The following is a 57671-nucleotide window of genomic DNA, read 5'->3' as shown; positions in this document are numbered from 1 at the left end:
GCATCTTGAAGATAAGTGGAACGGCTTGATTGGTGGTCAGGTTGGCTTGACTAAGAACGTTGATTTATTGATGGAATTTGGTATTGGTACCCGTAGTAGCTTCATGATGAGCTTAGGCTACCGTTTTTAAGTGAGCGTAAGCAGTTCATTGTTAAGAGCTAATCGTTCTTTGAGTAGTACAAAATGTTGGAGTAAGAGTATGCGCGCTATTTTTATGTTGATATTGACGTTAATGCTTGGTGGCTGCTCGGCTGTTGATATTATCGATTCTCGTGAGAAAGCCGCGTTGCAAACGGCAGGCTTTGAACAAAATAAAATGATGCTCAAAGAGGGCGGTGAGCTCAATTATTGGCAGGCCGGTGAGGGGAAAACCATATTATTAATTCATGGTTTTGGCGGTTCTGCGGTAACCAGTTGGCAACAGGTAATGCTCGAACTTAGTCAAGATTATCGGGTTATCGCCCCTGATCTCGCCTGGTTTGGCGAGTCAGTGAGTCAAGGGTTACCAAGCCTTGCGACTCAGACCAAGGCTGTTATGCAGCTAATAGCGATGCTAGATCTCGATAAGGTCAATGTTGTTGGGATCTCCTACGGTGGCTTTGTGACGTTCGATTTGATGATCAACGAACCTAAGGTGGATAAAGCCATATTGCTGGCAAGTCCTGGGGTGCTGTTTTCTGACAGCGATCTATCGCAGATGAATCAGCGTTTTGACGTGGCAGATCCAAGCGAGATCTTTGTGCCTGAAACGCCCAAGCAGATGCGGCGCTTGCTCGATGCTACCTTCGTCGATTTTCCCAGGTACCCCGGATTTATCGATTCGAGTATTTATGACAAGTACTTTGCAAGTCATCTAGATGAGAAGCGCGCGCTTATCGAGGGGCTGCCCGCAGATAGAGATCGAATTGCTGCCAATATAGCCGTCGACTCGCTACCTCCTAGTGTGTTGATTTGGGGCGAGCATGACATTGTTTTCCCGCTCAGTTCAGGTATTCAATTGGCTGACTACTTAAGCGCTCCGATAGTGGTGATCCCACAGGGCGCCCATGGGATCAGTAATGACTATCCTGAGATTGTCAGTCAAACCATTAAGGCATTTGTACAATGATGAGCCGTTTATTCATCCGTGGGGCCGCGAGTACTATCGCTATTTTTGTCCTTGGCGCATGTAGCAGCAGCGACTGGCAAGTACGCGCGCTGCCCAGTGATATTGCAATCGAGGCGGCATTAGACAGTGAGCCAGACTTAAACCTACTGCATGCAATCGAGCTGCAAGAGCTGCCTTTAGTGCGCATCCCCGAGGCGGTGCGTCCTTGCTGCGCCTTTGGTAATGCACAAAAGGTGACTGTAGGCCCTATACCTGTGCCTTTTTTTCGCTACGCCAATACCTTAGCCGTCGATAAAGTGGGCCCACACGCCTATGAGGCGGGTACTTTTAGTTATCAAAAAGATGCCCCCAATGGTAGCCGTGGTACTGAAAACAATGGCCAGATGTATACGCTGCAAGGCGGCTTTATTGATTTGGCCCATGTACGCGACACGGCTGACAATGCTATCGCGCTGTTTTACCGCATCTATCCAAAACTTGGGCAGCAGCAAAGCATTACGCTACCTGATGAGATTGGTCCTAGAACGATTGAGCTAAGCGAGTTTGATATTGCTCAGTTGAGTCCGCGTCAGCGTTGGGAAACCGCAGGGGCAATAGCGGTGAGACTGGCTTACTTTATGGCTGAAGCCCATGAGGTCGCTCAGTGGCATGGTTATCGTAGTTGGGCGCCTTGGTCCGAAACGGTATCGGCCTACTCACCAGAAGATCTCTACTCCAATATGCTTGGAGCTAAAATTGCTTTAGCGCTGATTAATAATAATCTAGCGATGAATAAAGAGCTGTATAACCAGCATATGACTCAATGGTTAGCGGCTACGCTTAATTGGCTTGAGCCGGTTTCTATTAAGCAAACCAATGCGCTATTTGATGTGATTGATGGCCACTGGTGGGACTCACAGCAGCCATTACCGAGTAAATTTATGTTGTTAAAACGTCATTATAAATTAGGCGATCAGCAGTCGCCTTTCTTAGTGCCTAAATCGTTGGCTGAGCCCCATGCTAAATGGAGTGAAGTTGAGGAGTTGTTTGCGTCCGAGCATCAAGCACACAACTTATCATTAAGCCGCACCGTTCACGGTATTGATATTGATAAGGTTGCGCAGCAAAAGCTGATTGTTGCTGACAAATTTAAGCACAGTTTTGAGCATATTCCTGCAAAGCTGTGGCAAGACGGTTTTACTCAAGCTGATTTCTACCAAATTAGCCAATATAACCAAGTGCAAGATGAAATAGAACTACGCCAACATCTGCAGCTAGATGATGCGAACGAGGCTGCTGTACCTATGGAGCCCAAATGAAGCGCAATGGCTTGAGCAAGGGGCGATTGAGTCGCTTGAATAAAACCTTACTGATGAGCAGAACCTCTGCTCTGGCGGCCTTTTTGGCTTGTATCAGCACGCCAGCGTGGGCTGACGTTGCTGTTAACGATGTCACTGTTACAGCTAATGACACAGCTGTGGATGAAGTCGTAGCGGATGAAGTTGCAGGGAATGAAACGACGGTTATCAAAGAGGGCGAAGCTGATGAAAAAGCGTCGCAAGGTTGGTTAGAAGACTTCTTGCAAACGCTGGGCGCAGATGGTGAATTTGATCCAGACAAACTGATCGACTTTAGCTACTTGCCGGGACCATTTTATAACCCTGAGATGGATTTAGGTGTTGGGATCTCGGCGGTCGGCTTATATCAATATGATCCCGATGACGAAGTCAGTCAGCTGTCTTCATTGGTGATCAATGGTCTCGCCTCAACTAATGGTGCATTAGGTGTGGCGGTTGCTAACAAGACCTTTATCAATCAAGACCAGCAGCGTTTTTACCTCAATGCCGAAGTCTTCGATGCGCCAGATGTTTTTTACGGTGTGGGTTATGACACTAATCATCAAGAGATTAATCGCGTCGAGTTTAACCAGCGGATTATCTCGATTAACCCTATGTTCTTGCAGCGAATGAGCCCCACTAGTTTTGTCGGTGTTGGCTTTGATTTTAACTACGCCGATGCCAGTAAAATTAATGTATTAGACTCGAATGTCGATACAGACATTCTTGATGAAAGCTCCCGCAGCGTCGGTGTGAACCTGCTACTTAATCATGACAGTCGAGACAATGTATTAAACCCGCAGTCGGGGCGTATCTTAGAAATTGATGCCACCTTCTATCGTCAGTATTTAGGCAGTAAAACAGATTTTGATGTCTACAACGCCTTGTATAGCGAATACATGCAGACCGGTCGTGATGAAGATATCTTGGCCTGGCAAGTGCGTGGTCGCTTTACCAGTGGAGATGTGCCATGGGATCAACTATCCAAAGCGGGAGGCGGCGATCTGCTTCGCGGTTATACATCGGGGCGTTACCGCGATAAACAGCTGCTGATGACGCAAGTGGAGTATCGGCTTAATCTGCCTGGGCGTCATGGTATGGTGTTTTGGGGCGGTGCAGGTGTGATTGCTGATGACATCAGCGAGTTTGATGGCAATAAAATCCTACCCAATGGTGGTATAGGCTATCGCTTCGAGGTTAAACCTAGAGTCAATTTAAGATTAGACATGGCCTGGGGTGATGGTGATACAGGCTTTTATTTTAACGTCAATGAAGCGTTTTAATACAGTGGAGTGGAAAAGCAAAAGGGCTCATTTGAGTAATGCCGCTCACTTAAGGAAGTGAAACTGATAAAAATCGCTGACTTCGAAAGATAAGAGTGGACCACATCACACAAAGGACGCGAAGGACACGAAGAAAAGCCACCCGGGCTTTTCTTTTCTCCGTGTCCTCGGCGTAGTAAGCGAAGTGAGCGCTTGGTGGTTTATAGCTTTTAAAGAAAAGAACCCAGCTTATGCTGGGTTCTTAGTTTTTGTTTATTAATTAGGTTTGAGCCTAACTTGCCACTCATTTCTAACTGCTAACACTTCTTACTTTTTGAAGATAGCTTCGTTAGTACCGTATGGGCCTAAGTTTAGGTCACGCTTACGGATCTCATCTACGCGGTCGAAGGCTTCTTCAGCTACACGTAGGTTTTTAACGTCTTTACGCCAGTAGTACTTAAAGCCGTTAAAGTGAGCGTTGTTTGGGTACCAGTACATTACACCTAGGCCTTTTTCAGACATGATAGGAGTGTTGTGGATAGTCGCACCAGGAATGTAGAAGTACTGGCCTGTGCCTAGCTTCTTGAACTGGTTATCGGCCAGAGTTTGACCTTCACCGTTTACCACGTAATAACACTCAGGCTGACCATGGAAGTGCGGCGCGTGGTCTGATTTACCACCGTCGGTGATACCAATGACCACAGGGCTATCTGACAGTTCTTTCCAGATATAACCTACTGGTGACTTTGACTTATCGCAGTCTTGAATTTCTAATACGTTGCCATCGTCATCTAATGACTTACAAAATTGCTGATCGGCAGCGATGCTGCTATTTGACTTAATGGTTCTAAAGTCAATTTCACCTGCTTCCCATGCTGCGATATACGCTTCAACTTCTGGGTTGCTACACTGCTCTGGCATGGTGTCCTGTGGCGAGTAGGGGGTGCTGTCGTATGGGACTGGCGTCATCTGCTGGTATGGCAGTTGGGCGTGATCACACTGTGGGCCTTGGGCAAATGCGGCTGTAGAAGTTAGCGCGGCAATACCGAACATCATTTTTAGTTTCATCATTCTTATCCTGTTTTTTAGCTGATGCAGCTAAAGCTGCGATATTGTGCTCGTTTTAACGGGCTTGAACTAACAATAAAGTGATAATTGCTGCGTAAAGTTGAAATGGATCACGCAGCATTTTAAGCAGCAAACTTATTCGTGAGCTCGGTCGCGAATAATCTTTCCTTTACTGCGTTTTAGATATGAAATTGCAAACTCAATTGGGCGTAATTAGACGCGCCTTTTGCGGCAGCGATATCTTCATAAGGGCTTAGTCCATCATCAATCTGGTAGCGACCTAATTCAAAACCTAGCTCTAGCACTGGGGTAAGATTTGTGAATAGATTCACCCCTGCATGGAAACGGTTAGTCTGCTCCTCTTCGGTGATAGTGTGCCCGTAGAAAAGGCTTGAACGAGTGCGCTCAGTCCAGAAGTGGCGATAAGCAAACATGGCCGAGGTGGTGGTTTCTATCTCGCCGTTAATCATATCTCTAGCCGCATCAGTGCCGACATAGCGGCCTAGGTTGCCGTAGTGAAGTTGCAGGCGAATATCGTCTTTACCAAAGGTTTTGAGCTTGGCGGCCAGTGACACGCCAGCGCCAAGTTGGGCCGTGTCTTGTGGGTCTAAATAACGCACTAAGCTTGCTACAGAGACATTGCCCCAGGCGCCTTTTTGATTGAAACGGATCACCGCATCGGGAATATAATCATTGCTGGTATCGACCCATTCTTTATCCGCTTGAGTACTATTTGTGTGAGTAATATCTGTGTGAGTACTACTGGCTTGAGTGCCGCCAGCTTTAGTGCCATAGGTGTATGGGTTTTCTAGTGCAAATTGCCAGTTCCCCTTGCTATAGCGCACTAAAGTTTGGCGCACCATCGCCTGGCCCACTAAGGGCCCACCTAAATCAGCCGTTTCGGCAAAGGCGCTGGTATTGACCATGGTTGACCAGGTTTGGCCAGCTGTGAAGTCTTGATAGTTGATATAGGCGTGGCGTAAGCGCGGGCTATAGGAATTAGAAAAAGCCGCATTACCTTGAGCCGAACCTGAGAAATCAATCTCAGCAAAACCATAAACTTCGCCGTGTGTTATCCCAACATTGAAGCGGCTTTCAGCGGCGCTAAATTGAGTTCTTTTGGCTGAGTCGGTGACACGACCACCGCCAGTCCAACTGTCTTGAAAGGCAATGTTGCCATCCACATAACGTGCGTTGGCCTTTAGGAATCCACCGAAGTGGTACTCACTGGCCATCAATGACGAGGAGAAGCCGCCAATAAAACAGATACAGATTGAAAGTTTTGTCATCGATTTCATAGTTATTTCTTGTAGGGAAGGGGTAAAAAAGCCCTAGTATTTTTTATATAAAAAGGGCGTGATCCATCGCGGCGACAGTAAGCAGGGATACTGTACCGGTCCAATAGTTGGGTGAATCTAATAGGTAAATGGGGTGACAAAAGCGAAGTGAGAGCAGCTTCGCTTTTGTCGGTAACGCTAATTAATACGGTTAGCTATGCTAATAATCTCTGCGTGTTCCTGTGCTCGGATTGTTAGTCAGTACTAACACCATCGCTGAACGATTAGCTGCGATTAGAAGTAGTAACCGAAGTTAATATTCACGCGCTTGTCCCAGCTATCGCCCATCTCTGGAAGACCCACGTGATCGTTGTTCGCGGTAGAGAAGGTCATGTTCTTACCCATAACAAAATCGACCATGGTGTAAGTTGGGCCAGCTGAAATCGCACAACCAGTCACGTTTTGCATGCTGTTGTCGTAGCTATCGTCATCAACATCGGGTGTCATTAAACCAAAATCGTTGTAGCACTTAACGCTACCCCAATCGGTCGCAAATGTCTTAGCGATGTTAGCGCTATAAGACTGGCCTTTAGAAGCGATCTCATACTGCCAGCTCACAACAGACACCGCGATCTTGTTAGCATCAACAGCGTCAGCGGCATCGTATTCGTATTGCATTGCTTGCAGTTGCAAGTTCCAGCCTTTATAGCTGCTGTCTAAGTGCAGCGCGACAGCGTAACGATCACCGTTGTTACCGGTATTGCTGTTATAGATCTGACCGTACTGTGCAGAGCCACCAAAAGTGGTTTGGCCGCCTTCGTGCTCAGCGGTGTACGTCTGGCGCACGTTGAACTGGTTAGTCTCTTCGTTATAGTAAGTGATACCGCTGGCTGCAATTGTGCCGCTGTAGATATCAGTCGAATAACGTTTGTTTTCAGACGGACCATATTCAGCACTCTTATAGAAAGCTAAATCGGTGTGCCAGCCATTCTTTTCGTAAACCGCCTTGATACCTGTGTCATGGTCGTCTTCAAAACCTAAGTAATAAGGAATGCCAAACCAGTAGCTGTTTGAGATGAAGTCCGGGTTGCCAAATGGCACCTTGTTGATCCCCAGTTGTAGTTGCCAGTCTGGGTCTACGTCGTAGTAAGCGTAACCGTACTTGATGTAGTTAGTGCCAGAGGTAAAACGGTATTCAGCCGATAAACCCCAGTCACCATGCTTACCATCAAACTTGATTGCTGCCATATCAAAGTAAAAGTCACCGCCTTTATCTTTGTTAGCTTCGTCATAGTCACGGTAGGCGTAGTTAACACGCACAGCGCCGCCTAGCTTGATACCGTCTTCAGTTTGCTCAGCAGCATAAGCTGAAGCACCTGAAAGTGCGATTGCTGTAGCCACCATCGACAACATAAACTTAGTGGTTTTTTTCATCATCATTCCCTATTGCTATTTTTAGATTTTGTAAATCAATTAATCGAATTACATCTCTTCAAACCAAGTACGGTGGCACTCTGTACAAACTGGTGCTTTTTTCTCGTGCTCGGCATGACATGCAAGGCAGCTTGCGCCTTGGTTGTAATGCAGTGACTTGTGAGGATGCGCTTCAGGAATGGCTAGCTTGCTTTCATCGACAGGGATGCTGTTAATGTCGCCATGACACTCAACGCAGGCTGCGTCAGTTGCGTTTTTCTTACCTGAACCTTGGTGGCAAGTTTGGCAGCCATCTTGATAGATAAATTCGTGGTTTACGCGTCCTTCAGTCTTGCCTTTCATCTTGACTAGCTCGCCAGCCATCACGTTGCTAGATAGAGCAAGGCCAAGTAGTGCGCTTAGTAATAACTTGTTCATTTGATGGCTCCTTAAAGATCAGCTTTGATGGTTTCAGACACTACGATACCCATGACTAGACACTCTAGGCAGGATGTAGAACTCAAACGGGCTTCACCGTGGATACCACCTGTTACTTCACCTATTGCGTATAGGTTCTTGATAGGCTCCATAGAGCGGCCATCAATGACGCGAGCGCCTAAATCGGTTTTTAGACCACCCATGCAGTAGTGCACTTTTGGCCAAATACGTGACACAACAAATGGGCCTGTTAGCTCTTCTGCCGTATCCATCTTGCGATTGAATAGCGGGTCTTTACGCTCACTCACGTGCTTGTTGTATTCAACAATGCTGCGCTTAAGCTCTGCGGCTGGAATATCGAACTTAGCGGCGATCTCATCTAATGAGTCGACCTTCCACGCCATCTTGTCGCGGATGGCACGTACAACACGGTCATCTTTGGCGTAGTTGTTGTAGTTGAAGAACACTACTGGGTACGCTGGGCTACCATCAGCGTTGCGGTTTTTCATGATGGCTTCAGAGCAGGTCTTACGGTCTGCACGTTCATCCATAAAGCGTTTGCCGTTGAGCACGCTAATCGCCACACCTTGGTGCCAGCCGATAGATAGTAAGGCGTTTGACCAACCAAATCCGCCTTCATCTGGAGAACCCCAGTGGCCCGTTTGGATAAGGTTCATGTGTACAGGTAGTGCGCCGTAAGCCATCGCCGTCAGGGTGACTTCGCCTGTTGCGCCCATTGCATTAGTGCAATCTAGTGTTGGGTCTAGAGATGGATCAACCGCTTCACGTAGCGCCATGTTGCGCGCGAAGCCGCCATTAGCGAGCACAACGGCCTTGTTAGCTTTAACAAAAATGGTGCTACCGGTTTTTAGATCGGGGAAGCGGTAGTTCTTACGCACTTTTACGCCAATAATCTTCTGGCCTTCCATGATGAAGTCTTCGATATAGTGCTGTAGACGGTAATCAACGCCTTCTTTTACACCGGCTTCATATAGCTTGGTGGTGATGTCACCGCCAGTACCGTGTTGAGTACGAATAGCGCGAGCTTTATTGTGGCCGCCCACCTGGATATTAAAGCCATCGCGGAACTTAACGCCTGTGTCGATACAAAGATCGTAGGCATCTAAAGAACGGTTAGCGATAAGACGCAGTGCAGGCTCGTTTTGCATGCCGCGGCCAGAGATAATCTGATCTTTTACTAGTTCTTCAGGAGAGTCGTCATTGACGCCTTGCGCTAACTGGATTGGGTTCTTAGGAATAGCCAACCAACCACCGTTGATAGCAGAGTTACCGCCAATCACTTGCATCTTTTCTAAAACAAGTACCGAACCTAAGCCTTGACGCTTAGCATTTAGGGCTGCAGAAAGACCGGCAAAGCCAGAACCGACAACAATGACATCAACGCTTTCGTCCCAGTTAATCTCACCACAAGTCTTAGCTTGTACGGTACCGGGTAATGTTGCCGCTAAACTGCCAACTGCTGCGCCAGCACTTAGCTTTAAAAAGTTTCTTCTACCTTGCATTTTGTAATTCTCTCAATGGGAATGAGCTAAAGATAAACGCAAGTTCGCTTGTTAAAGGTGAACTAAGTCACGCCATTTTTTCAGTGACAAATTTATTCGTGAGGCAGATCTCGAAGATCTTTTCTCTTAAAATAGGATGCGGTTTTAACGCTATAAAAATGTGAACTCAATTCCATATAGGGTTACAAGTTATTGCACTAATGTTTGTATGACGTGACTCACAAAGCCTACCAATAAAGGAGTATTAGCGTGAACTGAATCCCGATTAGGGAAGAGATATCTATAATCTGTAATTGTTACAAGCGCATAATCGCCTTAATTCGAGATACAGGTTTTTTATAGATGAAATGTCCCACTGAAGCGCTGCCTATGATGCGTTGCAATCAAATACTTGACGCGGCTGAACAGCTCATAGAATCGCAAGGTATTGTGTCGTTTAAGTTCTCGCAACTCGCGAAGGAAGTGGGCTGTTCGACAGGGACACTGTACAAGTTTTTTGAGCGAAAAGAGGATGTTTTGGTTTGCCTTTTTTTACGCAGTGCGACCTCTAATCACCTGCCGATATTTATTAACAAATATCCGGATTTAACGGCTCAAGAAAAAGTGCTGTTACCGATTTTGTTTACATTTGAAACCATCAAACGCAGCAAGAGTTTTTTTACTCTGCGTTCAGTTTCAGTCAATACCATGGTGTGGCAGTTAGCGAGTGACGAAAAAGTCGATCGCTTCAAAAAACGTATTAATGCATTTTGGGGCTGGTTTACCGACTCTCTCAATGAAGCCGTAGCAAGAGGTGAGCTTGATGCCACCCCCTTGCAGGTGAAAGAGCTCGTTCAAGGGATAACCTTTTACCTTACAGGCTCATTAACCCAGTTCGAAAGCCAATTGATTGCGCCTGAATACTTATCAAATCGTCGCGAGACCTGTTACCGCCACTTGGCAAGATTGATGGCGCAATATAAGTGGGTTAAGCCACTTACCCCTGAGCTTTTTGAGTCATTAGAGAATAGAAGTTCGAGCTTTTTTGATAAACATTATCGCGACCATATGAGCTGTAGCGCTTGCAGTGCCTTGACTAGCTCCTCGGTTAATAGCGAAGCACCCTGCTTACGCAAAAAAGACAGCGTCGCTTAAACTGAGTGTGCAAAGTGAGTTAATGCTGGTGGTCTGCTTGGGCTACTTTTACCGGAGTCGGGTATTCAATCGCTTCAATTCCTTTTAGGTGATAACCCGTTTTGGCAAATCCGGCTTGGGCACTCTTAATGCTCAAGGTTCCTGCTATATACATAGGTTGTTCCAGATCTGGAATGGCTATTGGTACATCGAAAGCGACATGTATTAGTTGATTTGCAGGTGATGGCGGTTTGTGAAAACAAGCGCCTTGCTGTGGAGTGAGTAGAAAGTTTTTGGTGTAGCCACTGTTTTGACCATCCAATGGCACGATAAACCCAGGAATAATGACCTTTTTACCATCGAGTGCTAAGTTGACATTGGTATCAACGGGTAAATCTACAGGCCCCGGAGCAAGGTTATTCCATAATATGGAGATAGGTTCTTCGGCAAATAGATTGGGGCTAAAAAGTAGGCTTAACGCTAGGATTATTTTTTTCATAGTTAATAAGGAGACCAACTTAAGTTGGCCTCCATCTCTATTGAGTAAGATTACTTAGATTTCTGAATCACGTCCCAACCATAGCCACCGTTACCTGAACGAACGAGCTTAGAGTTGGTGTAAGGTACGAAGTCAAACATGAGTTGCTCACCTGGACCCACATCTTGTGGCCATTGGTACTTAAATGTTGAGAATTTGCCATCGAGTGGGAACCAGTACATATAGATCAGGTCTTGATCATCATAAGTATTAGGCGTGTAGTGAATTGCTTTACTTGGGATCTCAATATAGTCACCAGGGCCAAAAGGTTGCATGCGCTCTTGTGCCCACGTTAGCCCTTCACCGCTTAGGCCGTAATAACATTCCATTTCACGGTGATAGTGCGGTGCAGCAGTGCCAGGTGCTACGCGCACTAAACCAATAACGGTTGGTTCATCGTTTAGCTCTTTCCAGCACATACCCACTTCAGAGTCTGAGGCGCCGCCAGCAGGACAAGGAATAAGATTACTTGGGTCGTCAACACGCCAAGTTAACCAGCCAGAATCATTAGCACCTTTACCGCCGTGATCGTTTGACTGAATGCTGTAAATATCCTTTTCACCGCTTTGTAACTCTTTAAGATAGGCCATGGCTTGCTCTTGCTTACATACCATAGGCATTACTTTAGTTGGTGCATTAATTGTTGATAATGTTGGCTTTTCATTGTGCCAAGGTTTATCGGCTGGCTTATCAGCTGCAACGGCGCAACCCGTAATTAGAATTGCCGAGGCGGCAAGTAGTTTTCTCATTATCATTTCCCCATGTTTTTTAATTATTTAATTTGATGCTATTTAAACTTTGGATACTCAAAGTTGTGGCAATCCATACAGATAGCTTGCTTCTTGGTGTGCTCCCCGTGGCACTCCATACATGGCGCTTCTTGGCCGTAGTGCATGCTATCGTGTGGGTTTTGCTTTGCCTCATGCCCTTCACGTTTGGTTTGTTCTGCCAGCTCACCCATGTCATGGCATTGCAAGCAGGAATCATCAGATGGAAAGGCTTTTAGCCCTTGGTCATGACAGGTTTTACAACCCTCTTCGTATAGCGCTTCGTGATAATCACGCTGATCTTGAGCTTGAGCTGAAAGGGCGATAACGCTGCTAAATATCAGCACAAGTAAAGTCGTCATTGGTTTCATGTTGGTATCCTTATGCTTTCATCATCGATCGAGCGGCTGTGACGCCAAATGCCATGCAGTCTGGAGTCGAACAACCACCTAGGCGGCTAACTCCATGAACACCACCAGAAACTTCACCTGCAGCATAAAGATTTGGAATAGGCTTGCCGTTCTTTGCCGCAATAACTTCAGCTTTGTTATTAATTTGGATGCCACCTTGGCAGTAATGCACTTTTGGCCATAAACGCTGCACAATAAATGGTGCCGTTAAATAAATGCCGGCGCCCATATCCATGCGCTTGCCGAACTGCGGGTCTTCACCGGATTTAACGTATTGGTTCCAGTCATCAACCTGTTTTTTCAATGGACTTAGTGGTAAATCGAAGTGTTTAGCGATGGCTTCAATGCTGCCGAATTCCCAGGCAACGTTATACTTGAGCACATTTTCCATTGACGGATCTTTTTGTGCTTCGTGTTTGGGGGCGATAAGTAGAGCAGGGTTTGGCTTGCCATCTTTATCACGACGCTGGATCTCTAGATCTGCGCGGTGTTTACGGTCTGCGGTTTCATTCATGAAGCGCATACCAGTATTGCGGTCGATCGCGATAGAGTGCGGGAAGTTGTATAAAGAAAAGCCTGCGCCGTAACCAAAACCACCTTCATCAGGCGACGCCCAAGGACCAGACTGAATGAAGCTCAAATGGATAGGCATTGCGCCTTCAGCTAACATGGCAATAAGGCCATCACCCGTAGCACCACGAGCGTTAGTGTGACCTACTTCGTCCCCTAATGTAGGATCAAGCGCTTGACGAAATGCGACGTTAGCTGCAAAGCCGCCAGTTGCGATTAACACGCCTTTTTCTGCTTTTACGTTAATGATCTTGCCGGAGTCTTCATGATCGGTGTGGTAACCTTTACGTACTTTAATGCCTAGTACGCTGCCATCTTTGGCGGTAATCAAACCTTCGAACTTATGGCGGGTTTTGGTTTTTACACCGTAGCTACGAGCTGTTTTTAACATTGGGCGAATAAAGCCTGCCCCTGAGCGTTCAACGACTTGGTGGCTGCGAGTCGCACTTGTACCGCCAGTGTTGATGATGTGATCGCGGTAGACGCAGCCACAATCTTTCGTTAATTGGTAAATGTAAGGTCCAAGCTCGGCACTATGACGTAATAGTGCTTCACTAGCATAACCACGACCTGAAGCTAATTGGTCTTTTACCATTAAATCGGCGCTGTCTTTAATACCGAGTTTTCTCTGTAGATCGGTATCGGCAAAGCAGGCTTGGCCAGCATTGAGAGTAGAGTTACCACCGTACACACCCAGCTTCTCAAATACGACAATATCCTTTGCGCCCAATTTTCCCGCTTCTACTGCGGCGGCGAGGCCTGCGAAACCGGAACCTACAATCACGATTTCATGGGTTTCATCCCATTTCACATCAGATGAATTTGCGCTTACTGATAGTGGGGCTAGTGCGCCAACCGCGGCCGCTCCAGCACCAAGTTTTAAAAATGAACGTCTTGTTTGCATTTTTTTATCTCCATTTAACTTGGGTTAACAATATGATTTGGAGATGTAATCAAACATGCGCGGAATCACACTTTATATTGGGGGAGAAAGTTTTTTGTGGAGGCCTTCAAGAAAATGTTTCTTTTCAGTATCTAAATGAATATTTAACCGTAGTATCAATCTTAACTATATAATTAAATAAGAGGCTAACATGCAGTGCCCTAGTAATAATATGGATGCTATTCGCTGTAATCAATTATTAGATGTTGCTGAACAATTGATTGATAATCAAGGTGTTGTTTCTTTTAGGTTTGCACAAATAGCCAAGGGCGCAGGATGTTCTACTAATACGTTATATAAGTATTTTGAGTCTAAAGAGGATGTCTTAGTTTGTTTATTCTTAAGGAATACAACCTCGAGTCAAATACCTGTATTTATAAAAGAAAACCCTGATTTAAATATCTACGAACATGCAGTTCTATCTATTTTATTCACATTTGAAGTTGTGAAGAGAAGTCCAATATTTAATATTTTGCGAGTTGTCTCTATTAACAGTATGTTCTGGCAATTAGCCAGTTCTCAAAAAGTTGAAATATTAAAGAACCGAGTTAATTTATTTTGGAGCAGAATTAAAAGGCCTTTAGAGCATGCTGTTGAACAAGGTGAGCTGCAAGCGACACAAGTTGAAATAGATGACTTGAGTCAGGCGCTGTACTTCTTTTTGGCGGGAGCCACGTCTTCGTATCAAAGTGGCTTAATGGACGAGCAATATTTTAGTGTCAATGATGATATAGGCTATCGCCACATAAGCCGTTTAATGAACCATTACCAGTGGCGTGAACCTATTACTCGTGAAATGATGCAGTCATTATCTGGCCGTATTAAGCATTTTCTAGATAAAGGCCATGGCAATATACGCAGTTGTGAAACGTGTTTAAGCATAGGGAAATTGTCGGATTGTAGGTCTCAATTTGATTAATTTCAGGGCAGTTTGAATGTTTTGCATAAGTTGAAGATCTTCAGGCTAGCCCCCGTTTTGCTTGACTTTTTTATGACCACTGATAGGCTGCTCAATCAGTAATCAAGGTGGTATACAATGCAAATAACTTATAACTTAAAACCTGCGTTAGAGCGCCGTACCGAGCAATTTAAGCCTACAAGCAACGTTGGCTTCGGTAACCTAAGAACTGACCACATGTTTTTAATGGATTATCGCGATGGTGAGTGGCGAGATCCTAGAGTCGTTCCTTATGGCCCCTTTCAAGTCGCACCGGGCGCCATTGCGCTGCACTATGGTCAGTCGGTATTTGAGGGCGCAAAAGCCTTTCAACATGAAGACGGCGAAATCTACACTTTCCGAATTGATAAAAATGCCGAGCGACTTAATCGTTCGGCCGATATTCTTTGTATTCCCGCATTGCCTGAGCAGATGCAGATTGATGCGATCAACGCGTTGATCGATGTCGATCGTTTGTGGTTTCCTATGCAAGAAGGCGCATGCCTTTATATCCGCCCGTTTATCTTTGCCACTGAAGATCGTTTATCGGTCAGCCCAAGTGAGCAATACACTTTTTGTGTGATGTTAAGCCCAAGCGGCCCTTACTATAGCGACGGCTTTGATAAGGCGATTCGTTTGCTGATTAGCGAGCGTTTTCACCGTGCTGTTTCTGGTGGTACTGGCGCATCAAAGGCGGCAGGTAACTACGCGGCATCACTTAAGGCGGGTAAAGCTGCTGCAGAGTATGGTGCAGCGCAGGTGCTGTATCTGGATGCTAACAATAAGCAGATTGAAGAGGTGGGCGCGATGAACCACTTCCACGTGCTGAAAGATGGCAGCATTATTATCCCTAAATTTACCGACACTATCTTAAAGTCGATTACCTCACAGTCAATTCTCGATTTGGGCGAGTTACTGGGCTGCGACGTACGCCAAGAGACGGTGATGCTGGATAAGTTTATTAGTGACATCGAGTCAGGTGAGATTATTGAAGCAGGTGGCTTTGGTACTGCAGCCGTGGTCTCTCCAGTAGGCTCTTATATCTTTGAGGATAACCGCATCGTCACGGTTGGTGATGGCGAAGTAGGTGAGCACACTAAGCGAATTTATAAGGTGTTAACCGAGATCCAAAAAGGCCATATTCAAGGGCCTGAAGGCTGGGTGCAGCACGTAAAGCGTGTGCAAAGTTAACTAGATTAACTAGATCTAAAAAGGCTCCTAAATAGGAGCCTTTTTTGTTATTTTTAAAGCAATACTCATTAGTCTTATACAAATCAGTCTTATACAGATTGGGCTTGTACAAATTGGTATTGCACTGATTAGCATAAGACTACAATACCCACCATATTATTTGGCGACAGCAGTAAATTTACAGCTCTACCGTGGCATTTACTTTTACAGCCTGGCGAGTGATGTTGTATGCCGTGGCAAAAAATTGATAGTCGTCTACACCGACCAATAACTCAGCAGGAACCCTAGTGCCATTGGCAAGATTTTTCATGGTGACTTGACTCATCTGTCCGTGAGTATTGACTACAAACGATACCTCATAAACTGCTTTATGTTTGCCAGTGTTGATATGAGTGTCTGTTGGGAGTAGTTGCTGCCAATCAATAAGCTTGTCTCTTGTTACCCAGTAGCGGGCCATATCACTACCACTGAGCTCAATAATTTGTTGGCGACTTTGATCTACGCCTTGAGTGGCGCAGGCGGTATTTACCAAAACGGATAAGAAAATGAACAACACACTGGCTAAATGATTCTTGTGATACATTTGGTTTCCCTTGTTGCATCAATGTTTAAAGTCGAGGTTAACTTATCCAGTTATTGGCTATAAATCCAGTCAATAATTTGACCGTGACTATTTTTCATTAGGGCTTTATAGGGCAATGTTGTTAATTGGTTTGAATAGGAAGGGCGTATATCTACCTGGGTAGAGGAACATACTGTTTTTACGCTCAATTATAGCGATATCGTTTTTATTGGTTTATGAGTATATTGCATGGGTATTATTGACGTTTTTGTGACTTGCAATTGATTTCAAAATAAAGAAAAGGCCGCATTTAAAATGCGGCCTGATTATTGATGGGCAGAAAATGATAGTTATTGTTTAGGCTTAACAACAATATGTTCGCTAGAGCTATTATGCTTAAGCATCAATTGATGGATCTCTTCATCTTTCCTTTCCCAAAGTTCATTGAGCCAGCGTTGAAAGTCGACGCGGTAAGAAGCTTCAGAAAAATAACGCTTATTATCCACTTCAGGCACAGGTAGTACTTTTACGCGCACGACAATTTTCTTCATGCGGCCATGCATTACTTCATATAAGGCATCTTTTTTAAATACTTCAGGGTAAAGAACCGTCACGTCGAGGACATTGGTGAACTGCTCGCCCATTGCCGAAAGGGCAAAAGCAATCCCGCCTGCTTTGGGGCGTAATAGATAGCGATAAGGCGAATCTTGGCGTGTATGCTTCTCTTCTGTAAAACGGCTGCCTTCAACATAGTTGATGATAGACGTGGGCATGGTTTTAAACTTTTCACAGGCTTTGCGAGTAGAGGCTAAATCCTTACCCTTGAGCTTAGGATTTTTCTTTAACTTAGCCGGGCTAGTACGGCTCATAAAGGGCATATCCAGTGCCCAGCAACCCAAGCCTAAGCACGGCACATACATAAGCTCTTTTTTAAGGAAAAACTTGAGCATGGGAATATGGTTACGTAACACATAAGTTTGCGCAGCAATATCAAAACCACTGAGGTGGTTACTGATCAGCAGATACCAACTCTTTTTGTCGAGATTCTCTAGCCCTTCTACATCCCATTCAATGTCGGCGAGTAGATATAAAATCCCTCCATTACAGGTAGCCCAGGCCCACATGAAGCGATTCATGATATGGGTTAAGCCGATGCGAGTAGCGGTAAAAGGCAGTAGCAGCTTAATGATGCCACCTATGCTGATAAGTGATGCCCACAAAGCTGTATTAATGATCAATAACAGGGTACTTATAAAATATAAGATGGGTGCAGGTAAAAAGTTTAACATCTTGCTCTTATGCCTCTTCTCGGGTGTTTTCTGCTTGTGCTAATTGGGCTAGAACCTGATCTTTCTGCTGCCAGATAAGGTTTAACTCTTGCTGGAATTGAATTTTAAATTGACGGTCCTTGATATAATCACCGCGCAGTTCATCGCTAATATTATTAACCGTGATATGAACTCTAACTTCTTTGACTTGGCCACTAATGTACTCCCAGTAGGTTGGCACCTTGCCGGGGTAATAGATAGAAACGTCGACTAATTTATCAATATGCTCGCCCATTGCTGAAAGGGCAAAAGCCATTCCGCCAGCTTTAGGCTTAAGCAGGTGAGCAAAAGGTGAGTTCTGTTTGTTGTGCTTACTAGGATGGAAACGGGTACCCTCAACAAAGTTCATTACGCTGACAGGTTTGCTTTTGAACTTGGCGCAGGCCTTACGCGTGATCTCGATATCTTTGCCACGTAATTTAGGGTTTTTCTTTAATTGTGCGTTGCTATAACGACGCATAAATGGAAAGTCCAGCGCCCACCAGGCGAGCCCCAGTACAGGTACAAAGATCAATTCTTGTTTTAAGAAAAACTTCAAAAAGGGGATTTTACGGTTAAAAATTCGCTGCAAGATGAGGATATCTACCCAAGACTGGTGGTTAGCGATAACCATATACCACTCTTTGGTAGACAGCTCGCTATCACCTTCAATCGTGAGTTTGATCGGATGCAGTCGGTTTTCGATAAAGCCATTGACGCTGATCCAGGCGCTGGCACAAAAATCGAGGAAATAGGTGCAGCCCTTGCGAGTCACATTTAAAGGAATGAGCTTAAAAATGCTCATAATAAGAATTGGGGTGACCCAAAATAACGTGTTAATAAAATAACACAAGAAGGCAAAGCTTCCTCTAATGCGTGACACTATCGCGCCCATTAACAACCTCAAGAAAAAAATTGGAGACTTATAGTACTCGTTGTCAGGTTTGGTCTCAATCTAGATGTTAAATTTCGACGATTAACGGTGCAGTCTATTAGTATTTAGGGGACGTTTGTGATTAATTGTCAGCATGAGTGATGCTTGTTTATGAAAAGTCGTCACCAGTAAAGGTTAAGCCCCGGCAATGCCAGGGCTTAGATTTTTATATTAATGATTGAGAAGGTAAGATCTGAGTTCCGTTGCAGGTAAGGCTTTTGAGTAGAGCCAGCCTTGATGCAAATGAATCCCGAGCTTCTTAAGTTGCTCGGCTTGATCCTGGGTTTCAACTCCTTCAGCGATAAGAGCAATATTCATCTCTTTGGCGATGGCGACATAGGAGCGGATCAAAAACGGTTGATTATTTTCACTCGAGAGTATCTTGGTGAAGGCCTTATTAATCTTTAGGCAATCGAACTCCAATTGTTGAAGAAGTATACCGCCGCCGTAGCCTATGCCCACGTCATCTAACTTAATCCGACAGCCTAACTGTTTGCAGCCAGCGATAAATTCACGCATCGCCTGCCAGGATTCGATAGGCTGACGCTCTGTTAACTCAAAGCATAACTGATCAACCGGGTAACCATTATTGGCTAACTGTTGCAGGTAAGAGAGTACCCGGCCTTGCTCTATTTGCTTGGCGCTAATATTGATACTGCATCTAGCGATCTGATTACTTTTCAGTAACGATTTTAATTCACTGAGAGCCGTTTTTATCATCCATTGCGTCAGTTTTGGCATTATCGAGTCTTGCTCTAACATAGATATATAACTGCTGGTCTCTCGATGTTTACTGCCTTTTGTGCGCCACCTTAATAGGGTTTCCACACCAAAAACACGTCCATTGTTAGTATCAATAATCGGCTGATAGGCAAGGTAAAAATCGCCTTGATTCGACGCAGACACAAAGCGACGGTGACAATATAATTTAAATATGCGTTCGCGAAAGAGGTAGAGGATCCCCGCTAACAGCGAGGTTGGAATGAGTAATAACAGGAATATGATCAACCATAAGTGATTTCTAGCGGTTTCATTGGCGATTAAGGTGTACTTAAACTCAGAGTCTTTGGCTTGATATTCGATACTGGCAAACGGGTTGCAATCGGTATTACGGCTTACCCAATCATGGCCATTAACCTTGATATCGATGCCACCGCATATCTTGCAGTTAGTTAAAATAGTATTGATAGCATCAGCCGATTGTACAGGCACAAATATATGAGCAGTGCTGCTTGCCGCGCTAGCATAAATCGTTCTTTGTTTGTTAAAGGTACGGTTGTCCTCGCCATCAAACAGCGCGTGGCCGTCTATATCGCGGCTTAATAACCGACTTCCTTTAGGAACTGGCCAGCGGCCAATCGCCGAGCAAATAAGTGTTTCATCGTTAAACTTAACCCAGGGAACAGGTTGATCACTTTGTTCGAACAGCTTCTGTTTCAGCGAATTTATGGTTGCTTCAGAGCAGTGTGTTTCTTGCTCTTTATTGAGCATCGCTTGCACTTCTTTCATCTGCGTTTTTGCAGCGAGCAAGCGTGTTTGATACTCATTATCCAGTTGTACGGCCACTGCGGTAAGCTGGCGAGTGAGTTGGTAATGGCTTAAACCAAGAGACGTTGCCAGCAATGCTATAAAAATGAGCCCCGCAGCAAGGGATTTAACGGCATATTGACTGTTATATTTGAATTTACTTGGCATGGCTATGATTTACTAACTATAAGAAAATATTAAATAAAAGATGATAACCATTAGCCTGTGATTAGCTGGTTGGGATGGTGAGCAAACAGCTAATTACTATTTTTCAGCTGCGTTATACAAGGTTGTTCTTGTAGGCACTAATGCTATAAAAGCGCTGGCTAAGTAGGATCAAAGTAAATAAATGTTTGCTACTTCAATATCATCGAGTTAACGAAGCTGGCGGAATTTACTGTAATCTGGGGTTTGATACAACTGATTTGTGCAAATATTAACAGATTTTTATGTAACCCTAACTTAAGTGCTTGTTAGTTAACTTTCGTATTTCAAAAGCACAGCTTAAATGTATGTGGCGACTTATTCATAGCAGCACTGCAACAAATTGCAGTAAAAGGTTAAGGGGCGGATTTCAACCTATTAAACCGACAAAGTTTACAGCAACTCATATTTAGTGGTTATTGCCTCGATAATGAGGCCAGTAACCTATCCATAGCGCGATACCCTAAGGCTTGCGCTATGTGAGAGCGGCTTACGTTAACCTCCTGCTGTAAATCGGCAATAGTACGGGCAACACGTTGTAAACGATGGTAGCTGCGTACCGATAAGCCGAGTTGATTGACGCTTTGCTCCAAAAAAACCAGGTCGTTATCATCAAAGTTAGCGTCTTGTTTTAGCTGCTTGCCTGACAGTTCACTGTTAAGCACCCCCGAGCGAGCAAGTTGTATCTCGCGGGCTTGTTGTACGCGTTTAGCTATCGTGGCACTGGTTTCGGCTTGGTTGTTGTGGCTATTGAGTGCACCTAATGGCAGTTTAGGCACGTCTATGGTTAAGTCGAAGCGGTCGATAAATGGGCCAGATAACTTAGAAAGGTAACGCAGGATCTGTTCATTACTGGATCTGCCATTGTCGCTATCACCGCAAGGGCTAGGGTTCATCGCGGCAATTAACTGAAATCGGCTAGCAAAAGTCAGCTTTGCTGCGGCTCTTGAAATACTCACTTCTCCTGTCTCCATAGGTTCGCGTAAACAATCGAGCACTTTTCTTGGGAACTCCGCCACCTCATCAAGAAAGAGCACGCCTCGATGAGCTAACGAAATCTCACCGGGTTTGGGCTGAGCACCACCGCCGACCAAAGAGATAGCTGAGCAGGTGTGGTGTGGGCTTCTAAAGGGACGTTGATAAAAGCTATCAGGCTTAATATTATGCCCTGCAACAGAGTGAATCGCAGCGACCTCTAAGGCCTCGTTATACGCTAAGTGCGGCAGCAGCTGCATCATGCGACTGGCAAGCATGGTTTTACCTGTGCCAGGTGGCCCCAGCATCAATAAGTTATGATTGCCCGCCGCTGCGATTTCAAGCGCTTGCTTTGCTTGATGTTGACCAACGACTTCACTCATACAAGATAGCGGTTCAGTTTTATCTTGTGTCAGCCATTCAAGGTTAAGGTCGATACTGGGCAGTTGTGATTGGCCGTGCAGGTAGGCGACGAGAGATTGTAAATGGGTAGCAAATAGCACCTTTTCAAAGCCGACAAGTTCGGCATCTTCACGGTTATCAACGGGAAGAACTAAGGTGGTGTTTTGTTTGCTGGCATCGACGATGACAGGCAGCAAGCCTTGGCAATAGCGAACATGGCCAGAGAGCGCCAGTTCACCGACAAACTCATGTTGCTCGATAGATTTGAGTGGAATTTGTTTTGAGGCGGCGAGTATGCCGATGGCGATAGGTAGATCGTAGCGGCCGCCATGTTTGGGTAGATCCGCAGGGGCTAAGTTAACGGTGATGCGGCGCATGGGGAATTCAAAGCCGGCGTTGATAAGTGCGCTACGCACTCGTTCTTTGGCCTCTTTGACTGAAGCTTCGGGCAGTCCGACGAGGCTAAATGCTGGTAGTCCGTTGCTAAGGTGGACTTCGACTTGTACTGCAGGGGCTTGGACACCGAGGCTAGCGCGGGTGGCAACACAGGCGATGGGCATAAACAAATCCTTTTGTTTTATGGATTGTTTTAGTTTAGCTAAAGTTTTGGGGTTTGCTTAACGTAGCAAACGGTGACTTGTTGTTAGCAATCAAACTTCGTTTGATAAAGGGTCGTGGCTTTGCCACATATCAGGCTACGCCTGACCTTAAAGTTAGACTGCGTCTAACAACTAAAGTCGTGAGCTTCCAGCTCACACACGGGCAAGGAGGACTGCTCGTCCTTATCCTCCTTGCATCCACCATAACGCCCCGACGAAGTTACATGCATTAGATACGGGCCTCATGCTCCAACAAAAATCGCCTAACGGCTCAGATGGGACATCCATGTCCCCCCGAGCCTGAACCATCATCCATGATGATTCCACGGCATTTTTGTCTACGCACTTCGGCAACTTCGATGGGGAATTGGTGTTCTCTGTAGGTTTTGTGTAAGTTGTTATACCTATAAAAGCTCTTGTTTTGCACATGCAACGTATGCGTATTGTTTTAAGTGAGCAGGTAACTTCACTGGTGAATTATGCTTGACTATACTCACGCCTATCCCCCCCATTACTGATGCACCTTTTAATGCTAAGGTTTGACTAAGATCTCCACCTAATCCAGATATTATTGCAGAGGTAAATCCTACCGCTCCCTCCACTGTCAAGACATCCACAGCACATCGGAATACAGATGGATGCTTAGCCTCATCAATTAATCTATTTAGTTCTGCAATATCATTTTGAATTTTTCTTTGCTTTCGCTGGAATGCTTCTACACTATCTGGTGACATTCTCACAAAATCTTTTAGGTCATCCATGCTATCTCTGAATTCCAGCAGCATATCTTGTCGTCTGGCTTTAAACTCAAGTATTTCAGGAAGGGGGACTTCAGGAGTAAATACTTTCAGGGCATCGATTAAGCTAAAACATAAAGCGTCATTCGTAGACGACTCTCTCTCTGAGAGTCCTAAGGTTCTGATATTTGAAGCAATACTCCAATCTGTTTTTTGATCTACTAGAAGTTGATCAAATGCCCTTTTCTCTAAAGATCGCCAAAAACTAGCTCCAGCGTTACTTATACTATAATCATTTATTTGTAGGTATTTAGCCCGACCGGCACTAATAAGGTAATCAAAGTCATTCCCCATTCCCATATGAATCATGTTGCTTTGAGGGCAAGCTAAGTAGTCCCAAAAAAGGAGGTATTGCCTTAGACTTTGTTCGTCTAATCCACCATTAAATGTGAACCCTGACAAGTTCGCATCGATACTCTGAGTAATCATCAGACCACGTTGGTTCATTTTAGCCTCTTACATAAAAATGATATTGGTCTTACTCTCCCATTTAAATCTTTTATTTTCAATAGATTAATATAGCATTTGTTTAGGTGTCTTTATTCATCAATGAACTGGTCAGAAATGAATATGGATCATAGATCTTTAGACTTGACTCTAGATCCAAACTATTCCGCTTTTCTAACCTGGTGTAGATACGGCTGTGACCGTCCATGACATGGACGTCATGGCCGAGCTTCCAGGGATGGACTTGTTGCGTGTCACTGCAGTGTCTGCACATACGCCGGCCGCAGGCCATTGGAACCACTGATGTAGGAAGATACATCAAACTTAGCCTAAGAATTGGTGAATCAAAGGTTCATCGATGTAGATTTAAAGCCTGCGTTAGTTTCACGCCAATGAAACCCTAAACCTCTGCATATACGCTGGCCGCAAGCCATTGGAACCACCAATGTAGGAAGTTGGTTTGAAGATTCAAGCGATGAAGAATCTAAAGGTTCATCGCTGTAGATTGAAAGCCTGCGTCCGTTTCACGCAAATGAAATCATGCCTAAAGGGCATCCCCTTTGGCAGAAAACACCAACGTTGTGCAAAACTCAACCCCATTATCTTGAGGCAGATAATCCCACCCCATGCGTTCACAGATGCGCTCGACAATAACCAATCCAACACCGTAGCCGGCATTGTAAGTTTCATTACCTTCATGGCGATTGGTAATCGTTAGCGTATGTCCTGTGAGCACTATCTCGATATCGCCAACGCTGTAACTAAAAGCATTCTTAATGACATTGTTAAGCACGATGGCAATAAAGCTCTGTGGTGCATGGATGAGTTCGGCGTCGTTTACACTTAAGTCGTAACAAGTATCTTGTCTGGCAAATAACTCTTTCATCTCGAGCAGCTGTTTACGTAGCGCGTCCTCTAGGCTGACATCGGCATAGTAACGTTGGCTAATCGACTCTTTACCCAAAAGTAGAAAGGTGTCGGTGAGTACCTGCATCTCGTCACTGGCCCGTTGCAGACGCTTTACCGCGTTGACGGCCAGTGGGTGCTGGTCGGGGATTTTTGCCAAGAGTTCGGCTGAACCTTTTATCACAGTGATAGGGGTTCTTAGCTCGTGGGAGGCAAAGTGACTGAACTCCTTTTCACGTTGAAAGAAGCCATTGATATCGTTGCGGCTATCTAGCAGTGTTTGCTCGATATTGCGGGTTTCGACAAAACGGGTATCAACGCTAAAGTCGGGGTCATCTGGCGCCATTTGGGTGATTTTGTGTTCAATTATCGTCAGCGGCTTGGATAGGGTACGGATAAAGTACAAACTATATATCGTCATTAATAGACCGATAAGTAGCCCTAGAATGAGAATGTAATCGTGTAAGTGCTCCTCGTACTCATCAAGGTAGTCATCGGCATCATCTTGAAACACAACATACATTAACCCTCTATTCGACGGGTGCAGGGTCACAATAAAGTGCTTGTCTTCTTCGCCGATTAACTTTTCATATAGACCTGGAGAAGTATAAGCTTTGAGCCATTCAGGAATGTTTTGCTCACTCCAATAGGTGGTGAATTCATTGGTATTGGGCAGGACGGTTTTATCACCATAAAGCTTGTAGTCCTGCTTATAGCGATATACTTCTGTGTCTAACCAGTGATTCAGGCTGATCTTTTCAATTTGGTTTTCAGCAATATAAATAAGCGACCAAAATAAGCTGAACATGGCAAAAGTCATCAAGCCGAAACTCCAACGGATCTTTCGGTAGATGCTAGGGAACTGCTTATGCTTTAAGGCGGTAACCTTGTCCATGTATTGTCTCTAATCGTGAGTGTTCGAAGCCTTTATTAAGGGCTGTTCTTAGACCGTATATGTGGCTACGCAGTGCATCACTTGGAGGGGATTCATCGCCCCAAACCGCATCGCTCACATCTTGCCGGCTAACAATACTCGGTGCCCGCTTAATCAGCACTTTTAATATCTTCAGCTGAATACGGCTGAGCTTAATGGGTAACTCTGAGCGAGTCACAATATCTGTTTGCGTATTAATCTTGATGTCGGCAAACATCAGTGTGCCTATATCTTGGCGTGGACCGCGATTACTAAGCGCGTGTAATCGTAGGCTGAGCTCTTCCATGGCAAAGGGCTTGAGTAAGTAGTCATCACCTCCGGCTTTAAAGGCGGCGACTTTATCCTCGAGACTGTCTTTGGCTGTTAAGAACAAAATGGGTGTGTTGCAGTATAGGTCTTCGCGTAATTTACGCACTGCGCTGATGCCATCAAGTTTTGGCATCATGATATCCATAATAATCACATCGTAACTATTTTCAGATAGTAAATTGATTGCCGCTTCACCGTGATAGGCACAGTCAATCACCATGCCCTCTAGTTCCAAGTAGTCGGCTATTGTTTCACTTAGGTTATGGCTGTCATCAACAATTAGCACTTTCATAAATTATTTTATCTTTCTTCACGATCTCTTCACGGTTCAAGTTTTAACATACAGCCATATTTGATAATCTTCTTACAAAATAAGGGTATTTAGATGAAAAAAATAGCTTTAGTTTCAACAATTGCTCTGATTTTAACTGCTTGTGGCGGTGGAAGCGATAGTTCTTCTGACAATGGTAACACTGGTGGCGATAATAATAACGGCGGCGGTGTAGTTACGGCTCCTGCAGCGGTTAAAGGCACGATTGATAAAGTCGATGCTGCGCAAAATAAAGTTGTTGTAAACGGTTATAGCTATGATGTTGCTGGCGTATCTTACGGTGACGTTAAACTAAATATTAACGATTTGCAGCCTAATATGATGGTGCAAGTTGGTGCTGTGCAAAAAGCGGCTGCTGTTCAAGTAAGTCTTGAGCCAACCATTACCGGTAAAGTGACAGCAATCGACCCTGCTGCGGGTACATTTGATGTTAACGGTATGACGTTAACCTACAAGTTACCTAACGAAATTGAGTTAGGTGATTGGGTGATGGTGTCGTCATTACCAACCGCTGATGCTGGTTATAAAGTGTTATCTGTCGTTAAGTTTGAAAATGAAGACCTAGTTGGCCACTATGAAGTGGAAGGTCTGTTATCGGGTTTAGATGATAGCGCTAAAAGCTTCAAGCTTGGTGCAGCACTAACAGTTGATTACTCTGGCACTGCAGCTCACAACATTGAAGGCGTGCTTGCTAATGGCCAGTGGGTTGAAGTAGAAGGCACAATGAACCTTAATACACTTGAAGCAACAAGTGTTGAAGTTGAAAACTATAGCGATCTCGCTAACGACACCGAAGTTGAAGGTATTGTGACTTGGGTTGACGCACAACAAACTGCGTTTGAACTTAACTACCAAGGCCGTTTTGTTGTTAACAACCAGACTAAGTTTGAAGATGGCTTGAAGGCTGATCTTAAACAAGGTGCCTTAGTTGAAGTGACTTCAGTTAAGCAAGGTACGCAGCAAGTGGCGACCGAAGTTGAGTTCGATGATGACAGCTCAACGGGTAACGACAACACGGGTAACTGGAAAGAGTTTGAGCAAGAAGGTTTTGCTACAACTACTGATTCTGTGGCCCAAAGCTTTGTTATCAATGGCGTTACCGTTTTCGTAGATGCAAGTACGCAATATGAAGACAGAATTACGTTTGATACGATTACCCAGCAACGCATCGAAGTTGAAGGCGTGGTGATGAACGGCAAAAACATTGCTCGCGAAATCGAAGCTGATAACGATAACGACTAAGCGTTTTGTTGCCTCGGCTTTTGTTTGAAAGCTACTGTTGAAAAGAGTCCTGTAGGCTAGTGTAGAGTTGATACTAGATTAGCCGATGAAAATGCCTTCCTAATTGGAAGGCATTTTTGTATCTGCTATTTATGCCAACGTTTTATCAAAGCCGATTGGATAGTGAATCACCTGTTTTTAAATTGCCTTTTTTAATTGCCTGTATTTGCATAGATGGCACGTAAAATTTTACTGGGCTGAATATCCATAGCGTTAGTTTGTAAACTCTTTATTATAGCCAGATATATCTTAGGCTATCCCTAGAAGGTTGATTGTGAAACAGCTGGATTTCAATTTACTCCGAGTATTAGAAGTGCTGCTTGAAGAGCAGAGTGTTACTGCGGCGGCATCGAGACTGCATTTGAGTCAGTCTGCGGTGAGTAAGCAGTTGAGTAAACTGAGAGAAACCTTCGACGATCAACTATTTGAACGCACAGCTTATGGCTTAAAGGCCACGCCTCGTGCGCTGCAATTAGCCCCTGAGCTGCGGGATGTGCTGCAAAAACTGGATCAATTTACTCGTCCTAGCACCTTCGAGCCCGCTGAGAGTCAACGTCGTTTTCGAATGCATATTGTTGAAACGGCTTACTCACTGACTTACCCCTATTTTATGCCAAAGCTGCTAAAACAAGCGCCGCAGGTGAGCATTAATGGCCATACTTGGTCGCATTCTAGTATGGAACAGTTATTACGCTGTGAAATTGATATGGGCATTATCTGCCGTGAGTGGGATAAACGTTCTTTGCTGCATATGAATAACTTGCCGGAGGAGTTAGGCGCGGCAGAGCTTATTCGTGACTACCCAGTGTGTTTGTTAAGACGCGATCACCCTGCGCTAAAAGAGCCATGGAACTTAGAGACTTTTCTCAAATACCGTCACCTGCAGGTGGCCTTTGGTGGTTTGGAGCAGTGGTTGCTTGATGATGTACTGCGTTTAGATCATCTGCAGCGTGCTATCGCGGTTAACATGACCGACTTTAATTGCGCAATGGATCTATGTGAGCACAGCGATCTGATCTTGTGCGCGCCACGAAAGTATATCCAGCAGATGATGGTTAACTATGATCTGGTGTGCCTCGATGTGCCAGTGCATGTTGAGCCCGGTGCCTATGTGTTAGTTTGGCATAAACACTTTAATCTGGATCCAAGCCATCGTTGGCTGCGTAACCTGATTATTGATGGCGTTCGTGACAATCGAAAAGACTAGCCGCAGCAGACTTCGAAAGACAAGAATGAACCACGGAGAACACGAAGAGCACGGAGAAGAGCAATGCCGAGCTTTTGCTTTTCTTCGAGTCCTCTGTGTAGCAAACGAAGTGAGCGCTTCGTGGTGTATGGCTGTTAACGCAAAGAACCCCGTTTGTGCTGGAGCCTTAGTTTTTTGTTTTGAATCAGGTTTGGGCTTAACTTGCCTACATGACTTAATCAGTTGCTGTTGTAAGCGTTTACTCTTACAACAGCAACCTAATTCAATATGAGCAGATATTGATGGCGTATGACTCTAATATCAATGGTGTACTCGGTTATATCGCTTGCAGAAAGGCTGCTATTACCGGTTCATCGAGCCGTTTACTCTTACAGCAGCAGCCTAGTTCAAAGGGTGGGATGTCTATGGGTGATGTTAGCAGCTGAATACGGTCGCGTACTGGACTGTTATTGATCACCACCTCTGGCGTAATGCTGACTCCACAACCGAGCGCCACCATAGAAGCGATCGCTTCTTGTCCTGATACCTGAGCATAGATATTGGGGATTAGGCCTAATGACTTAAACCAGTTATCGATACGCTTTCGCCCAGGTCCATGCTCCGGCACGATAAAGGGCAGCCTGTCCCAAGGGATATATGATTCAGTTAATAACTTTTGCACTTGGCATCTAAAGGTGGGGGCGATAATAGACAAAGGCACATCATCAATCTTGGCAAAGTGCAGATTATCGGGAAACGGATCGGGCAGCGCGGCGATGGCGATATCGGCGCGGTTGTTGCGCACTTCATTAACCGCATTCGCGGCATCACCAGTGGTGAGGGCTATCTCAACTTGCGGGTGCTCACGTCTAAAGCGATCCAGTAATCCGGGGAGATGACTATAGGCGGCTGTTACTGAGCAGTACAGATTGAGCTTACCTCTGAGTATGTCCTGCTTAGGATCGATCTTAGTTTTAAGCTTTGCCCACTGATCTAAGGTTAACTCGGCAAAGTGTCGATACTCTATGCCTGCACTGGTTAACGTCACACTGCGATTATCACGTTGAAACAGCTGCGCCCCCACTTCCTCTTCTAGCCTTTGCATGGCACGGCTTAAGGTCGATGGGCTCACATGCATGGCCTGGGCTGTTCTAGCAAAGTGCAAACTATCGGCAAGATGCAGGTATAGCTTGATGGTTCGAATATCCAAAGTGATCTCTCCGTTAGTAGTGCCGACAAGCTTTATGTTGCAAAAAACGCAACGTGATGTTTCGAATATATCATTTTAAGCAATGAAATGCTTGCGCTATAGTGAGTTCAATCACAGCGTGACTCGCTATCGAGTCGGCCCGTTTAACTGTCCAGAATCAAGGTGGTATATCAGATGGCTAACTATTTTAACTCTCTGAATTTGCGTCAACAATTACAGCAGCTGGCTCAATGCCGCTTTATGGATCGCAGTGAATTTAGCGAAGGCTGCAACTTTATCAAGGGTTGGAACATCGTTATTCTTGGTTGTGGCGCTCAAGGCCTTAATCAGGGCTTGAATATGCGTGACTCAGGTCTAAATATCTCTTTTGCATTGCGTGAGCAAGCCATTAGCGAAAAACGTGATTCTTACCAGAAAGCGACGGGTAATGGTTTCCGTGTTGGCACTATCGAAGAGCTAATCCCAGAGGCGGACTTGGTGTTAAATCTGACGCCAGACAAGCAACACACTAACGCTGTTAACACTGTGATGCCATTGATGAAGCAAGGTGCAACCCTGTCTTATTCTCACGGTTTCAACATCGTTGAAGAAGGCATGCAGGTTCGCCCAGATATCACCGTTATCATGGTTGCTCCTAAGTGCCCTGGTACTGAGGTGCGCGAAGAGTATAAGCGCGGCTTTGGTGTACCAACACTGATTGCCGTTCACCCAGAGAATGACCCTAAGGGTGAAGGTTTTGATATCGCGAAAGCTTATGCCAGTGCAACTGGTGGCGATCGCGCTGGTGTACTGCATTCTTCTTTCATCGCTGAAGTGAAATCAGATCTGATGGGTGAGCAAACTATCCTGTGCGGCATGCTGCAAACGGGCGCAATCTTAGGTTACGAGAAGATGGTTGCCGACGGTATCGAGCCTGGTTACGCGGCCAAGCTTATTCAGCAAGGTTGGGAAACCACCACTGAAGCACTGAAGCATGGCGGCATCACTCATATGATGGACCGACTATCAAACCCTGCAAAAATCAAAGCGTTTGATATGGCTGAAGAGTTGAAGGTTATTCTTAAGCCATTGTTTGAAAAGCATATGGACGACATTATTGGCGGTGAATTTTCTAAGACCATGATGGCTGATTGGGCTAACGACGATGCGAACTTGCTTAAGTGGCGTAGCGAAACCAACGACACAGGTTTTGAAAATGCACCAACATGCGATGAACATATCGATGAGCAAGCGTATTTCGATAAAGGTATTTTCTTAGTTGCGATGATCAAAGCCGGTGTGGAATTGGCGTTCGATACCATGGTTGCAGCGGGCATCATCGAAGAGTCGGCTTACTATGAGTCACTGCACGAAACACCGCTGATTGCTAATACGATTGCACGTAAGCGTTTGTATGAGATGAACGTGGTGATTTCAGACACCGCTGAATACGGCTGTTACCTATTCAACCATGCGGCATTACCATTGCTAAAAGACTACGTTGCTAATATGTCTGCCGAGTACCTAGGTGGTGGTTTGCAAGACACCAGCAATGGCGTCGATAACGTACGTTTAATTGAAGTCAACGCGGCAATTCGCTACACAGCAGTTGAAGAAGTGGGTGCAGAGCTTCGCGGTTACATGACTGAAATGAAGCGTATCGTAGAAGAAAGCTAATGACTTTTTACTAAGAGTCTACACATAGGTTTGTGCAGACTCTTGGTGTCTTAAATCGGCATTAGAGGCAAAAATTTTTCTATAAATCATTAACGATTAATACCTTAATGACATTAATTACGTCAGGCAGAACATCATTTATTTCGATGCAGTTGGCGGCCTAAGCCGCTTATACAAGATGATAATTTTTGATGATAAAAGTTTTTTATTGTGTTTTTTATAGGCTTTGTGTTATTCCTAAATGTACTAAATTTAAGCAAAGACCCTGATTAGGAAGCCAGTCGAATATGTTTAACCAAGCTGCCCAGCTCATTATTGTGATTATTACCGTGGTGATTATTAAATCACAGCGGGGGCCGCGCATATGGAATCGACACACCTAAACTAGGTTTAAGATTGCAAAAACCCCCGCTCCGAAAGGAACGGGGGTTTTTTCGTTTAAGGGCTTAGGAAAAGCAAAGCTTCTATCTAATCCCTTAAGAAATAAGTTAATTGTAATGGAGCGCTGATAGATGGAACAGAGGCAGATGGAGCAAGGGCAGATGATACGAGGCGCAGATGCAGTCATAAAGGCGATTGCCGCACACGGCGTGACCACTGTGTTTGGTTACCCTGGTGGCGCGATTATGCCGATTTATGATGCCCTCTACGGCAGCCCAGTAGAGCACCTTCTAAGCCGACACGAGCAAGGCGCGGCGTTTGCTGCCGTGGGATACGCTAGAGCGAGTGGCAAAACCGGTGTGTGCTTTGCCACTTCAGGCCCAGGTGCGACTAACCTGGTGACCTCATTGGCTGATGCTCTGTTAGATTCTGTGCCAGTGGTTGCCATTACGGGGCAAGTTTCTACTGCGGTTATCGGCACCGATGCCTTTCAAGAGATCGATGTTTTAGGTCTGTCACTTTCGTGTACTAAGCACAGCTTTATGGTGACCCATGTCGATGAGTTAGTTCCTACACTCTATAAAGCTTTCGAGATAGCCGCATCGGGTCGCCCAGGCCCTGTTTTAGTTGATATTCCTAAAGATGTGCAAATTGCCATGCTTGAATACAAGACGCCATTGCAAGCGGTTAGCGTGGAGCCAGAGCACACTGCAGAACAGATTAAGCAAGCGCGCCAACTTATCGAACAAGCAAAGCAGCCGATGCTATATGTGGGTGGTGGTGTCGGCATGGCGAGCGCGGTTGAGCCACTTCGTGAGTTTATCAAGGTCACCGGGATCCCATCGGTAGCCACCCTAAAAGGGTTAGGCTCAATCACGTTAGAGACTCCGGGTTATTTGGGGATGCTGGGCATGCATGGCTCAAAGGCAGCTAACCTTGCGGTACAAGAGTGCGATCTGCTGATAGTGGTGGGGGCACGTTTTGACGATAGAGTGACAGGGCGTTTAGCCAGCTTTGCTGCAAACGCGAAGGTGATCCATCTTGATATCGATGCTGCGGAGCTAGGCAAGTTACGTCTACCAGAAGTGGCAATTGCGGGTGACCTACGCCAGATCTTACCGCTGTTAACTCAACATTTAGGCGAGCAGTTTGCACCGTGGCAAGCCAAGATTGAGCAGATGAAGCATGAGCATCAATGGCGTTATGACCGTCCGGGCGAGCTTATTTACGCCCCTGCTATGCTTAATCGTCTTGCGCATAAGTTGCCCCAAGATAGTGTAGTGGCCTGTGATGTCGGCCAGCATCAGATGTGGGTAGCGCAGCACATGTTTTTCAATCGCCCAGAAGATCACCTATCCAGTGCGGGTCTAGGCACTATGGGGTTTGGCTTGCCAGCTGCCATAGGCGCTAAAGTGGCGCGCCCAGATGCGACTGTTGTTGTGGTCTCGGGGGACGGCTCATTTATGATGAATGTGCAAGAGCTCACCACCATCAAGCGTAAGCGGTTACCGGTCAAAATCTTACTGGTTGATAACCAAAAACTAGGCATGGTGAAGCAGTGGCAGCAGCTGTTTTTTGAAGAGCGTTACAGTGAAACGGATCTGTCTGACAACCCTGATTTCGTCAAGATGGCATCGGCATTTGATATCCCGGGTCGTAATATTACTCAAGCGTGTGAGGTCGAAGCAGGGCTGGATCAACTGCTCAATAGCCAAGGGCCTTTTTTACTGCATGTATCGATTGATGATGCCCATAACGTTTGGCCATTAGTGCCACCAGGGGCGTCAAACCAGGACATGATGGAAGAGATGGATAAGCAAACTTAACGGCAAAAAGCGGTGAGTTTGAAACAAAGCACTAAAGCACTTAAGCATTTAGCATAAGCATAAGAGCATGAGCATAAGAGCATGAGCGATAAAGCAAGATGGAGAGCCTGAATATGAACAACTACTCATTAGCGTTAAACGTGCAGCAACAACCTGAAGTGTTAGAGCGCGTGCTACGCGTAGCTCGCCATCGTGGCTTTAAGGTCGCTAACTTGAGCATGCAGCTCAATAGTAATAACAGTACCAGCATCGATATGCTGGTGGAAAGTGAGCGTGAAATCGGCTTACTAACTAATCAAATAAATAAGCTTATTGATGTGATTGATTGCCAAGTATTGGTAAGCAATACCACAGCAGCATTAGAACAACATAAAGGGTGAGAATATGGCCGCTAAAACAGCAGAGTTAATTTGGTTCAATGGTGAAATGATGCCTTGGGGTGATGCTAAGGTTCATGTTATGTCTCACGCGCTGCACTACGGCACGTCAGTTTTTGAAGGCATTCGAGTTTATGATACTCACCGTGGCCCTGCAGGGTTTCGTTTAACAGAGCATGTTCAGCGCCTGTTTGATTCAGCAAAAATTTACCGTATGCCAATACCTTACAGCTTCGAGGATGTCATGCAGGCATGTAGCGACGCAGTATTAGATAATGGCTTAAAGAGTGCCTACATCCGTCCTTTAGCTTTTTATGGCGATGTGGGCATGGGGATCACTCCACCGAAAGATGCTCAGTGCGATTTATTAGTGGCCGCTTTTCCGTGGGGAGCCTACCTAGGTGAAGACAGCATGGATGCCGGGGTGGATGTGGCGGTAACCTCTTGGAATCGTCTCGCGCCCAATACCATTCCAACCGGTGCCAAAGCTGGTGGTAACTATTTATCGTCTTTGCAGATCTCTACTGAAGCTAAGCGTAATGGTTTCGATGAGGGTATTGCACTTGATACCAATGGATTAGTGAGCGAAGCTGCTGGTGCCAATATTTTTGTGGTAAAAAAGAACAAGATCTACACCCCGCCAGCAACAGCCGCTATTCTGATGGGGCTGACTCGAGACACTATTATGACCCTTGCCAGAGATAAAGGTTATCAAGTGGTGGAGGAGCAGATGTCACGCGAGTTTTTGTATCTTGCTGATGAGATCTTTATGACAGGTACTGCTGCTGAAATTGTACCGGTGCGCAGTGTTGATCGCATCGAAGTGGGCAGTGGTAAACGCGGCGAGATCACCAAAGAGATCCAGCAGAGTTTCTTCGGCCTGTTTAGCGGTGAAACCGAAGATAAATGGGGTTGGTTGGAGGCTTTAGAAGGTTAAAGGCAGGCCCTAGGTGCTAGGAAAAGCTAAGAAAGGTCCTAGGAAAGCACAGGCTAAGACGAACGCTGCGCTAACGGATAACGGATAACGGATAACGGAACGTTCGCTTGCTCACTGACGGAAAGGCCGGGAAAGCAGGCCAAAGCAGGCCCTAGGTTCTAGGTTCTAGGTGCTAGGAAAAGCTAAGAAAGGTCCTAGGAAAGCATAAGCTAAGATGAACCGCGTTCGGAAAGGCCGGACGAACCAAGACGGTAAAGAGCCGGAAAGCTTAGACGAAACATAAAAGCTGAGAACGATATCTCAGGTTAACGAATTAGAAAATAGAAGGTGTGACAGATTTTTTAGGACCTAGGACCTAGGACCTCAACCCTTCTTTAAAACAAGGATAAAGCAATGCCAAAACTACGCTCAGCAACCAGTACCGAAGGCCGTAATATGGCAGGCGCTCGTGCATTATGGCGCGCGACGGGTGTTAAAGATAACGACTTTGGTAAGCCGATTATCGCTATCTCTAACTCCTTTACTCAGTTTGTACCAGGCCATGTGCATTTAAAAGATATGGGCTCCTTGGTTGCAGGCGCAATTGAAGAAGCGGGTGGTATTGCAAAAGAGTTTAATACCATCGCAGTCGATGACGGTATTGCCATGGGTCATGGCGGTATGCTGTACAGCTTGCCATCACGTGAACTCATTGCCGATAGTGTGGAATACATGGTTAATGCACACTGCGCCGACGCATTAGTGTGTATCTCAAACTGCGATAAGATCACCCCTGGCATGTTGATGGCATCACTCAGACTGAATATCCCAGTGATATTTGTCTCTGGTGGACCAATGGAAGCGGGTAAAACTAAGCTTTCAGGCAACATCATTAAACTCGATTTGGTCGATGCCATGGTGGCTGGGGCAGATGATCGCGTCTCCGACGAAGATAGTGAACAGATTGAGCGCAGCGCGTGCCCAACATGTGGCTCATGCTCTGGCATGTTTACCGCCAACTCGATGAACTGTTTAACCGAAGCGCTTGGTTTATCTTTGCCGGGTAACGGCTCAATGCTTGCAACTCATGCTGATCGCCGTGAGTTATTCCTTGAGGCGGGTCGCCGTATTATGGATTTAGCGACTCGTTATTATAAGCATGATGATGAATCGGCATTGCCACGCAATATCGCCAACTTTAACGCGTTTGAGAATGCGATGACGCTGGATATCGCCATGGGCGGATCAAGTAATACCGTATTACACCTGTTAGCAGCTGCGCATGAAGCGGAAGTTGATTTCACTATGGCAGATATCGATCGTCTGTCTCGCCTTGTCCCCCACCTTTGTAAAGTGGCGCCGTCTACGCCTAAATATCACATGGAAGATGTACACCGCGCGGGTGGTGTTATGGGGATTTTAGGCGAACTTGATCGTGCGGGCTTATTGCATAATGACGCCTACCACGTTGCAGGCGAAAACCTTGCCGCGGTATTAGCTAAATATGACATTGCCCAAAGCGATGATGCCGCGGTGCGTAAGTTCTTCTCAGCAGGGCCTGCAGGTATCCCAACCACTAAAGCCTTTAGCCAGGATTGCCGCTGGGACAGTGTTGATGATGACCGTAAAGAAGGTTGTATTCGTAGCCGTGAGTTTGCCTTTAGCCAAGAAGGTGGTTTGGCTGTGCTATCGGGTAACGTTGCCCTTGATGGCTGTATCGTTAAGACCGCGGGTGTTGAAGTTGAAAACCACACCTTTATCGGTAGTGCTCGGGTTTATGAGAGCCAAGATGACGCCGTTGCTGGGATCTTGGGCGGTGAAGTGGTTGCTGGCGATGTGGTGGTTATTCGTTACGAAGGCCCTAAAGGTGGCCCAGGTATGCAAGAGATGCTGTATCCAACCAGTTACTTAAAATCTCGTGGCCTAGGCACTCAATGTGCGCTGATCACCGACGGCCGTTTCTCGGGTGGCACTTCGGGTTTATCTATCGGCCATGTTTCACCAGAAGCGGCGGCGGGGGGCACTATCGGTTTGGTGCAAACCGGCGATCGCATTGAGATTGATATTCCAGCCCGTTCAATCAAGCTTGCGATAAGCGATGTTGAACTCGCGGCGCGCCGTACGGCGATGGAAGCGCTTGGCAAAGATGCGTGGAAGCCACTTGGTCGTGTAAGACAAGTTTCCTTGGCGCTTAAAGCCTATGCGTTACTTGCAACCAGTGCCGATAAAGGCGCTGTGCGCGATGCCAGCAAATTGGTTTAAGCAATTTTACCGGATAAAAGAGGTAGTTTATGTTGGCTCTAGCATCACAATCGCAACTGGATTTAGCCCATTATTATTTGCAGAAAATTTTACTGTCGTCGGTTTACGACGTGGCTAAAGTCACCCCGCTGTCGAGCCTTAATAAGTTGTCGGCGCGTTTGGGCTGTCAGGTCTTTTTAAAGCGTGAAGATCTGCAACCTGTGCACTCGTTTAAGCTGCGTGGTGCTTACAATAAAATTGCTGAGTTAACTGCCCAGGAGTGTGAGTGCGGCGTGGTTTGCGCCTCTGCCGGTAATCATGCTCAAGGCGTGGCGATGTCGGCGTCGGCGCGTGGTATTAGTGCGGTTATCGTGATGCCTGAAACGACCCCCGATATTAAGGTGGATGCGGTAAGGCGTTTAGGCGGTGAGGTGGTACTTCATGGGCAAGCGTTCGATCAAGCCAACGCTTATGCACAGAGCCTTGCTAAGAATGAAGGCCGAGTGTATGTCGCGCCTTTTGATGATGAAGCTGTGATTGCTGGCCAAGGCACGGTAGCGCAAGAGATGGTGCAACAGCAGCGCGATCTCGAAGTGGTATTTGTGCCAGTTGGTGGCGGTGGCCTGATTGCCGGTGTTGCTGCTTATTACAAAGCGGTGATGCCCCAGGTAAAGATTATTGGTGTTGAACCTGAAGATTCAGCGTGTTTAAAAGCGGCGCTTGAGGCTGATGAGCGGGTGATCTTACCGCAAGTAGGTCTATTTGCAGATGGCGTTGCGGTTAAACAAATCGGCGCTGAGCCCTTTAGGTTAGCCCGTGAGTATGTCGATGATGTGATCACCGTGACCTCTGATGAAATCTGCGCGGCGGTGAAAGATATTTTCGAAGACACCCGTGCGATTGCTGAACCTTCCGGCGCGTTGTCGCTAGCGGGGCTGAAAAAATACATTGGCACTAAGGGTAAAGGCGAGAAAGTGGGCGCTATTTTAAGTGGCGCTAATGTGAATTTTCACAGCTTACGTTATGTGTCAGAGCGCTGTGAATTAGGCGAGCAAAAAGAGGCAATTTTAGCGGTTAAAGTGCCAGAGCGTCCGGGAGTGTTCCTGCGTTTTTGTGAGTTGCTGGATAAGCGCGCCATGACCGAGTTTAACTACCGCTTTAGCAGTCGTGACAAGGCGGTGGTGTTTGCTGGCATTCGGTTGACAGAAGGGCAAGTTGAGCTAGATGAGATTATCGCGAATCTCGAGTCTGAAGGCTTTGAAGTGCAAGACCTGTCGCAAGACGAAACCGCTAAACTGCATGTGCGCTATATGGTCGGTGGGCATCCGCCGGAGCCATTAGAGGAGCGTTTATTTAGTTTTGAATTTCCAGAGCACCCAGGTGCGCTGTTTAAATTTTTAACGACTTTGCAGAGTAAGTGGAATATCAGTTTGTTCCATTATCGTAATCACGGCGCGGCGTACGGTCGAGTCTTAGCGGGTTTTGAAGTGCCACAAAGTGATGCTTTGGCTTTTCAGCAGTTTTTAACTGAGTTAGGTTTCGTCTATCAAGAGGAAACCCATAGCCCAGCCTACCGCTTATTTTTAGATAATCGTAATTAGCGGGTTAGGTAACAAAAAGGCAGCCTCATTGACTATGATGCTGCCTTTTTTATGGGCGGGTATACCTTGGGAAATAGGAAATAATTTTTATCGGTTAGTAAGTTGATAATATTGGAACATATTCTGTAGTATGGTTGCTTAACTCGCTTTTTGTTCGAGTCGTTTTTTACGCTGATTAAGATAGAACAATAATAATATTCCACTAAAGACTGACTAACACCTAGGCTTGGCGATATGTATCGTTATAGCAGCATGGCAGCGGTCACACCTTAACCTTATCAAAACGAGAAGTTTTAGAGGAAATATCATGTTACCCGCACCTTTTATCGAGCCATTTAATCCGCCACGTCGCACTTTGATGGGGCCAGGGCCTTCAGATGTATATCCTGAGGTGCTCGCTGCTCAATCTAAGCCGACCATTGGTCACTTAGACCCGCTATTTGTCGAGATGATGGATGAACTTAAAGCACTTATCCAGTATGCCTTTCAGACTAAAAATGAGATGACGCTTGCTGTCTCTGCGCCTGGTAGTGCCGGTATGGAAACGTGCTTTGTTAATCTGGTTGAGCCCGGTGAAAAAGTAATTGTTTGCCGTAATGGCGTTTTTGGCGAGCGTATGCGTCAGAACGTTGAGCGTGTCGGCGGCGTTGCGGTTGTTGTTGATAATGAGTGGGGTAAGGCGGTAGATACCGACTTAGTTGCCAGTGCATTAGCGGCAAATCCTGATGCAAAATTCTTAGTTTTTGTGCATGCAGAGACCTCAACCGGTGCATTGTCAGATGCTAAAGCCTTATGTGCGCTGGCAAAACAGCATGATTGTCTATCGATAGTCGACGCGGTGACCTCGTTAGGTGGAGTTGAGCTACTTGTAGATGAGTGGGGCATAGATGCTATTTATTCTGGTAGCCAGAAGTGCTTATCTTGTGTGCCGGGCTTGTCGCCAGTGTCGTTTTCGCCTGCAGCTGTTGCCAAGTTAAAGGCACGTAAGACACCAGTACAAAGCTGGTTCTTAGATCAAACCTTAGTGATGGGTTACTGGGATGCATCGAGTGATGGTAAGCGAAGCTACCACCATACAGCGCCAGTGAATGCGCTTTATGCACTACATGAGTCACTACGCTTATTGTCAGTTGAAGGGCTCGAACTTGCTTGGCAGCGTCATGCCGATATGCATCAAGTGCTGCGTCACGGCTTGCAGCGTTTAGGGCTTAAATTTGTGGTGGCAGAAGCTGAGCGCTTACCTCAACTGAATGCTGTTTATATTCCAGATGGCATTGATGACGCTAAGGTTAGAAAGCAGTTATTAGAAAACTACAACCTTGAGATTGGTGCTGGTCTTGGTGCGCTTGCGGGTAAAGCCTGGCGTATCGGCTTGATGGGTTATGGTGCGCGCCGCGAAAACGTCGCTCTTTGCCTTAAAGCATTAGAAGAAGTATTAGCTTAGTTTGTAGACTAACAACAAGCGAACAGAAGGCCGCTCTAAAGAGCGGCCTTCTGTTCGCTTAAACCTGCTAGGTACTTTTGTTTAGCTTCAATCTGATCGCTATTAGCTGTACTAGAAGGTGTAATCGGCTTTTATCCAGGCGGTGCGGCCAGGCTCATTGACCTGAAACATCGGCGAGCTTCCTGGAATATCGTTGCCAGCACCTGAGCGGCTAATATGCTCGGCGTAGGTGATATCAAATAGATTCTCTACGCCGAAGCTCACTAATAATGCTTCGTTGTGCTGCCAGCTAGCGTTAAAGGCGAGCGTGCCGAATCCGCTGCTTTTAGCTAAATCCTGACCCGAGATGTTACCTTCGCCAATGGCAACTCTATCTTGGGCTGCGACTAAGCGCCAAAGCAGACCTGCTGTCCACTGGTCGTATTGGTAATCAAGAGTGATACGGCCTTCAAGTGGAGGAATTTGCCCAAGTGGTGTGCCGGCAGTGTCGTTGTCTCCATGGCTGTAGCTAACACTTGTCTGAGTTGAGAAATGCTCAGTTAGCGGAATTGTTGCTGCAATCTCACCGCCATAAACGGTAGCGTCGATGTTGTAAGCTGAAGTGGGCTTAGTGTTGGCATCGATTAAGATGTAGTCGCGGATCTCTCCGTAAAATAGCGATGTTGAAATAGCGATATCGGCTTCGTAAATCCAACCAATATCCAGCTGGGTAGTTTTTTCTGGTGCGAGATCAAATGCTTTTTGGCTTAGATTATTAATATCCGACTTCATGATCTCCCAATAATCAGGCATGCGCTGGGCATGACCAACACCTGCGTAGTATTGGCTGTTTCCTGAAGCGAGCTCATAGCGGCCATAGCCACTGAACAGATCGTCGCTACGCTCACCTGTTTGTCCGACCATCAATTCAGTTTTCCAATGGTCATAGCGTACACCAGCAAATAGCTCACCTGTGCCCATCTTGTAAGCCGACTCTAGGAAAAGCCCCGTAGCCTGATAGCGCATATTGTCTTTAAATGGCTTGTTGAGTAGATCGTCTAAGCCATTATTTCCAGGAACAGCAGGAACTGCCGGATTAATACTGCGACCTTTGTGAAGGCTATCGATGTAGTCAGTACCGGCTGTTAAGGACCAGTCTGTGGCTAAGGTGAATTCAGCCCAAAAATGTCCGCCTTTAGTGCCACGCCTAACGTTGGTACCTGAATTTATGCCTTGATCGAATTCATCCATTACATGGTCATTTTCATTAGCGTAGGCTTGGAATTCGATGGCATCTATCCATTGACTATCAAACTCATGCTGCAGCAAAAGCGTGAGATTTTCATTACTGATCTCACGGGCCTTATTAGCGCGGTCGGCATATTCGGCCTCACCTGATGAACTGCCATAAGCGAGCTCTAGAACGGTCTCTTCGGTCGGCGTCCAGCCAACGGCTAAGTTATAGTTTGAGCGGTCATAACTGGATTGCACCTTATTGCCGTCACCGTCTTTATAATGGTCGCTCGATGACTGGTTAACATCCATATCAAAGTAGTGTTGCTCATCACCGGCTTTTAACTCGACGAGATAGTCTGATCGGCCAAAACTTCCTGCCGTCATGCTGGCGCGGCCATTTAAACCCGGCTCATCAAAACTGTGACGGTCTTTTTCAAATAGCACTGTCCCCGCGCTGCCAACTGGACCATATTTAACCGTCTGCGGGCCTTTAATCACAGTAATATTGTCGTAGGCTTCTGGGTAAATATAGGCGGTTGGTGGGTCCATTCGTCCACCGCAGGTGCCATAAACATGTTGGCCATCATCTACAATACTTAAGCGTGAGCCACCGAGTCCTCGCAGACTTGGATCTCCGCCAGCTCCCCCTTTGCGGCCAATACTAAAACCTGGAATGGTCTTTAAAAAACCCGCGCCATCATAAGCGGGTAGCGGTAGGCGTGGCTTTTTGGGGGCGGTATAAGTCTTAGTGGGATCTTTCATCAGCTCACCAGTGACAATAATGCGCTCAACGGGCTCTGACTCGGTACTTTTTGCGGTGCTTTCGGCGAAAGCGGGACTTGAAATCAACCCTAAAGTGACGACTGGGATCGCCAATATGTTTTTCTTGTTCATCATAGTTTGCTTATCGTTATTTATTTTTTGCCTGTTTTACAGGGCTTTATAAAGACGGCAAACCAATTTGTACCAAGGTGCGACAAAGGGTCACAGGTGGGTGTGACTCACCTCACTATTTCAGGGCGGGGCGTACAAAAAAGGGGCGATTAACTCGCCCCTTGATATCAGTGATTATTACTGTTGAACTTAAGTTATCACTTGTATTTAAGCTTTCAATTGAGCTTAGCTAATCAGCTGCACAATGATCAGGATAATAAGCAACGGACAGATGTACTTAACATACCAAGGCCATACCTTCCAAAACAGGCTATTAGGATTGACGCCCTCTTGCTGGGCAATAGCGTTAATCAGTTGATTTCGATTCCATACCCAACCTAAGTAGATGGCGATACCAAGAGCAATTAATGGCTGAGCCCGTTCTGTGGTGAGGGTGATCATAAAGCTAAATAGTGTCTCAAAATTAAATACAACAACCAGAGATAACAGCGCAATGACACTCCCCACTATCAAGGTGGCTTTATCACGGCTTAAGTTGGTTTTTTCAACTAAGTAGCTGGTGGGCACCTCGACAATTGAGATGGCAGAGGTGAGTCCTGCAATCGTCATTAAAATAAAGAAGATAATGGCTAGCAGGTACTGGCTTAGGCCACCTATTGTGTCGAACAGGGCTGGCAGAACGGTAAACACTAAGGTGTCAGAGTTTAATAGGCTACCGTCTTTTGCAAAAATTTGTACGCCGTTATGCTGCGCCACGTACATCGCTGGGATCACCATTAGCGCCGCTAGAAAGGCCACAGAGGTATCGGTGAGTGTCACGTAGGCGGTTAGCTTTGCAAGATCTTCTTTTTGGCTTAAGTAAGCGCCATAAACCATCATAGCCGCTGTGCCTATGGTTAAAGAGAAGAAGGTTTGTCCTAGGGCACCAATCAATACATCGGCTTCGAACACGCGGGAGAAGTCGGGGATTAATAACACCTCTAAACCTTGCATCGCACCTGGCTGCATTAAGATATAAATCACCCCAGCGACTAAGATAAGCAATAGCATCGGCATGAGACGTTTTGACCAGCGTTCAATGCCTTTTTGTACACCTTGGCGGATCACTAAAATGACCATGGCAATAAAGATAAGCGTGAACACTATGTTGCGCGATAATGAAAAGTCCATCAACCATGCGGCGGCTTGAGTTTGGCCTGTTAATTCGGCAACGGGGGCGATAGCAAAGCTGACAAACCAGCCCGATAAAATGCTGTAGAAAGTGCAAATTAGAGTGGCGGTCATGATAGAGATAAAGCCGATTGCCTTACCTATTTTCTTACTCAGAGGGCGATTAGCTAAATTGGCCATGGCATCGGCGGGATTGGTTTGCCCATGTCGACCTATCATCAGTTCTGCCATTAGCATGGGGTAACCGAGTACTAAGATCAGAAATAGGTAAACAAGCAAGAAAGCTCCGCCGCCATGTGTTGCAGCTTGAGTGGGAAACCCCCAGATATTACCCACACCGACAGCAGATCCTGCCGCGGCCATGATAAAGCCAATCTTCGAGCTAAAATGCCCTTGTTTTACTGTACTCATTGGAGCTCTCTTTCTGATAGAAGAGCGCGCATACTAGTGCTTTAAAATGACACGTCAACGCTTTGAATTCTCGTTTTATTATAGTTTGTTGGTAGTTTATTTCTTATTGTTGAACTATTTTGACGTAATTTATTTATTTTTTGCTTTTTATTGATATCTGGTTGCGTGACGTCTGATTTATCTATCTCTGTGCGCAATAAAATCATGCTGCGATTAATTAGGAAAATGGGACTGAATGCACAGATTATAGTCGTAATGGCGAGGGCTTGGCGGCAGATGTTGCCGCCGATAACTAACGATAACTAGCGAGGTTAAACAAAAAGAGAGCTAAATAGGCAGTGGAATGCTGGTTTGGTTTTTCACTTGTTTCAACACGAAGCTTGAGCGTACACCAGCGATATGATCGTTGGAGGTCAGCTTATCGAGCAGGAAGACTTTAAATTGTTTCATATCGCTAACCAGCACTTTGATTTGATAGTCGGCATCGCTACCCGTGAGTAGACAGCACTCTTGTACTTCATCATAGCTACTTATTTTCTCTTCAAAGGCATCGAGAATATCGGTGGAGTGTTTTTCTAAGCGAATTTGAATATAGGCCGTAAGTGCGAGATCGAAGTGCTCGGCACTGAGCAAGGTGGCGTAACCTGCAATGTAGCCAGCCTCTTCTAGGGATCTTACCCTTCTTGAGCAAGGAGAAGGCGACAAGCCGACTTTTTCGGCCAGCTCCTGATTAGACAATTTGCCATGTTGCTGCATCAGTTTGAGAATGTTCAGGTCAATCTTGTCTAATTGCAGTTCAGCCATGGTTGGGTCTCATCAAAGTTTGGGTTAATCGTTTTGAGTTAATAGTTTGGGTTTATTCAAAGTATTATTTTGTTTGCTGGCAGAATACCGCAATTGAGATCAAGCGCAAGCGGGCAGGTTAATAAACCCTACAGCTCGGTAGGGTTTAACTCTGTCGATACTGATAGGTTTTGTTAAGCTGTTTTTAGGCGAGATCCAAGTCGATTATTTATTTTTGGCCATAGCGCTTGAGTTAAATAGATACTGCTAAAGGCGATGCTGCCACCTATGGCAGTTGAAGCGAGAACATCTTGGGGCCAGTGCATTCCCAGTAGCATACGGCTAAGTCCCATCGCAATCGCCCAACCAAATAATATCAACGGCAGTAAGGTTTGCCCTGCTACGAGTAGATAGAAGCTCACCGTTAATGCCAGTGTGACGGCAAAGAGTGTATGTCCAGAAGGGAAGGCATAGCCGACTTCATGTTGCCAATGGCGTTTGATTGAAGGGCTTAAGCTTAGATCTGGGCGGGCGACTTCTAACTGATGAATGGCAGTGCCAATTCGCTGTCTTTTATCGGCTTTAGATTGTTGATAAAAATCTTGGGTATTAAGCAGGTATTCTTGTTCTAGTAAGACGGCGTTGGGCCGAGCCTCGGCGAAGTAGGGCTTAAGAAAGTGGTTGAGGCTAAGCGTTGCAGCCATGCTAATGGACACCGCTAGCACCAGTTGCATAAATTGCTGATGGTTTAAGCTGCGATAGCAGGCAAGCAGAATAAGTATCCCAGTAATAATGCCATAGGGCGCAGTACCTGTACTGGTTAGCCAATATAGCGCTTGAGCCAAATTTGAGTTTAAGGCGATAGTCGGAAATAAGCTCGCCGCACTAAAGTAGATGGTAGCGGGAATGGCCAGTAACACAGCCCAAGCAGCCAAGAGCGCTTTGTTAGTGTGATGAGGCGGAAAAGAGGATTTGTTCAAAGCAGGGCCTCAAAACAGTATGTGAATGACTACCCGTCGATAATTAACGAGTAGATGATTAACAAGCAGATGGTTTGGGCAAGGTTACCTGCCAGTGCGCAGCTATACTAGAGCACTTGCATGAAGTGTAAATTAATCCTAATTCATATTAGCGATTCTTCAGTGAAAGTGAGCAGTGCTGACTTTCGAATGAAGGCTGATTGCATTCATTTTTTGGATTGGTGCTAGCTTTTGACAAAGCACTGCACTCACTACGGAAGGCTGTGCTTTGACGAAGAACACAGAGGAAAAGATGTAGAACTGGCTGTGGCTCTTCTCCGTGATCTCCGTGGTGAATAGCTTTTGTTTAATTGTGAGTTACCATACTAGCAGTACCTAAATACGCCCTAGTTGTGATTGTTTTACGGTTATGAAACGAGTGAGTACTCGCAGCGATATCTCTGATTACATGAGGAGTATTAATAAAAAGAGCATCTGAAGAGATGCCCTTTTTTATTATTGCTGATTTCGCCATTCGCTGTAAACGTGGCGTTAAATCAGTTTAGTTGTGGTTAGTCAGCTGAATTGAGTTTGGCTTCAAGTGCGTCAACTTGAGCTTGAAGTGCTTCAAGCTTTTCACGAGTTCTAATCAAAACGTGTTGCTGAACTTCAAATTCTTCACGTGATACTACGTCTAATTTTTGAAGTTGATTTTGCAAAACTTGCTTACTGCGTTCTTCAAATTCGCCAGCAAACTGCTTTAATCCACTAGGAAGATTCTCGCTCAATTGCTTTGCGACTTCTTCAATTTTCTTTGGGTTAATCATTGTCTGTATCCGCTCAAGTGCTTAATGCTTTATGGCAGTGATTGTACCTGAGGCAATTGATATTGCCAAAATATTCGCCGCTTTTGCTGAGGCGGCTAATTAGCATAAAAAAGCCTGCAATTAATACAGGCTCTTTAAGATTAATATCTAGCGCTTAGATGTTAAGCATGTGCTTTAGTCTGGTCAGTATTATTCAACTCTTCATCAAATACCGGTAGAGGTTGATGCCTCTCTGCGATATAGGTGTAAATAACCGGCAGTACAAACAGGGTAAATACAGTGCCAATAGCTAACCCTGACACAATCACTAGACCGATATTAAAGCGAGCTGCAGCGCCTGCACCCGATGCAAATAGGAGCGGAATTAGACCCGCTATCATCGCGGCAGTCGTCATTAGGATGGGACGAAGACGAATAGTTGCCGCATGCTTAATGGCATCGAGTTTATTCAAGCCATTATGTAGCTGTTCCTCTTTTGCAACCTCACACATCAAAATACCGTGCTTAGTGATAAGACCGACTAAGGTGATAAGACCCACCTGAGTGTAGATGTTCATCGACGATAAGCCGAAAACATGGGTCCAACCTAAAGCGACCAAGGCACCACTAATGGCGAGCGGTACAGAGACTAAGATCACCAGTGGATCCCTAAGGCTCTCAAATTGACTCGCTAGTACTAAGAAGATAATGGCCAATGCCAAACCGAAGGTGGCATAAAGTGCTGTGCCTTCGGTGACATATTGACGCGCTTCACCGAGGAAGTCATAGCTATACCCCTTAGGAAGATCGTTATCACCGATATTCTGTAAGAAAGCGATAGCATCACCAATTGCAACGCCAGGTGCTGCTACGCCCCCGATAGTAACCGCATTCATCTGGTTAAAGTGTGGCAGTGAACGTGGCTCTGACACGATTTCTATATCGACTAAGCTAGATAGCGGAATAGAGCGACCATCGGCTGCGGTTAAGTAATAACCGGCCAGCGCTTCAGGGTTGGCACGTAGTTTACGTTCAACTTGCGGGATCACCTCATACGAGCGACCGTCTAAGTTGATACGGTTAACGTAGCCATCACTCATCATGGTGGTTAATGTTAGGCCAATATCTTTCATGGTAATACCGTAAGCACCAGCCACATCGCGTTTGATGTGGATTTTCATCGAGCCAGAATCAAATTTAAGGTTGATTACTGAATAGACGAAAAGTGGACTTTTTTGCACCTGTTCAAGCACGCCAGAACCAATCTGGAATAAGTTCTCAAATGACGAGGAACTGGTGATCACAAATTGAATCGGCAGTCCGCTGGATGCACCAGGAAGCTCAGGCATCTGGAAGGTAGTTACCGCCATGCCGGGAACATTCTTCACCTCTTTGCCGAAGAGTTCCTGCATCTGCTTCTGGCTTTTATCTCGCTCACTCCAAGGCACAAGAGGTGCAATACCAAAGGCTTGGTTGGCACTTGGTACACCGACGAATGCAAGCGATGCCGCAGATTCTGGCTGCGCACTAATCATGTCGGTGACGATTTTCATATTTGCTTGGATATAATCAAGATTGGCACTCGATGGTGCGGTGCCCATCATCATCACCACACTTTTATCTTCACTGGGAGCCAGTTCTGATGGAATAAAGCTAAACATGACAGGTAGTGAAGCAAATACGATAACAGCAAAGGCGATGACGACCGGGCGCTTATTAAGTACAGCGGTAAGCATACGATTGTAGCGGCTGGTTAAGCCTTCTAAAAAGTGCTCAACGCTACTCTCAAAACGGTTAGGTGTTGAGTGAGGCTTAAGAATTTTAGAGCACATCATCGGTGACAGCGTCAGCGCGACGATCCCCGAGATAAATACCGCGCCAGCTAGTGTTAACGCAAATTCTTTAAACAGCGAGCCTGTCACTCCGCCCATTAAGGCAATAGGCGCATAAACTGCGGCTAGGGTAATGGTCATTGAGATAACGGGAACTGCAATCTCCCTAGTACCAATAATTGCAGCTCTAAAAGGCGGTTCGCCAAGCTTGATATGACGGTCGACGTTTTCAACCACCACAATAGCGTCATCGACCACCAAACCGATGGCGAGCACCATCGCGAGTAGTGTCATTAAGTTAAGGGTAAAGCCAAACATCTGCATGATGATGGCGACACCGATTAAAGACAGTGGAATGGTTACAATTGGAATAATAACCGCTCTGAATGAACCCAAAAACAGCGTGATAACCACGATAACAATAAGTGCAGCTTCAGCAATGGTTTTAATCACCTCGTTAATCGATTCATCAATAGCCAGTGATGAATCATAAAGAATACGTGCCTTAATCGAAATAGGTAGGCTGCGTTCGATTTGAGGCATCATTGCTCGTGCATCGGCAGCCACGATTAATGGGTTGGCTGTTGGGGTAACGTCAAGGCCGACTACAACGGCTTCTTGACCATCGGCTAATGCGCGGTACACATCGTGACTCTTTTCTAGATTAATATCCGCGATATCACCTAGGCGGATCACCATGCCGTTATTGCTACCAATAACCAGCTTTTTTAACTCATCAACGGTAGCAACCTGAGTGTCAGCGGTGCCGTTGAGTAAGGTGAAGGTATTATTGGTTTGGCCAACAGCAGACTGGTAATTATTTGCCTGCAAGACGTTCATGACATCAGTTGATGATAGGTTAAAACCTCCCATCCGCGCTGGATCTAACCATATACGCATAGCGTATTTTATGCCGCCATATAGGTTAACTTTAGCCACCCCATCGATAGTGAATAACTCAGGTTTAACGACACGTTCTAGGTAGTCGGTTATCTGGCTTGAGTTAATCTGCTCACTATAAAAAGAGATGTAAAGCGCTGAGGTTTGCGCACCAGTAGACATCTCTACTGTTGGGTCTTCGGCTTCTTTTGGCAGCTGAGAACGTACCGAATTTACCTTAGCCAGAATATCCGCCAAAGCCCCATTGGGGTCGGTATTGAGCTTCATGTAGACAGAAATTTTTGAGCTTCCTAAAAAACTGTCTGATGTCATGAAATCAACGTTGTCAGCCTGAGCTAATGCTTGTTCTAACGGTTGAGTAATAAAACCTTGGATCAAATTAGAGTCGGCACCATAGTAGCTGGTGGTTACCGTCACAACGGTATTGGTCATTTCTGGATATTCACGTATCTGCATGCTTTTAAGGGCATAGGATCCCAGCAGTAATATCAGAAAACTAATTGAGGCCGCCAATACTGGCCTACGTATAAATATATCTGTAAAGCGCATCGCTAGATCCTCCGCTTACAGCATTGGCAATGTGGCTGGAGGGGTGAGTGCATCATCCTCAGTCACTTTGACTTTACTATTGTTACTTAAGCGGACTTGACCAGAGGTAACAATAACGTCGCCAGGTTTTATTGTTCCACTGACTAATGCATTGACATCGTTACGCTCAAGCACTTTGACGCTGACTTGCTTAACGCGTTTTACTTGTTCGCCATTTTCAGTGACCTCTTCAATCACGTAAACTGAATCACCGTAAAGGGTGAAGCTAATTGCCGTTTGCGGCAGTACTACTTGCTGAGTAAGTTCTGGCAGCTGTATGTCGACTTTTGCGAACATACCACTACGTAGTTTGCGGTCAGAGTTAGGGATTTGAGCTTGTACCTGAACTAAGCCACTTTGATAGAAGACTGCGGGCTCAATGGCTGTGATAATGCCTTCAAATATCTCGGTAGGGTATGCATCCACATAGACGTGTACTTTTTGGCCGGTCTCAATGCGAGATAGCTGGGTTTGTGGAATGGTGAAGCGCAGCTTCATGGTGCTGATATCTTCAAGACGGACGATATCGGTATCCGTTTGTAGATATTCACCTAGATTGACGTTGCGAATACCGACTAAGCCCGTAAAAGGAGCTTGGATCTCTCGTCGATCTATTGTGGCACTTAAGCTTTCAATGTCGGCCATTAAGGCTAAGTACTTAGACTGGCTATTATCAAGATCTTGTTTAGAGACTGAGTTCTGTTTGTAGAGTTTACTCAGGCGCTTAAAGTCAGCTTCTGCTGCTGGTAGTTGAACCTGTTTGCTCTTAAGATTAGCTTTTTCTACCTTAGAATCTAGCTCGATAAGCATTTGGCCGACTTCAACTTTACTACCATTTTCAAAGCGGATAGCAGACACCACACCAGAGACTTGGTTAGCAATGGTCACACCTTGATTAGGCTCGACAAATCCAATGGCGTTGATTGTTGGTTGCCATTTACTTTGTTTGACATCCACTGCGGTAACTGGGGCCACCGCTTCAGGCATATTAGCGATGGCATTGGCGATTTTTCCTTTTATAAAAAGATTAAAACCAATGACTGAACCGAAGGCCAGTACTGCGATGATAATCATCACTAGGCTCCATTTTTTCATGTCCTGAAACTCCTTTAGATTGTCGCTGTAGTTGTATTTGGGATGAGTATGGCTCGCCAGCATAAATCGCAAGCGAAAGTAATATCTTGAGGTTGGTAATCAATAAGGCCGCGTCTGCAAGTTCGTGCCATGGTCATCGCGGGTTCCATCGCGAGTGCGTAAAGCATGCGTGGGTGTAATGGTTGGATTAGCCCTTGGGCTTTTCCCTGTTCAAATAGTTGCTGCAGTGGTGCGAAAAGCTGCATCTCTAACTGGCGGATCTCTTGGGTATTGATCATCGGAAGATTGGCATATTGCTCGTAGCTTAAATTGGCTGGAGAGGGCTGTTTTCCGTAGTTGTACATTTTCATCCAGATCCGTTTGAATCTTTGCTCAATCGTACCTATGTGATGGTCTTCCAATATGGCACTAGCAACTTGTGATAGCACATCTTTTCTGAGTTCAAGGATAAGCTGGTCTTTATCTTTGAAGTAGCGATAGATAGTGCCTGCTGCTACGCCAGCTTCGGTGGCCACCAATTGCATGGATAAGCCTTGAATACCACCTGCTGCAATAATTTTTTCTGCTGCGCGAAGAATGAGATCGTATTTATTGTGCATGGTATTGCCTAAAATGAATGAACGTTCATTCATTGGTGTAATCTTCATCCAAAAACTTGGCAATAGAGCAGTGTTAAGTACTTTGTCTTTTATGTGATTAAGCTCATAAGTACATTAATGAAAAACAGAGTGACTAATAAACACAGTCGAGATATTGTCGATAACTTTTCCGATCCCTGAAGCCTTTCTGCTATTATTGCTGTTTTACAGCCTTCCTTAATATCTTGGTTATAACGCACCCATGAAGCTCAATCCCGGACAAAATGATGCCGTTCACTATGTTAGTGGCCCTTGCTTAGTTCTTGCAGGTGCTGGCAGTGGCAAAACCAGAGTAATTATTAATAAAATTGCTTACCTGGTGGAAAAGTGTGGCTACAAAGCACGCAATATTGCTGCCGTTACCTTTACTAATAAAGCGGCGCGCGAGATGAAAGAGCGTGTGTCGCAGTCTATGGGGCGCAAAGAGGCGCGTGGATTATGGATCTCGACCTTCCACACATTGGGGCTTGAGATTATCAAGCGCGAACATAAAGTCGTGGGCTTAAAGCCTGGCTTTTCACTGTTTGATGACCAAGATACCTTTGCACTGCTAAAAGAGCTGACTCAAGATGAGTTAGACGAAGATAAAGATCTGCTTAAGTTATTAGCCAGTACCATTTCTAATTGGAAAGGTGATCTTGTTATTCCTGAGCAAGCTCGAAAAATAGCTAAAGACGAGCAACAGCAACTTTTTGCCTTGTTGTATCAACGTTATGCTCAGCATATGAAGGCCTATAACGCGCTTGATTTTGATGATTTGATCTTATTACCTACTTTACTGCTTAGGCAAAATGAAGAGGTTAGAACCCGCTGGCAAACCCGTATTCAATACATGCTGGTGGACGAATACCAAGACACCAACACCAGTCAGTATGAGATGGTGAAGTTATTGGTCGGTGAGCGTGCGCGGTTTACTGTGGTAGGTGACGATGATCAATCTATCTACTCGTGGCGTGGTGCTAAGCCGCAAAACTTGGTGCTCTTGGGTAAAGACTTTCCAAGATTAAAGCTGATTAAACTAGAGCAGAATTATCGCTCTAGCCAACGAATTTTGCGCGCCGCCAACATCTTGATCGCTAATAACCCTCACGTTTACGACAAGGCTTTATTCAGTGAGTTAGCCTATGGTGAGCCCATTAGGGTATTGATAGCTGCCAATGAAGAGCAAGAAGCGGAGCGAGTCATAGCCGAAATGATCCGTCATAAGTTCGTTGGGCGAACAAGCTTTGGCGATTATGCGATTTTGTATCGTGGTAACCATCAGTCACGTTTACTTGAACGTGCACTGATGACCAACCGTATTCCGTATAAGTTAAGTGGTGGTACTTCTTTCTTTGGTCGTGCTGAAATTAAAGACATCATGGCTTACTTACGTTTAATCGTGAATCCTGATGACGATAATGCGTTTTTGCGTATTGTTAACCTCCCTAAGCGAGGGATTGGCCCAGCAACACTTGAGCGTTTAGGTAACTTTGCCAATAAGAAGCAGATCTCAATGTTTGCTGCGATCTTTGAGGCGGATTTAAACCATGAGTTACCGCCTGCAGCCATGTCAAGCTTGTATCAATTTGGCCGTTTTGTGGTTGAAACGGGTGACTGCGCCGAGCGTGGCGACCCTGTTGAGGCTGTTAAGCAGTTAATCCGTAAGATTAACTACGAAGATTACCTGTACGAGACCAGCACGAGTGCTAAAGCGGCTGAAATGCGGATGAAGAACATTTCAGAACTGTATCGTTGGGTGACAGAAATGCTCGAAGGTGATGAACTGGATGAAGGCATGACGCTACCTGAGGTGGTCACTCGTCTGACATTGCGTGACATGATGGAGCGTAATAGTGAGGATGAGGGGGGCGATCAAGTACAGTTAATGACACTGCATGCCTCTAAAGGTTTGGAGTTCCCTTATGTGTTTATGGTGGGCGCAGAAGAGCGGATTTTACCGCATCAAAGTAGTATCGATGAAGATAACGTTGAGGAAGAGAGGCGTTTAGCTTACGTGGGTATTACGCGCGCACAAAAAGAGCTGTGGTTTGTGATCTGCCGTGAGCGACGCCAGTTTGGTGAAACGATTCGCTGCGAACCGAGCCGCTTCTTGATGGAACTGCCTCAAGATGATTTGATTTGGGAAAATCGCAAACCGGCACAAACGGTAGAGCAGCGTCAGCAGTCAGGCAAAACCAACATCGCCAATATTAGGGATATGTTTAAAAACAAGTAACTGAACGATTACACTTTGGCTATTACAACTTGCTAATCAATCACTGCGCGCATGGGCACTATACTAGTGCTATGCGCACACTTTAGCTTGATTGATTGTTATAGTGTTTTTAGCCAACTCAATGACCTGACCTAATGCGACACCTTGCCCTTTGGTAAAGCCGATATCTTGTAATATTTGGCACTGCTGTAGGGTATTGACTCCAACCGCGAACACATCCAGCTCTAGCGCTTGCGCGGCATAAAAATAAGCCGTAATTAACTTAATATGCTGGCTGCTCTCTAAGTGGGCTGTATAGCTAGGGTCAAGCTTTAACGCTTTTATTGGTAGGAAGGTGAGGCTGCTAATGGCGCTATGGGCGCTACCGTAAGCTTCTATCCCCAAGTTAATATCAAGTTTAGCCAGACTCTCGAAGGCACTAATATGATTATTGGTATTTTGAACAAAGGCCTTTTCGTTAAAAAACAGGGTGATTTTTTTGCTATTGAAGCGGCACTGTTTGAGCTTGTTTTTAAGTGCCCTTAGTGCGTGTTTATGGTTTAGATGTTGGCTTGATATAGGGAGTTGCAGTTGAAACTCATCACCATAGGTTTGCTCCATCATTTCTGCACTTTGATTCACTTGTGCTAGCAGGTAATTATCGAGTTCAATGACCATATTGCAATGCTCTGCAATATTATGCAGCTGAGCCTGCTTTACCTTGCCTAAGCTTGGGTGATGCCAGAAGAGTCTTGGCTCAAACGCAATATGTTGCTTAGCATCTAACGCCATAATGGGCAGATAGCTTAATTGCAGCTGCTTATTATTGATCGCACTTTTCAGTTCGTTTTCGAGTTTAATATCTTTGATTAGCTGCTTATCTGCACCGTGATTGAATATGGCGTAGCAGTTTTTCCCCTGAGATTTTGCCTGATACATCGCGGTATCGGCATCACGCAATATCGATTCACTGGTGTCGGAACGGCTTTGTCCACTCATGGCTAAGCCGATGCTGGCACTTGAGTTGAATTGTTGATTGGCAAGCTGATATGGGCGAGAGAGTTCAGCAAGCACTCTTTCTGCGACATCTTTAGCATCTTCCTGGCCATTGATGGTATCGAGTAAGATCACAAATTCATCTCCACCTAAGCGGGCCAACATATCGTTGGTACGGATACACAGGTTCAGGCGCTTGGCGGTTTCAATTAAAAAGCGGTCGCCTTCAAGATGCCCTAATGTATCGTTTAGCAGCTTAAACCTGTCCATATCGATAAATAACACGGCAAACTTCTCTAGGCTGTGCCTACGTATATGTTTTATTGCTTGGGTTAAGCGCTCCATAAACATGGAACGATTGGGTAAACCAGTTAAGTTGTCATGTTTTGCATCATGAACGAGCTGGCGCTCAATGCGTTTTCGCTGACTAATCTCTTTTTCAAGATAGCTATTAGCACTGGCTAGCGCTTGTGTTCGCAGATTGATCTTGTCTTCGAGTTGTTCGTAGCTGAGCTTGAGTGATTCAGCCGAATGCTTCTTCTCTATTGCTGTCGCAATATGCTGGGAAACGAAGGTGAGTAGCTCTAGATCTTTCTCTTGGTAATGTTGGTTATAGTTATAGCTGTAAATTGTCAGCGCACCACTCACCTTGCCGTGGATAAATAGCGGTACACCAATCCACTGGTTGATCTCTTGGGTATCATTGAGTTCAGGTGCTTCGCTGTATAGCTCTCCGGTCTTTATAAGCGCTTTGATATCCTCTCTATCGAGTAACCTAGGCTTGTGATTCAGTAAGATATACTCAGTTAAGCCATCGCTTAACTTACGGGGCTTTGGTTCGGGGATTTCAAACTGAGAGACGAAATACGGGAACGTTAACTCATCGCATTGCTCGTTTAGCAATGAGATAAAACAGTTGTTCACTGGTAATAAGTGGCTAATGACGCGATGAATTTCGCTGTAGAATTCTTGACTGTCGATATTGGAATTAGCGAGATCAGCGATTTCAAATAGTGATTTTTGTAATCGTTCTGCACGGCGGCGCTCATACACTTCTTGTTTAAGTTTGTTATAAGCAATGCTCAACTCTTGGGTGCGAGTATCAATCGCGAGCTCTAACTGCTCTTGATTTTCTAAACGCTGAATCACACCCGAGATATGATGGCTAATGAAATTCATGAGCTCTATTTCTATTTCGCTATAGATGATATTTGGGCTGTAACTCTGTACCACCAATACACCTATGGTGCTTTCGGCACTTTTAATCGGGGTGCCAATCCATTGGTGACAATCACTACCACGAGCAGTGATCTGCTTTGATTCAATCAAATGCTGGAAGGTCTCATCATTACAGATCAATGGCTGCTGAGTCTTGAGTACATAGCCAGTTAACCCACTGTATAAGGTATCGGAGAGGTCTTCTTCTGGGTAGCAATCATTTGGATGGTGATCTTTTTCATCTAGAAAGAATGGTACTTCGATCTTTGATGTTTTCGAATTTAGGGTTGCGATGAAAAAATTATCAGCAGGGATCAGTTTATTGATCGACTGATGTAGCGCCGAATAGAACTCTGCAGGTGTGGTTACACTCGCCGCAAAGTTGGAGAGCTCCAGTAGAGCATTTTGAGTAATTTCAGCTCGTTTGTATTTTAGCGCTAAGGCTTTCAAACGAGTAATCCTTTTATGTAACCTCAGTGTGCTTTTAGACTGAGATAAATCTTCCCTAAACATGCTTTTCCGCCAATCACTATTTTTTAAATTTGGTTAGGATTTGGACTAATGCATATTGATAACATGAAATAAGCTCATATCCAAGTCATTATTTTGACGCTTTTTGGTATAAAACCGAGCGAATGACTCAAATCTTGAGCGAACGGACATTAAATACATAAAATAAGCAAAACAAGTGTAGACGGCAGGGCGTTTAAAACCTATTATATGCCCCGCTAACAAGGCAGGCACCCATAGCTCAGCTGGATAGAGCGCACCCCTCCGGAGGGTGAGGCCGAGGGTTCGAATCCTTCTGGGTGCACCAGAATGGAAACGGCAGTTTTGTTAGTAGGAAATATCAGTGGTGATTGTAGCTCAGTTGGTAGAGTCCCGGATTGTGATTCCGGTTGTCGTGGGTTCGAACCCCATCAGTCACCCCATTTTCCTAACGTTTTAAAGTTGTAAAGACTCGGTGATTAGCGCAACTTGGTAGTGTATCAGGATTGTGATAAGAAGCGGACCAGAGGGTGACCCTCTTTAAACATCTAAGACTCGGTGATTAGCGCAGCCCGGTAGCGCATCTGGTTTGGGACCAGAGGGTCAGAGGTTCGAATCCTCTATCACCGACCATATATATAAATAGCGAGTTTACTCGATATTTAGCAAGTTAAGTAAGATAAAAGATTTTCGGTGATTAGCGCAGCCCGGTAGCGCATCTGGTTTGGGACCAGAGGGTCAGAGGTTCGAATCCTCTATCACCGACCACTTTTCGAAAAGCCTCTTGAGAAATCAAGAGGCTTTTTTCGTTTATGGTTTGAAAGAGAGTTCGAATCCTCACTCTTTCGTTCATGCGACCACTTTTACATGAAGCCTCTCGAGAAATCGAGAGGCTTTTTTGTATTAGTAATATATGGCTGTGGATTCGAATCCTCTCTTTTTATGAAACCATAGCCGACCACTTTTCGAAAAGCCTCTTGAGAAATCAAGAGGCTTTTTTCGTTTATGGTTTGAAAGAGAGTTCGAATCCTCACGCTTTCGTTCATGCGACTACTTTTACATGAAGCCTCTCGAGAAATCGAGAGGCTTTTTTGTTTTTAAAAGGTCCTAGGAAAAGCTGAGAAAGGTACTAGATCCTAGGAAACCTAAAGCTAAGACGAACGCTTCGCTGACGGATAATACCAATCTAAGTAAAAATATGATCTAATTGCATTCATCGTATTCTCTTCATTTGTGGTTATGGATAACTTTAA

General features: G+C 45.4%; 44 protein-coding genes and 4 tRNA genes (1 of these 48 running past the window's edge). 21 read left to right on the top strand and 27 right to left on the bottom strand.

What is annotated here, in order from left to right:
* From ACVBIO_RS07030 to ACVBIO_RS07015, 4 genes are all read left to right on the top strand, one after another.
* Positions 1–130, top strand: the end of a protein-coding gene (locus ACVBIO_RS07030) for a virulence protein (RefSeq protein ID WP_447162565.1). The gene continues 764 nt to the left of window position 1, outside the view; 130 of the gene's 894 nt are visible here — the last part of the coding sequence; its start codon lies beyond the left edge, outside the window; the stop codon is at positions 128–130.
* A 69-nt stretch (positions 131–199) separates the two neighbouring features.
* Positions 200–1108 (top strand): alpha/beta fold hydrolase, encoded by a 909-nt coding sequence (locus ACVBIO_RS07025; protein ID WP_447172280.1) that lies wholly within the window; start codon positions 200–202, stop codon positions 1106–1108.
* Positions 1108–2406 carry a DUF4056 domain-containing protein gene (locus ACVBIO_RS07020; RefSeq protein ID WP_447172279.1) on the top strand — a complete coding sequence of 433 codons (1299 nt, stop codon included), beginning with the start codon at positions 1108–1110 and terminating at the stop codon, positions 2404–2406. The genes ACVBIO_RS07025 and ACVBIO_RS07020 overlap by 1 nt, the downstream gene beginning before the upstream one ends.
* Entirely contained in the window at positions 2403–3707 is a 1305-nt protein-coding gene (locus tag ACVBIO_RS07015) for a BamA/TamA family outer membrane protein (RefSeq protein ID WP_447169777.1), read from the top strand. Before ACVBIO_RS07020 ends, ACVBIO_RS07015 begins: the two co-directional genes overlap by 4 nt.
* Before the next feature lie 306 nt (positions 3708–4013).
* Here ACVBIO_RS07015 and ACVBIO_RS07010 read toward each other — a convergent pair whose 3' ends face one another.
* The 5 genes from ACVBIO_RS07010 to ACVBIO_RS06990 all read right to left on the bottom strand — a co-directional run bounded on the left by ACVBIO_RS07010 (position 4014) and on the right by ACVBIO_RS06990 (position 9405).
* The gene (locus tag ACVBIO_RS07010; RefSeq protein ID WP_447162569.1) at positions 4014–4757 is read right to left on the bottom strand and encodes a cupin domain-containing protein; all 744 of its coding nucleotides are present in this window, start codon (positions 4755–4757) and stop codon (positions 4014–4016) included.
* Positions 4758–4933: 176 nt separating this feature from the next.
* Positions 4934–6052 (bottom strand): DcaP family trimeric outer membrane transporter, encoded by a 1119-nt coding sequence (locus ACVBIO_RS07005; protein ID WP_447172278.1) that lies wholly within the window; start codon positions 6050–6052, stop codon positions 4934–4936.
* A gap of 273 nt (positions 6053–6325) precedes the next feature.
* Entirely contained in the window at positions 6326–7468 is a 1143-nt protein-coding gene (locus ACVBIO_RS07000) for a hypothetical protein (RefSeq protein ID WP_447162579.1), read from the bottom strand.
* Positions 7469–7513: 45 nt separating this feature from the next.
* Entirely contained in the window at positions 7514–7882 is a 369-nt protein-coding gene (locus tag ACVBIO_RS06995; RefSeq protein WP_012279024.1) for a cytochrome c3 family protein, read from the bottom strand.
* Between the two features lie 11 nt (positions 7883–7893).
* Positions 7894–9405, bottom strand: coding sequence for a flavocytochrome c (locus tag ACVBIO_RS06990; RefSeq protein ID WP_447164005.1), 1512 nt, complete (start codon positions 9403–9405; stop codon positions 7894–7896).
* A 342-nt stretch (positions 9406–9747) separates the two neighbouring features.
* Here ACVBIO_RS06990 and ACVBIO_RS06985 point away from each other — a divergent pair, with 342 nt between their 5' ends.
* Positions 9748–10539: a TetR/AcrR family transcriptional regulator gene (locus ACVBIO_RS06985; RefSeq protein WP_447162572.1), complete on the top strand. Its 792-nt coding sequence runs from the start codon at positions 9748–9750 to the stop codon at positions 10537–10539.
* A 19-nt stretch (positions 10540–10558) separates the two neighbouring features.
* On the opposite strand, the gene ACVBIO_RS06980 is transcribed toward ACVBIO_RS06985, so the two are convergent.
* Genes ACVBIO_RS06980 through ACVBIO_RS06965 form a run of 4 tightly spaced genes read right to left on the bottom strand, consistent with a single transcriptional unit; the run spans position 10559 to position 13707 of the window.
* Positions 10559–11017, bottom strand: a complete 459-nt coding sequence (locus ACVBIO_RS06980; RefSeq protein ID WP_447172277.1) for a DUF3299 domain-containing protein — start codon at positions 11015–11017, stop codon at positions 10559–10561.
* Positions 11018–11067: 50 nt separating this feature from the next.
* On the bottom strand, positions 11068–11805 hold the full coding sequence (locus ACVBIO_RS06975) for a cupin domain-containing protein (RefSeq protein ID WP_447162574.1): 738 nt from the start codon (positions 11803–11805) through the stop codon (positions 11068–11070).
* A 38-nt stretch (positions 11806–11843) separates the two neighbouring features.
* On the bottom strand, positions 11844–12194 hold the full coding sequence (locus ACVBIO_RS06970; protein ID WP_447162575.1) for a cytochrome c3 family protein: 351 nt from the start codon (positions 12192–12194) through the stop codon (positions 11844–11846).
* 10 nt (positions 12195–12204) lie between these two features.
* Positions 12205–13707, bottom strand: a complete 1503-nt coding sequence (locus tag ACVBIO_RS06965; RefSeq protein ID WP_447172276.1) for a flavocytochrome c — start codon at positions 13705–13707, stop codon at positions 12205–12207.
* 190 nt (positions 13708–13897) lie between these two features.
* On the opposite strand from ACVBIO_RS06965, the gene ACVBIO_RS06960 reads away from it, so the two are divergent.
* Together ACVBIO_RS06960 and ACVBIO_RS06955 are read left to right on the top strand one after the other, a co-directional pair.
* Entirely contained in the window at positions 13898–14665 is a 768-nt protein-coding gene (locus tag ACVBIO_RS06960; RefSeq protein ID WP_447172275.1) for a TetR/AcrR family transcriptional regulator, read from the top strand.
* A 117-nt stretch (positions 14666–14782) separates the two neighbouring features.
* Positions 14783–15874 (top strand): branched-chain amino acid aminotransferase, encoded by a 1092-nt coding sequence (locus ACVBIO_RS06955; RefSeq protein WP_447164003.1) that lies wholly within the window; start codon positions 14783–14785, stop codon positions 15872–15874.
* Positions 15875–16052: 178 nt separating this feature from the next.
* Here ACVBIO_RS06955 and ACVBIO_RS06950 read toward each other — a convergent pair whose 3' ends face one another.
* From ACVBIO_RS06950 to ACVBIO_RS06915, 8 genes are all read right to left on the bottom strand, one after another.
* Positions 16053–16457: a hypothetical protein gene (locus ACVBIO_RS06950; RefSeq protein ID WP_447172274.1), complete on the bottom strand. Its 405-nt coding sequence runs from the start codon at positions 16455–16457 to the stop codon at positions 16053–16055.
* A 329-nt stretch (positions 16458–16786) separates the two neighbouring features.
* Positions 16787–17725, bottom strand: a complete 939-nt coding sequence (locus ACVBIO_RS06945) for an acyltransferase (RefSeq protein WP_447172273.1) — start codon at positions 17723–17725, stop codon at positions 16787–16789.
* Positions 17726–17732: 7 nt separating this feature from the next.
* On the bottom strand, positions 17733–18638 hold the full coding sequence (locus ACVBIO_RS06940; RefSeq protein WP_447164001.1) for an acyltransferase: 906 nt from the start codon (positions 18636–18638) through the stop codon (positions 17733–17735).
* 210 nt (positions 18639–18848) lie between these two features.
* Positions 18849–20372, bottom strand: coding sequence for an EAL domain-containing protein (locus ACVBIO_RS06935; protein WP_447172272.1), 1524 nt, complete (start codon positions 20370–20372; stop codon positions 18849–18851).
* 452 nt (positions 20373–20824) lie between these two features.
* Positions 20825–22345, bottom strand: coding sequence for a YifB family Mg chelatase-like AAA ATPase (locus tag ACVBIO_RS06930; protein ID WP_447172271.1), 1521 nt, complete (start codon positions 22343–22345; stop codon positions 20825–20827).
* A gap of 443 nt (positions 22346–22788) precedes the next feature.
* Positions 22789–23628, bottom strand: a complete 840-nt coding sequence (locus ACVBIO_RS06925) for a DUF6236 family protein (RefSeq protein WP_447172270.1) — start codon at positions 23626–23628, stop codon at positions 22789–22791.
* A gap of 544 nt (positions 23629–24172) precedes the next feature.
* A complete protein-coding gene (locus ACVBIO_RS06920; RefSeq protein ID WP_447164578.1) occupies positions 24173–25429 on the bottom strand; it encodes a sensor histidine kinase in 1257 nt (418 codons plus the stop codon).
* Positions 25401–26069: a response regulator transcription factor gene (locus ACVBIO_RS06915; protein ID WP_447162143.1), complete on the bottom strand. Its 669-nt coding sequence runs from the start codon at positions 26067–26069 to the stop codon at positions 25401–25403. Before ACVBIO_RS06915 ends, ACVBIO_RS06920 begins: the two co-directional genes overlap by 29 nt.
* A 93-nt stretch (positions 26070–26162) precedes the next feature.
* On the opposite strand from ACVBIO_RS06915, the gene ACVBIO_RS06910 reads away from it, so the two are divergent.
* Positions 26163–27350 (top strand): DUF5666 domain-containing protein, encoded by a 1188-nt coding sequence (locus ACVBIO_RS06910; RefSeq protein WP_447172269.1) that lies wholly within the window; start codon positions 26163–26165, stop codon positions 27348–27350.
* Positions 27351–27660: 310 nt separating this feature from the next.
* Positions 27661–28596 carry a LysR substrate-binding domain-containing protein gene (locus ACVBIO_RS06905; RefSeq protein ID WP_447172305.1) on the top strand — a complete coding sequence of 312 codons (936 nt, stop codon included), beginning with the start codon at positions 27661–27663 and terminating at the stop codon, positions 28594–28596.
* A gap of 316 nt (positions 28597–28912) precedes the next feature.
* On the opposite strand, the gene ilvY is transcribed toward ACVBIO_RS06905, so the two are convergent.
* Positions 28913–29785 carry an HTH-type transcriptional activator IlvY gene (ilvY, locus tag ACVBIO_RS06900; protein ID WP_447162141.1) on the bottom strand — a complete coding sequence of 291 codons (873 nt, stop codon included), beginning with the start codon at positions 29783–29785 and terminating at the stop codon, positions 28913–28915.
* Between the two features lie 174 nt (positions 29786–29959).
* On the opposite strand from ilvY, the gene ilvC reads away from it, so the two are divergent.
* The 7 genes from ilvC (at position 29960) to ACVBIO_RS06865 (ending at position 40227) form a co-directional block, all read left to right on the top strand.
* Positions 29960–31441: a ketol-acid reductoisomerase gene (ilvC, locus tag ACVBIO_RS06895; RefSeq protein WP_447162140.1), complete on the top strand. Its 1482-nt coding sequence runs from the start codon at positions 29960–29962 to the stop codon at positions 31439–31441.
* Between the two features lie 527 nt (positions 31442–31968).
* A complete protein-coding gene (ilvG, locus tag ACVBIO_RS06890; protein WP_447162154.1) occupies positions 31969–33648 on the top strand; it encodes an acetolactate synthase 2 catalytic subunit in 1680 nt (559 codons plus the stop codon).
* 113 nt (positions 33649–33761) lie between these two features.
* The gene (gene ilvM / locus ACVBIO_RS06885; RefSeq protein WP_447162139.1) at positions 33762–34028 is read left to right on the top strand and encodes an acetolactate synthase 2 small subunit; all 267 of its coding nucleotides are present in this window, start codon (positions 33762–33764) and stop codon (positions 34026–34028) included.
* 4 nt (positions 34029–34032) lie between these two features.
* Complete coding sequence (locus tag ACVBIO_RS06880) at positions 34033–34962, top strand: branched-chain amino acid transaminase (protein WP_447164573.1); 930 nt, start codon at positions 34033–34035, stop codon at positions 34960–34962.
* 393 nt (positions 34963–35355) lie between these two features.
* Positions 35356–37203, top strand: a complete 1848-nt coding sequence (gene ilvD / locus ACVBIO_RS06875) for a dihydroxy-acid dehydratase (protein WP_447162137.1) — start codon at positions 35356–35358, stop codon at positions 37201–37203.
* 29 nt (positions 37204–37232) lie between these two features.
* Entirely contained in the window at positions 37233–38783 is a 1551-nt protein-coding gene (ilvA, locus tag ACVBIO_RS06870) for a threonine ammonia-lyase, biosynthetic (RefSeq protein ID WP_447162136.1), read from the top strand.
* A gap of 307 nt (positions 38784–39090) precedes the next feature.
* Complete coding sequence (locus ACVBIO_RS06865; protein WP_447172268.1) at positions 39091–40227, top strand: pyridoxal-phosphate-dependent aminotransferase family protein; 1137 nt, start codon at positions 39091–39093, stop codon at positions 40225–40227.
* A 111-nt stretch (positions 40228–40338) separates the two neighbouring features.
* Here ACVBIO_RS06865 and ACVBIO_RS06860 read toward each other — a convergent pair whose 3' ends face one another.
* The 8 genes from ACVBIO_RS06860 to ACVBIO_RS06825 form a co-directional block, all read right to left on the bottom strand.
* Positions 40339–42336: a TonB-dependent copper receptor gene (locus ACVBIO_RS06860; RefSeq protein WP_447172267.1), complete on the bottom strand. Its 1998-nt coding sequence runs from the start codon at positions 42334–42336 to the stop codon at positions 40339–40341.
* 225 nt (positions 42337–42561) lie between these two features.
* On the bottom strand, positions 42562–43917 hold the full coding sequence (locus tag ACVBIO_RS06855; RefSeq protein WP_447162134.1) for a sodium-dependent transporter: 1356 nt from the start codon (positions 43915–43917) through the stop codon (positions 42562–42564).
* A 327-nt stretch (positions 43918–44244) separates the two neighbouring features.
* Positions 44245–44721, bottom strand: coding sequence for an Lrp/AsnC family transcriptional regulator (locus tag ACVBIO_RS06850; protein WP_447162133.1), 477 nt, complete (start codon positions 44719–44721; stop codon positions 44245–44247).
* A 173-nt stretch (positions 44722–44894) separates the two neighbouring features.
* On the bottom strand, positions 44895–45680 hold the full coding sequence (locus tag ACVBIO_RS06845; RefSeq protein WP_447164571.1) for a phosphatase PAP2 family protein: 786 nt from the start codon (positions 45678–45680) through the stop codon (positions 44895–44897).
* A 551-nt stretch (positions 45681–46231) separates the two neighbouring features.
* Positions 46232–46486, bottom strand: coding sequence for a ubiquinone biosynthesis accessory factor UbiK (ubiK, locus tag ACVBIO_RS06840; protein WP_447162131.1), 255 nt, complete (start codon positions 46484–46486; stop codon positions 46232–46234).
* A 161-nt stretch (positions 46487–46647) separates the two neighbouring features.
* On the bottom strand, positions 46648–49746 hold the full coding sequence (locus tag ACVBIO_RS06835) for a multidrug efflux RND transporter permease subunit (protein ID WP_447164570.1): 3099 nt from the start codon (positions 49744–49746) through the stop codon (positions 46648–46650).
* Positions 49747–49761: 15 nt separating this feature from the next.
* Positions 49762–50880 carry an efflux RND transporter periplasmic adaptor subunit gene (locus tag ACVBIO_RS06830; RefSeq protein WP_447172266.1) on the bottom strand — a complete coding sequence of 373 codons (1119 nt, stop codon included), beginning with the start codon at positions 50878–50880 and terminating at the stop codon, positions 49762–49764.
* A gap of 14 nt (positions 50881–50894) precedes the next feature.
* Positions 50895–51512 (bottom strand): TetR/AcrR family transcriptional regulator, encoded by a 618-nt coding sequence (locus ACVBIO_RS06825; protein ID WP_447172265.1) that lies wholly within the window; start codon positions 51510–51512, stop codon positions 50895–50897.
* A gap of 208 nt (positions 51513–51720) precedes the next feature.
* Between ACVBIO_RS06825 and rep the strand changes: the two genes are divergently transcribed.
* The gene (rep, locus tag ACVBIO_RS06820; protein ID WP_447162127.1) at positions 51721–53736 is read left to right on the top strand and encodes a DNA helicase Rep; all 2016 of its coding nucleotides are present in this window, start codon (positions 51721–51723) and stop codon (positions 53734–53736) included.
* Positions 53737–53805: 69 nt separating this feature from the next.
* Here rep and ACVBIO_RS06815 read toward each other — a convergent pair whose 3' ends face one another.
* A complete protein-coding gene (locus tag ACVBIO_RS06815; RefSeq protein WP_447172264.1) occupies positions 53806–56442 on the bottom strand; it encodes a diguanylate cyclase domain-containing protein in 2637 nt (878 codons plus the stop codon).
* 227 nt (positions 56443–56669) lie between these two features.
* Here ACVBIO_RS06815 and ACVBIO_RS06810 point away from each other — a divergent pair.
* The 4 genes from ACVBIO_RS06810 to ACVBIO_RS06795 all read left to right on the top strand — a co-directional run bounded on the left by ACVBIO_RS06810 (position 56670) and on the right by ACVBIO_RS06795 (position 57186).
* Positions 56670–56746, top strand: a tRNA-Arg gene (locus ACVBIO_RS06810).
* A gap of 39 nt (positions 56747–56785) precedes the next feature.
* Positions 56786–56861: transfer RNA gene (locus ACVBIO_RS06805), tRNA-His, on the top strand.
* A 113-nt stretch (positions 56862–56974) separates the two neighbouring features.
* Positions 56975–57051 (top strand) — tRNA-Pro (locus ACVBIO_RS06800).
* A gap of 58 nt (positions 57052–57109) precedes the next feature.
* Positions 57110–57186, top strand: a tRNA-Pro gene (locus ACVBIO_RS06795).
* Positions 57187–57671 lie beyond the last annotated feature (485 nt).

The organism is Shewanella sp. 0m-8, from assembly GCF_052977265.1.
The sequence above is the reverse complement of the archived record's forward strand: the minus strand, read 5'-3'. Positions and strand labels throughout refer to the sequence as shown.

Coding starts and splice junctions, on each gene's coding strand:
- ACVBIO_RS07025 (WP_447172280.1), top strand. CDS start 200: ATGCGCGCTATTTTTATGTTGATATTGACGTTAATGCTTGGTGGCTGC.
- ACVBIO_RS07020 (WP_447172279.1), top strand. CDS start 1,108: ATGAGCCGTTTATTCATCCGTGGGGCCGCGAGTACTATCGCTATTTTT.
- ACVBIO_RS07015 (WP_447169777.1), top strand. CDS start 2,403: ATGAAGCGCAATGGCTTGAGCAAGGGGCGATTGAGTCGCTTGAATAAA.
- ACVBIO_RS07010 (WP_447162569.1), bottom strand. CDS start 4,757: ATGATGAAACTAAAAATGATGTTCGGTATTGCCGCGCTAACTTCTACA.
- ACVBIO_RS07005 (WP_447172278.1), bottom strand. CDS start 6,052: ATGAAATCGATGACAAAACTTTCAATCTGTATCTGTTTTATTGGCGGC.
- ACVBIO_RS07000 (WP_447162579.1), bottom strand. CDS start 7,468: ATGATGAAAAAAACCACTAAGTTTATGTTGTCGATGGTGGCTACAGCA.
- ACVBIO_RS06995 (WP_012279024.1), bottom strand. CDS start 7,882: ATGAACAAGTTATTACTAAGCGCACTACTTGGCCTTGCTCTATCTAGC.
- ACVBIO_RS06990 (WP_447164005.1), bottom strand. CDS start 9,405: ATGCAAGGTAGAAGAAACTTTTTAAAGCTAAGTGCTGGCGCAGCAGTT.
- ACVBIO_RS06985 (WP_447162572.1), top strand. CDS start 9,748: ATGAAATGTCCCACTGAAGCGCTGCCTATGATGCGTTGCAATCAAATA.
- ACVBIO_RS06980 (WP_447172277.1), bottom strand. CDS start 11,017: ATGAAAAAAATAATCCTAGCGTTAAGCCTACTTTTTAGCCCCAATCTA.
- ACVBIO_RS06975 (WP_447162574.1), bottom strand. CDS start 11,805: ATGAGAAAACTACTTGCCGCCTCGGCAATTCTAATTACGGGTTGCGCC.
- ACVBIO_RS06970 (WP_447162575.1), bottom strand. CDS start 12,194: ATGAAACCAATGACGACTTTACTTGTGCTGATATTTAGCAGCGTTATC.
- ACVBIO_RS06965 (WP_447172276.1), bottom strand. CDS start 13,707: ATGCAAACAAGACGTTCATTTTTAAAACTTGGTGCTGGAGCGGCCGCG.
- ACVBIO_RS06960 (WP_447172275.1), top strand. CDS start 13,898: ATGCAGTGCCCTAGTAATAATATGGATGCTATTCGCTGTAATCAATTA.
- ACVBIO_RS06955 (WP_447164003.1), top strand. CDS start 14,783: ATGCAAATAACTTATAACTTAAAACCTGCGTTAGAGCGCCGTACCGAG.
- ACVBIO_RS06950 (WP_447172274.1), bottom strand. CDS start 16,457: ATGTATCACAAGAATCATTTAGCCAGTGTGTTGTTCATTTTCTTATCC.
- ACVBIO_RS06945 (WP_447172273.1), bottom strand. CDS start 17,725: ATGTTAAACTTTTTACCTGCACCCATCTTATATTTTATAAGTACCCTG.
- ACVBIO_RS06940 (WP_447164001.1), bottom strand. CDS start 18,638: ATGGGCGCGATAGTGTCACGCATTAGAGGAAGCTTTGCCTTCTTGTGT.
- ACVBIO_RS06935 (WP_447172272.1), bottom strand. CDS start 20,372: ATGCCAAGTAAATTCAAATATAACAGTCAATATGCCGTTAAATCCCTT.
- ACVBIO_RS06930 (WP_447172271.1), bottom strand. CDS start 22,345: ATGCCCATCGCCTGTGTTGCCACCCGCGCTAGCCTCGGTGTCCAAGCC.
- ACVBIO_RS06925 (WP_447172270.1), bottom strand. CDS start 23,628: ATGAACCAACGTGGTCTGATGATTACTCAGAGTATCGATGCGAACTTG.
- ACVBIO_RS06920 (WP_447164578.1), bottom strand. CDS start 25,429: ATGGACAAGGTTACCGCCTTAAAGCATAAGCAGTTCCCTAGCATCTAC.
- ACVBIO_RS06915 (WP_447162143.1), bottom strand. CDS start 26,069: ATGAAAGTGCTAATTGTTGATGACAGCCATAACCTAAGTGAAACAATA.
- ACVBIO_RS06910 (WP_447172269.1), top strand. CDS start 26,163: ATGAAAAAAATAGCTTTAGTTTCAACAATTGCTCTGATTTTAACTGCT.
- ilvC (WP_447162140.1), top strand. CDS start 29,960: ATGGCTAACTATTTTAACTCTCTGAATTTGCGTCAACAATTACAGCAG.
- ilvG (WP_447162154.1), top strand. CDS start 31,969: ATGGAGCAAGGGCAGATGATACGAGGCGCAGATGCAGTCATAAAGGCG.
- ilvM (WP_447162139.1), top strand. CDS start 33,762: ATGAACAACTACTCATTAGCGTTAAACGTGCAGCAACAACCTGAAGTG.
- ACVBIO_RS06880 (WP_447164573.1), top strand. CDS start 34,033: ATGGCCGCTAAAACAGCAGAGTTAATTTGGTTCAATGGTGAAATGATG.
- ilvD (WP_447162137.1), top strand. CDS start 35,356: ATGCCAAAACTACGCTCAGCAACCAGTACCGAAGGCCGTAATATGGCA.
- ilvA (WP_447162136.1), top strand. CDS start 37,233: ATGTTGGCTCTAGCATCACAATCGCAACTGGATTTAGCCCATTATTAT.
- ACVBIO_RS06865 (WP_447172268.1), top strand. CDS start 39,091: ATGTTACCCGCACCTTTTATCGAGCCATTTAATCCGCCACGTCGCACT.
- ACVBIO_RS06860 (WP_447172267.1), bottom strand. CDS start 42,336: ATGAACAAGAAAAACATATTGGCGATCCCAGTCGTCACTTTAGGGTTG.
- ACVBIO_RS06855 (WP_447162134.1), bottom strand. CDS start 43,917: ATGAGTACAGTAAAACAAGGGCATTTTAGCTCGAAGATTGGCTTTATC.
- ACVBIO_RS06850 (WP_447162133.1), bottom strand. CDS start 44,721: ATGGCTGAACTGCAATTAGACAAGATTGACCTGAACATTCTCAAACTG.
- ubiK (WP_447162131.1), bottom strand. CDS start 46,486: ATGATTAACCCAAAGAAAATTGAAGAAGTCGCAAAGCAATTGAGCGAG.
- ACVBIO_RS06835 (WP_447164570.1), bottom strand. CDS start 49,746: ATGCGCTTTACAGATATATTTATACGTAGGCCAGTATTGGCGGCCTCA.
- ACVBIO_RS06830 (WP_447172266.1), bottom strand. CDS start 50,880: ATGAAAAAATGGAGCCTAGTGATGATTATCATCGCAGTACTGGCCTTC.
- ACVBIO_RS06825 (WP_447172265.1), bottom strand. CDS start 51,512: ATGAATGAACGTTCATTCATTTTAGGCAATACCATGCACAATAAATAC.
- rep (WP_447162127.1), top strand. CDS start 51,721: ATGAAGCTCAATCCCGGACAAAATGATGCCGTTCACTATGTTAGTGGC.
- ACVBIO_RS06815 (WP_447172264.1), bottom strand. CDS start 56,442: ATGTTTAGGGAAGATTTATCTCAGTCTAAAAGCACACTGAGGTTACAT.